The organism is Enterococcus faecium, from assembly GCF_029023785.1.
Lineage (GTDB): Bacteria > Bacillota > Bacilli > Lactobacillales > Enterococcaceae > Enterococcus_B > Enterococcus_B faecium.
The window spans coordinates 2203186-2245000 of record NZ_CP118955.1 but is presented as its reverse complement, the minus strand read 5'-3'; the positions used below and the strand labels follow the sequence as shown (position 1 = coordinate 2245000).

Genomic DNA, 41815 nt, shown 5'->3' with positions numbered 1-41815 from the left:
AGTGTCAAACGAAGCGAATATAACATAGATATTTAGGATTGTGACAAAAATCATGTCACAATCTTTTTTTCGAATAAACTTATTTTTTGAAGTCGGCCATTTATCGTAATTTCTTTGCATAATACGAACAAATTTTCGGTTATTGATGAAAAAAAACATTGAAAATGGTATGATAAAAGAAAAAAAGGAGGAAATTTTTAATGGTGAAATTTATCCATGCGGCAGATTTACATATGGATCGGTCATTTGAAGGACTGACAACTCTTGATAAAACTGTACAGGAAAAACTATTGAAGACGAATCTGACCGTTTTATCAAATATCATTGAACAGGCAATAATAAATAACGTTGATTTTGTTTTACTTGCAGGAGATAATTTTCATCAAAATCGTCCTTCATTAAAAATACAGAAACATTTTTCAGAACAGATGAAACGGTTAGAAAAGAACCATATACCTGTATTTATAATATTCGGAAATCATGATTTCTATCAAAAAGAGCGGTATTGGTTCTCCTTTCCTAAAAATGTCCATTTATTTACATCCGAAACGGTAGAGACAAAAAAAATAACGATAAAAAGTGGAGAAACTGTCTCTCTCAGTGGATTTAGTTATCGTCAACCGTGGATTCAAAAAGACAAAGTGATGGAATTTCCTTCTAGAGAACTCACAGATTACCATATTGGGTTGTACCACGGGGAACCTGGCGTCTCTCAAAAAGGAAACTATGCTCCTTTCCAACCCTCAAAGATGCAAGAAAAGGGATACGATTATTGGGCTTTAGGGCATATCCATGTGCCAACGGTCTTAAATGAAAAGCAAACAATTGTTTATCCAGGTGCGCCTCAAGGTCATACTAAAAAGGAACAAGCTTCTACATCTATTCTACTAGTTGAATTAAGTAAAGGAAGTTGCCAAATACATCCGATTAAAGTAGCAGAGGTCTATTGGAAGACAAAGGAAATATCATTGAGGAAAGCAAGAACGACAAAAGAGGTCATTGTTCACATTCGTCAGCAGCTTTCAAAAGTAGAGGATGGATTTAGTTTAATTGAGATAAAATTAAAAGATTATGACCATCTCAATACAGATGTTTTGGAACGGATACAATCAGGAGAGCTATTAGACTATTTGTTAGAGGAATTCTCAGATAGGATAAATGATTTCTTTATTTGGCGTATTTCTCTCATAGAGAATACTTTTTATACGAAGACCCCACTTGCTGCTTCTGCTAAATTGATGGAACAGTTATTTCAATACTATCAGACACCTCAAGATTTCCAACAAATTTTAAATGAAGTATATAGTCATCAAGAAGCGGCTAGAATATTGAGCGAACTGCCGGAATATCAAGAAGAAACACTTGAAAAAGCCAAGCAGCTGCTTAATCAAGATTTTTTATTTGAGGAGGATCAGGAATGAAGATTTTAAGGATCGAGATTGCTGCTTTTGGAAAATGGCGTCAAAAAAGTTTTGACTTTTATTCAGACAATCAGCTGATCTATGGGGGAAACGAAGCAGGAAAATCAACGATTTATCAATTTATTCAAGCAATATTATTTGGTTTCCCTTCAAAAGGCCGTAAAAAAAAGGATTATACACCAAAAGACGGCTCAGCCTATGGCGGCAAAATATGGCTTAAACATCCTGTATATGGTGAATTTGCTGTCGAGCGCTACAAGCAGCAAAATCGCGGAAAATCGAAGGTGTGGCTGGGGGATCAAGTGGGAAGTGATGAGTTACTAGAAAAACTGATCGCACCTTTGACGAAAGAGTTATTCCAGCAGGTATTTACTTTCCAGCAAGAGCAGTTGATGGAACTAGATCATTTGAGAGAAAAAGAGCTACATGATGCGCTGATTTCTTTAGGCATCACGGGCAGTTCTCAAGTATTCCAAAAGCGGCAAGAATATTATCAGAAAGCACAACAATTATTCAAGAAAAAAGGCCAAAAATTACTAATCAATCAAAAATTAAATGAATGGAAAGAGCTGCAAGAAAAAATTCATCAAAAACAAGAACAGGAAGCTTATTTTGGCAAGTTGATCCAACAAGAACAGGAATACGAGTCGCAACAGCAGCAGTTATTGGCACAATTAAAAGAGGCGAACAAACAATTTTCATTAGCCAGACAGCAAGAACTTAATTTTTCTTTATATGAAGAATGGCAATCTCTCAAAAAAAACAGCACTACAGGTCTTCCTGATGAGCAACTTCTTTTAGATCTGGAGTCTTTCTCCAAACGGTATCAGCAAACAAATGAGCGTTTGGAAGAATTAGAAGCAACACTGGAAAAGCATAGCGGGATGGATCAGCAGTCAGCCAGATATTATTTTTATTTAGAGCAGGAGCAGGAACTAAAAGATCTCCAGCAACTTCAATTTACAGCGGAACAATTAAACGAAGAATGGCAAAGATTACAAATTGAGACTAGAGAAACAAATTCAGAATTGAAGATTTTGGAACAAAGGTGGCATTGGCAGAAAAATCCGTTACCGGAAGAATTTTTATATGAAGAAGAATGGAAGCATCTTCTGGCTGAAGAAAGAAGGATTGCTGATCTAGAAAGCCAGATTTCTGTGCGTCTCCAAATAGCTAAAGAACAGCAAGAGATGATTGAAGCAGAAGTGAATGACTTGGAAGAGACCTATCCAGCATTATTACAAAATCAGTCAGAGATAGCACCAGTCTCTTCATCTAAACCGTATATGCTGATGGCTGGCGGAGCAATAATCATTGCAGGTATATTTGTACCAATGCCCTTGAAAGTGATCCTTTTACTAATTGGTGCAGGCATGATTGGCTATTTCTTCTACAAAAGGCAACCAAAAATTAAAACTAAAAATGATTTCTCTGAGATAAAAGGAATGTGGCAAGAAAAACTAGGACAACTTGATCTAGCCTTAGCTCAATTAGCTGAAGCAGAAGAAAAACAAAAGAGAACTGGAGAAGAAAAACAGATTCTTCAGCAAGAAGTATATCGTTTTGCGGATCATCGGCACTTAGGAAAGATGGATACGCTCAAACTCATGAAAGAATATGGACAGGAAGTCATAGATTATCAGAAATTATATGGCGTATTTGAGCGGAAACATAAAAGAGAACAGGAAATACAAGAAAAACTACGACAAATCGACCAAAAATTTGAGTTTGTTAAAGAATGGTTACCGATACAAGATAAGACAATTTCAGAAAAAATGGTATTGCTTTCCCGTTTTATACAAGAGATGGAACAGATGAAATTTGCCAGAAGCTATCAGCAAAATACTTTATTGAAGCAAGAAATCAATCAATTGAAAAAGAAACAAAAAGTATGGATACAAGAATACAGCGAACAATTGACTCAAGCAGGCTTATCTTATCCTTCGGAAGTACCTGTCTTTTTACAAAAAGCCAAACAAGCCGAACAGCAGATGAAAAGATACAATGAATTATCGGAAATGCTTACTCCACTATTTCCTGAAGAGCTGACAAAAGAGAAATTATCTGTAAGACTGCGCCAACTGAAAGAAAAGCAATCCCAACTCCAGCAAGAAGAAAAAGAAGCAAGTGAAAATCGGCAACGACTCCAACTTCAAGTAGAAGAGTTGCAAAGAGACGGCACATTGGACGAACTTTATCAACAAGCTAGCCGGCAAAAAGCAAAATTACAGGAATTACTGGAGGAATGGGGAGCACTTGAAATCGCCGGGACATTCTTAGGTGATCTTTCAACAGAGATGAGTGAAAGACAATTACCCCAGTTGTTAAGAGCAGCAGGTGATTATTTAGGTATTTTAACAAAAGGAAATTATCAGAAGATATTACTGAAAAATGATACACTGACTTTAACAGACGAATATACAGAATTTCCCATCTATGAGTTATCTACAGGTACGAAAGATCAGCTGATTATGGCGATGAGATTTGCTTACCTCTCATTAGAAGCTAACCGTTCGATATGCCCGATCATCATTGATGATGGCTGGCTTCATTATGATCATCAGCGAAAGTATCAATTAGCTGAACTTTTAGCTAAATTTGGAGAAAAGTATCAAATAATTTGTTTTTCTTCTGATAAAGAAATGGTAAGCTATTACCATGAGATGAACCAAATCGTAAAACAATTAGAAGGAGCAAATAATGAAAAAAATTCGTGATTTAGTAATCGATGAGCAGTTTGAACAATTTGTCCTGATCAAAAGTGCAGATGTAAGAATCGCTAAAAACGGAAAAAAATTTATTGCTTTTACTTTCCAAGATACTTCAGGTACTATCGATGGTAAATACTGGGATGCTTCGGAGGAGGAAATCAATAAATTTACAGCCGGCACAGTCGTTTTTCTAAACGGTAAAAGAGAGGTTTATCAAGGAAACCCTCAAGTAAAGATTCTTCATATGCGCTTAACAAGGGTAGATGAGCCAGGAGAGCCTAGTTTATACATGGAAAGAGCCCCTTTGAAGAAAGAAGAAATGGAAGAAGAAATCAATCAATTGTTGTTTGAGATCACCAATGCGCATTGGAATCGTATTGTTCGCTATCTACTTAATAAATATCAAAAACAATTTTTTAAGTTTCCGGCAGCAAAAAGAAACCATCATGCATTTGCCAGTGGATTAGCTTATCATACTTTGACAATGCTTCACTTAGGGAAATCAATCGCCGATGAATATCCTGAGCTGAATCGAGCATTGTTGTATGCTGGTATCATTTTGCATGATTTAGGAAAGGTGATTGAACTTTCCGGTCCTATGTCGACAGAATATACGCTTGCAGGAAATTTGATCGGTCATCTGGTATTGATTGACGAAGAAATAACTAAAGCCTGTCTTGCGTTGAAAATCAGCGAAGCTGACGAAGATGTTCTCGTATTACGTCATATGGTTTTAGCACACCATGGCTTATTAGAATATGGCTCACCTGTACGTCCAAGAATAATGGAAGCAGAAATATTACATCAAATCGACAATATCGATGCTTCGATGCAGATGATGTTGACTTCGATTCGTCAAACAGAACCAGGAAAATACACCGATCGGATTTTCGGTATGGACAACCGAAGTTTCTATGTACCAAAAGATTTATAGCAAAAATTTATTTTTTTCATTCAAAACAAAAAAAGCGAGACATAAGTCTTCGCTTTTTTTGTTTTCTTTTATTTTGATGAATCAGTTGTTTCTTCAGTTGAAGATTCTTTTGTTGAATCAGTTGATTTTGTGTCAGAACTCTTTGTTGAAGCTGTAGTTTCACTTGAGTCTTTCGTACTTGATGAAGTTGTTGTGAATGCACTCAACACATTTTCAAAGGCATCATCTTTGATTTTTACATTTGCATCTTTTAATTCTTCACCGATTACTTTAGTTGTGAATGCATTGTCACTTAGTTTAGTTTCAGTAGCGATATCTTTTAGTTGATCTTTGTATTTATCCATGTCATTGCCTTTATTTTGGTTTTTCACCATTTTGACAACGTAGTATTCTGTCGCATAAGAAGTAGGATTTGTTGTAGTAATAACATCGGAGATCTCACCGTCTTTCAATTTGAAAGCTGCTTCTTTTACTTCTGCAGGAATAGTTGTTGTCGTTGAGTCGAATTTAACTTTACCGCCATCTTCTTTTGTCTCTGTATCAGTTGATTTGTCTTTGGCTAATTTAGAGAAATCATCTCCATCATCCGCTGATTTTTTCACATCTTTTGCTTCATCTTCACTTGATAATTTGATGATTTGTGCTTCTACTTCTGGATGGAAAGATTTCCAAGCAGTTTTCAAATCGTCATCTGTAATATCTACGTGAGCTTTCAAGCCAGCTTCAAAAGCTAAATTGTTACGAATATATTCTTTATAAGTATCTTTCGTATATCCAGCAGCTTCTAATTGTGATTCAAAAGTATCACCTAATGATTTCGCTTGTTTGTCGTATTCTGCATCCACTTGCTTATCGGTTACTTTATCGCCATATTTGTTATTGAATACTTTATAAATGATCATCCGTTGTACTAAGGATTGGTTCGATGATTCAAGTTTTGCTTCATCATAGAAATCAGATACAGTGATCGTTCCGCCTTTCATCGTTGCGATATCTTTATTAGTATCGCCTGAACAAGCTGCTAGAGTTAAAACAGCCAACGCACTAGTAGCTGCCAAAATAATTGATTTTTTTTTCATTAAAATTTGCACTCCTGTAATTAGTTATTATTTTTATATATTAACTATACCATATCCCATTTCCTTTAAAAACGTTGTCGTGGTAGTTTCAAACAAAATTCAAAATTTCATCACATTCCTAGGAAATACGCAAACTTTTCTCACTTATATAGTTAAATCTGTTGAGAAAATAATCATTATTATATTTGTTCAGGATACTCTGGCAGATCAGCTTTTAGTTTTTCTACTTGTTCATTGATTTGTGTGATACGTGGTTCGGCTTGGAATTTAAAATCTTCGATATCTTTTTTGATTGCTTCTTGGAAAGCAGGAATCACAGATTCAGCTGTTTCTTTTGTTTCGATCAATGCGCTTTTAAAATGATTCAGGCTGTTATTTAAATCATTTGTCAGAGTTGTTGCTTCTTCCAATTCTTCGATCAGTTTCTTTCTTGTTTCATTCCCGCTCCTGGGCGCCAATAACAGACCTCCGACAGTGCCAGCAGCAGCTCCAAATAACAGTCCTTTGAAAAAGTTTTTAATCATCGCAGGACACCTGCTTTACGATTGTTTCTTGAATAGCTTTTAGTTCTTCCGATCCATAACTATCTTGATGATTGACAAAGTGAATAGAAAAATCATCCTCTTTGCTGTAGCGAGGGACTAAATGGATATGTGAATGAAAAACAGATTGATAGGCTAGTTCACGGTTGTTATTCAAGATATTAAGACCTTTCATTTCTGGAAAAGCTTTTTCCAATGCTTGAGCAATCTTAGGCACACGCGAAAAAACCTCTCCTGCAAGTTCGGGATCATATTCAAAAATATCTGCTACATGACGTTTAGGCACAACTAATGTGTGTCCTTTCGTTGCTTGAGAGATGTCTAAAAAAGCATAGACCTTGTCGTCTTCATATATTTTATAGCTTGGGATTTCTTGATTGATGATTTTGCAAAAAATACAGTTTTCCATATAAAACATCCTTTCTATAAAGAATAAATACTTCAGCTTAACTTTACCATAAGTTAAAGCTATTGTAAGGAAAAAAACAAAATACCGTCATTTTCTTCGTGGTATAATAAATAAAAATAAATGGCGGAGGAAAAAGAATGAGTTTAATTATCGATCATGTCACAGGGGGGTACGGACATCTCCCTGTGTTAAAAGATATCAGTTTCGATGTACAGCCTGGAGAGATAGTAGGGTTGATTGGACTGAACGGAGCAGGGAAAAGTACGACCATCAAGCACATTATCGGTCTGCTGGAAGCTTCAAAAGGAACGATAGAAATCAATCATCTATCCTTAAAGAAAAATACGGAAGAATATCGCAAACAAATTGGGTATATTCCAGAGACTCCTTCTTTATATGAAGAATTGACATTGAGAGAACATATCGAAGTCACTGCGATGGCCTACGATATACCTATGGATATAGCAATGAAAAGAGCAGAAAAGTTGTTGGAGACTTTTCGGTTATCTAATCGTCTTGACTGGTTCCCAGCTAATTTTTCAAAGGGAATGAAACAGAAAGTGATGATCTTATGCGCCTTTTTGATCGAGCCTTCTTTATATATCATCGACGAACCATTTTTAGGCTTGGATCCACTAGCTATCAATGCATTGCTTGAATTGATGGTAGAAATGAAAAAAGAAGGAGCCGGTATTTTGATGTCTACGCATATTTTAGCTACTGCAGAAAAATATTGTGATCGTTTTGTGGTCTTACATAACGGAGAGATACGAGCAGACGGTTCTCTTGAGATGTTGAGAAAAGAATTTCAGCTGCCGGATTCTTCTTTGGACGAAATCTATATTGCTTTAACAAAGGAGCAGGCACATGAGTAGTTTTTTTCAAAAACGTTTAGCAAGACATCAAAAGAAAATGATGAAATATATGCGTTATGTATTGAACGATCATTTTGTTTTAGTTTGTCTTTTCTTGATTGGCGGTGTGGGATTATATTATTCTAATTGGTTGAAAACCCTGCAGCCACCGTTTGCAATTGGAGGGCTCATAATCTCTGTATTTTGGATGCTCTGTTTATTCGTGGGTAAGATGGCTACTTTTGCAGAGGCAGCAGATATTGTTTTTTTACTTCCTAAAGAAAAAGAAATGCAAACCTATTTGGAACGAGCTTTTCGCTATTCTTGCATTTTTCCGTTGATCTTTTTGATATTGGCATGCGGATTGGCCATGCCATTAGTGGTGGTTAGTACGGAGCAATCCTTTTCGATGTTTTTCGTCTATCTGATCATATTATGGAGTTTGAAATTCAGTCATCTGCAAATCAAGAGAGCAGAATTGTTTCGACTAGATCAACAAGTTATTCGTTATTGGAAATTAGGCTGGTTTTTTTCTTCTCTGATCTTTTTGTTTCTATCATTTTATTGGCTAATATGGGCAGGAATAGCAGGTGCATTAGTACAGGCAAGTCTATATTACTGGTTTTTGTGGAAGCAACAAGAAAAAGGATTGGATTGGGAGAAAATGGTGCATGTAGAAGAACATAGGTTGCATCAGATCTATCAATTTATCAATTTATTCACAGATGTTCCTGAAATTACGGCAAAGATCAAAAGAAGACGCTATTTGGATCCTATATTGACTCATATTAAAAGAGAATCAAAAAACACTTATCTTTACTTGTTTGCAAGAAGATTGGCAAGAGGTTCTGATTTTAGTGGTCTTTATTTCCGATTAGTAATTATAGGTGGGTTATTGATTGCCGGAGTAGTCGACTTTTATTTTAGTCTGATTATCGGTTTCTTATTTTTATATTTGATCGGTTTCCAACTGTTACCTTTAGCGAACCAGTTCCGCTATATGGTTCTCGTTCAGCTTTATCCAATCCATAAGAATCAGAAGAAGCAGGCGATTCAGTATCTACTCACATGGGTATTAATTATCGCGTCGGTTATTTTTGGTTTGATTGCTGCAGTCGTATTAGATGGGCAGCAGCGATGGGTTCCGCTAGCGGCTTATTTGATTGTTACTATGCTCTTTGTTAAACTATATGTACCAACTCGTTTGAAGAAGATGTCAGACTGAAAACAAAGCTGTGTAGGGTAAAAATGAGAATGAAAAATAGAGCGTTGACAGTAAGAATGCTGTTCGTTCTATTTTTTTTGAGAAAAGCTGGTTTTTTGAATGGCAATTAAATGAAAAAGAACGTATATGTGCTTGACGTGTAGTGTTCAGGCGACTAGAATAATAAGTACTGCAAAACAAAGAGTAAGAGGACGGGAGAATGCATGATGGAGTTTCAGTTAGACCAAGAGTGGCGGTTACGTCCCATCAAAGGCGACACAGGAAAAACATACATAGGCATGCGTGATGAGGACAAAGTCTTTATTAAACGAAACACGACTCCGATGTTGGCTGCTCTTTCAAGGGAAGGAATTACACCAAAACTTGTTTGGACAAAACGAACGGGGAATGGCGATACTTTGACAGCACAAGAGTGGCTGGAAGGTCGCTTGCTGACTCCTAATGAGATTGGTCAAAGAAACGACGTGATTGATGTTTTGTACCATTTACATCATTCAAATTCTCTTAAAACCATGCTGACCCGTATCGGTGGTCGTGTCATGACGCCGGAGAAGATGCTGCAAAAATATGAAAAAGAATTACCGGAAGAACTCCAGAAAAATCAATTTCTGCAAATTGTCCATCGTTTTCTTCGTGAGCAGATCCCGTCAATAGATAAGGAAAACTTATCAGTAGTACACGGAGATGTAAACCATCGTAATTGGTTAGTATGTAAAAATTATTTATATCTAGTCGATTGGGATTCAATCATGTTTGCAGACCCTGCGGTGGATATTGCAACGATTTTAGGAAATTATGTGCCACTGTCTAGCTGGAATCAGTGGCTGATCAGTTATGGCATACGCCCGACTGACGAAATGCTTGAAAAATTTCATTGGTATGCGGCCATGAATTTGCTCCAAGAAATCACCAGATATTGCAAACGTGAAGATCATCGACGGATGAACGAAGAAATTTTACAATTAAAACGAATTTTCAGTGGCTGAGGTTTGGCCCAAACTCTGCGGAGATTTGGCCAGACCTTTTTAATTAGAGGAAAGGAATGGAGATAAATAATGCGTGTCCGAAATCGTCCGGGAGCAGCGGAAATGTTAGCGGCTCACCCGAATTTTGTAATTAGTGATCCAACATTGTGGAAGGGAAAATGGAATGAATTGTTTGAAAACGATCATCCAATCCACATTGAGATTGGTATGGGGAAAGGCCAGTTCATCACTGGAATGGCAAAAGCCCATCCTGAAATCAATTATATTGGAGTAGAAATGCAGGTCAGTGTTGTTTCGATTGCACTAGACAAGTTGATCGAACAACCGCTTCCTAACCTGAAACTTCTACATGTGGATGGATCAGCGTTGACAGAGTATTTCGCTGACAGCGAAGTAGATCAAATCTATCTGAATTTTTCCGATCCATGGCCAAAAAAACGTCATGAAAAACGGCGATTGACATATAAGACTTTTCTTGCTGTAGATGAACAGATTCTTCGTCCAAATGGAGAAATCCATTTCAAAACAGATAATCAAGGATTGTTTGAGTATTCTCTGGCAAGTTTTTCTCAATATGGCATGATCCTCAAACAGGTATGGTTAGATTTACATCAAAGTCAATTTGAAGGCAATATTATGACGGAGTATGAAGAAAAATTTTCTTCAAAAGGTCAACGTATTTATCGAGTAGAAGCTCAATTTCAAGATAAGACCAAAAAGAAAAGTCTGTGAAACTAACTTTCTGCTTTCATAAAAACATTAATATCCATAAATAAATCTCAGAAAATGAACATTACAGATGTAATGTATTTTCTGGGATTTATTTGATTTAAAATGTATTTATTTCATCGGTTTTTCCACAAGGTGGAATCAATTGGAAGCGAGAAAATGAAAATAATCCTTTGTCGGTGATCTTCAATTCGGGTATGACAGATAATGTTAAGAAAGAAAGTGTCAAAAAAGGATCAAAGGTTTTAGCTGCTCCTAGTTGATGTGCTTTAGTTATTAATTCATTCAACTGTTCATAGACGATCGAAAAAGGTTCCTGTGTCATGATTCCGCCTATAGGAAGAGAAACACAAGCTATTTCCTGCTGTTTGTTGACAACGGTCATCCCGCCACCTTTTTGAATCAAAAGATTAGCAGCATACAGCATATCCTCGTCGTTTGTCCCAACGACAACTAGATTATGCGAGTCATGGGCAATCGTTGTCGCTATCGCTCCTTGTTTCAGCTGAAATCCTTTCACTATGCCTAATCCAATGTTTCCCGTTTGATGGTGACGCTCGATCACCGCAATCTTTAATTGGTCTTTTTCGATTGAAGGAATGAATCGTTCGCCTTGTCGGTCCACTTTTTCTACCAAATCTTTAGTCACTAGACTATTCGGGATAATTTCGATCACATGGGCTTGTGAAGAAGAAAGAAGCAGCTCTAACGAATGTGGATTTAATGGTTGAGCGTTTAGTTTTGGCAGACAACACGTATATGAATTTGAATGATCAGCAAATAAATGGTCTTGGAGTTGCCCAGATTGAACAACTAATGTTCCCTTATAGAAAACTTCATGAATTGGCAGCTTGGTAAGATCGTCTGTTAAGAAGAAATCAGCTTGATACCCAGGGGCAATCGCACCTAGTGTTTTCAAATCAAAACATTCTGCTGCATTCAATGTTGCCATCTGAATGGCTTGTAATGGATCGATTCCAAGTGCAATAGCTTGACGGACGATATGATCGATTGATCCTTCTTTTACTAAATCATTGATCAGTTTATCATCGGTGACAAAGAAGCATCTTCTTGAATTTTCAGGTGTGATCGCCGGTAGTAGCGATGCCAGATCTTTTGCAACGGTCCCTTCTCGAACCATTAAATACATACCAAGATCCAAACGTTCTTTAGCTTCTTTTGCAGTTGTAGCTTCATGATCCGTCCGAATACCTGCTGCAGGATAAACATTTAACTCTTCCATGCCGATACCAGCTGCATGCCCGTCAATTTTTTTCTTATGCTGGTGCATCAATTGGATCTTTTCTAGGATGTCTGTTTCATTATTTGCTACTGCTTGATAGTTCATGACTTCAGCTAAGCCTAAAACTTCGGGTTTTTGTAAAAAAGGGGCTAATTTTTTTGCATTTAAATTTGCACCATTGGTCTCAAAAGGGGTTACAGGTACACAAGAAGGTAGCATAAAAAAGATATTCATGAGTGTTTGTCTTGCATCTTCTATCATAAACTCAAGACCTGTACTCCCAGCAATGTTTCCTATTTCATGGGGATCTGTCACTACAGTAGTAACTCCATGAAGCAAGGATACTTTTGAAAATTCGCTTGGTGATAAAAGTGAGCTTTCGATATGCACATGGCCATCGATGAATCCTGGCACTAGATATTGCCCATTAGCATTATGTACGCTTTTTCCTTCGTATTCACCGATTCCTACGATCATTCCTTCGCAGATTGCTACATCTTTTTCCATGATTTCTTTCGTAAAGACGTTGACGATCTTAGCATGCTTGATCACTAGGTCAGCAGGCTTTTTTTTACTTGCTACTTCGATATATTTCCTTAATGTTGTTTCCAATGGAGTGCCTCCCAAGATAAATTTTTATAAGTATAACATAAATTCGGCTTTTGCCAATATTTTTTTGTAAATTCATTTTATTTGAAACAAAAAGATCAAAAAGACGTATGTTTTTTGTGGAGGGGAGAATAATGGAAATAAAACGATTATCGGATCAAATGATAAGTGAAAGTTTTGCCAAACATGCCCAAGACGTATATATATTGCCAGCTTCAGAAGTATTTTACATCTATTTTCGCTATGGAAAAAAACGAACATTCTGGAAGAAAGTCTCTTCGGCAGATGGACAGCAACTGATCTCAAGATTTAAGTATTTGGGACAGATGGATATCGGAGAAAAAAGAAAAGCTCAGTTAGGTGCATTTACTTATTCTTTAGAAAAACAGGAAGTTCGTCTGCGGTTGTCTTCTGTAGGAGATTACCTTCAACGAGAGAGTTTAGTGATTCGGCTATTATACGGTACTTTTGAAACACCCCATCGTTGCTTTAGTTCTCGAGATTTTGCAACTATTTTACAGAAAACCGTCAGACGTGGATTATACCTTTTCAGCGGACCAGTCGGATCAGGCAAGACTTCTCTAATGTATCGGTTGGCTTTGGAAGAAAAATTGCAAGTGATTACTATCGAAGATCCTGTAGAGATAGAAGAACCGTTTTTTCTGCAGCTACAGATCAATCCGAAAATAGCACAGACTTATGATACACTTTTGAAACTCGCATTACGGCATCGTCCAGACTTGCTAATCATTGGCGAGATAAGAGATGAATCAACTGCACATGCTGCGGTAAGAGCAGCACTAACAGGGCACCGGGTTTTTGCAACCGTACATGCACGCAATCTTGAAGGTACATTGGTCAGAATCCATGAACTGACAAAGAAAAAAGAAGAGCTATCTGAATGTTTAGCTGGTGTCATTTATCAAGAACTTTTGGAAGATGCCAATCACCATCCTTCTGTTTTATGGAGTTATCAATTTATGGAGGAAGAATCAGTAAAAAAATCATGGGAGGAAAGTTATGAAGAAGCTCAGGAAAATATTTGGCAGTCAGAACTATTCTAAAGGATTAACAAGAAGCCAGCAAAACCAGTTTGCACAAACCATGGGAGAACTGCTTTTATCTGGTTTTAGTCTGCAAGAATCCCTTTATTTATTACTCACGATCCGTTCGTTTCCACCTGTTATTTTGGCAAATATCCAACATCAGCTAAAGGAAGGGCAAGCGTTTAGTGAGGTACTTTCGCAAATAGGATATGGAGCAGAGCAACTGGTACAGATCGAGTTAGCTGAACGTCATGGGAATCTGCCGACAACTTTGTTGGAAATTGCCAAACAGTTTCGGCTTGTTGAAGGATTTCGCAATGATTTGAAAAAGCTGCTTGCATATCCGATGCTATTGCTCACCTTTTTGCTAGGTATCTTGTTTAGTATGCGGTTGTTCGTTTTGCCTCAGCTTATTGGTTCAGGAATGGTCATGCAAGAGCATTGGGGTATTCAGCTGATACAAGTCTTTCATTGGTATGTTCTACTATTCATCCTAGCGGTTACTCTATTGGCTTTACTAGTAAGGTATCGTCTGATGAAGTTGTCTCCTGTTGATCAGAGTGAATGGATAAGCAGACAATTATTGATTGGACCGATATATTCCTTGTATCAATCGGCTTATTTGTCACTAGAGATTGGAAAGCTTTTTCATGAAGGTTTCGAATTAAGGCAAATCATAGTCTGCTTAAAGGAAACGAAACAAGAAAGTCTGATTCAGCATCTTGCCTCTAAGTTGATTCAAGGATTGGAGGCAGGTATGTCATTGGCTGAGCAGTTCCAGAATTATCGTTTTCTATCAGAAGAATTCAGTAAAATTGTTTTACAGGGAGAGGCAAAGGGAAGTTTAGGTAAAGAACTGATTTTTTACAGCGAATGGACAAGAAAACAGCTTTTCAAACGTCTTCATCACTGGATGCATTTTATTCAGCCAATCATTTTTTTGGGCGTAGCGGCTTTGATTTTATTAGTTTATGCCGCTGTTTTATTACCTGTTTACGGAAGCATAGAGGAGGTTTTGCCATGAAAAAGAGAAAAATATCTTATTATAGCGGTTTTACATTGATCGAAATGCTAATCGTCTTACTGATCATCAGTGTATTAGTGTTGTTGTTCGTCCCTAATTTGTCGCGTTATAGGAATCATGTAGACCAAGAAAGTCGTGAAGCGATCATCCAGTTGGTAGACACACAAAAAGAGCTCTATGCGCTTCAAAATAATGGAAGAGTTCCTACTGTGGAGGAATTGTTGAATGAAGGCTATATCAAACGAGAACATGCAGAAATCTATCAGCGGCCTTGAAGGTAAGGTTTTAGCATCAGGATATACGTTGTTTGAATCACTCTTACTGATTTTATTACTTACAACGATCCTTTCTTTTCCAGTTCTCGCATTTTCTGCATGGAAGAATGAATTGGCAGTCTATCAATTTTTCGGCCAATTTGAAAAACGAATCTATTCTACGCAAAAAATCGCTATTGTGAATCAGATCCAAACAGGCTTTTATTGGAATAGTGAAGAGAATCAAATCATTTTTCATGTTCCGAATCCAGATAAAATAAATTGGGAAGTATTAGATATTCCTGATGAGATTACCTTGAAACGCCATGCTTCTATTACTTTTGCTGCTAGAACCGGGAATGAAAGTTCACTAAAAGCTTATCAATTTTATTGGGAAGAAAAAGAGCGGACGATTACGTATCAATTCCAGATAGGGAGTGGTCGCTATACAAAAAGAATTGAATAAAACAGGATTTGTTTTGTTGGAGTCCCTTACAGCGCTTATGATCGCTTCTGTCTGTGTCTACTTAGTGAGCTTTGGCCAGCTGTTTTTGCTTCAGGCAGAAAAGAAAAGTGGGGAGGAACTGCTATTTATTCGAATGATTTATGAAGATATCAAGACGCAGCGGATGTATCACAAAAGACCAGAGCGAAGGGAAGAAATGATCCCATACGATATCCAAATTGTCGATAATAATGGAGTAATCGAAAAAGTGTTTGTCAATATGGAGAAAGAAGCGATCAGTATTGAAAAAACAAGTAATTCCAGCATTTACGCTGATTGAATGTCTAATTGGACTGATGATATTGAGCAGTCTATTGCTCACATTCAATCTTTTGATTCAGCAAACCATCCAAGTAAGTGAATTTTTGCAGCGTAAAGATCAAAAAGAGTGGCTAATATTTTTAGCACAATTAGAAGAAGAACTCAAGAGCAGTCACAATGTCTCTGTGAAAAATCAGCAACTGCACTACACGATCGAGGATAAACAGTATATCATCGAAAGATATCAGGCAATGATACGTAAAAGAAGAACTTCCGGCGGACATCAACCTATGTTAACAAGTATCACTGAGCTTCAATTATTGGAAAAAGAACACACAATTTCTTTTTATGTACACTTTGAAAATGGAGAAGATGGATATGCCATATGGACAAAAAACGATCAGTAGAAAATGTTATAAGGGCTCTATTTTATTTTCTGTCTTGCTTTTATTTCTTTTATGTACGTTTTTATTGATGGCAGCATTAGAAAGCTACCGTTTGTCAATGGATCTTAATATACGAATCAAAAATTATTATATAGCAAAAATAATGAAGCAGATGGCTTTATCGGAACAGTCTACGCTTGCCGAAAGTTCGGAAGGAGTTTTTTACTACACAACTGGATCTGTAACATATCAGTGGGTACAACAGTCCCTATTCTTAGAGGTGGAAGTCTCACCGTTTATCTTTCGGTTCACAGAAGAAGTAAAAAATGATACAGATACTAGTACAGAATGATGGAATGTTCGTGAAAACGCCCTCTTTTCTGTTATAACACTGTTTTTAATAAAAAAATGTTTGCCGTTTCACAAATAAAAAACAGTGAAAACGATTGAAATTTTGTCAATTGTTCGATAGAATTAAACAGGTGAAAAAATTGTTATAATATATCTAGAAATGAGGTGCACCATGTTACCAGAAAAAATGGAACAAGGGTTTAATCAAAACCTGGAAGCTATTCAGCTTTTACAGAATGCATTGGGAACTTCCTTTTTAGAAGCCTATGTCGAAAATGCAGAAAATTTAATAGATGATTATCAAGTACGTGTGGTGGATGGAGTGCCGACAAAAGAGACAACGCAACGGATCACAGCTCTTTATGAAGAGTTGAAGAAACTTTCTTTCGAGCCAGAAGAATGGCGCAGACTGTCTCAATTACTTTTATTGAAGGGCAGCCAGACAGAACATTTGCAGGCGAACCATCAACTCACTCCTGATAGTATCGGTTTTTTATTTGTTTTTCTTATTGAACAACTATACACAAATAAAAAAGCACCGGTTAAGATTCTGGATATTGCGGCAGGAATGGGCAACTTGTTATTAACAGTTCTTTTAAACCTATCGAATGCGGGGTACCAAACAGAAGGAATTGGTGTGGATATTGATGATACATTGTTGGCTGTCGCAGCTTCTACAAGTGATTTGACACAAGCAAATGTTCAATACTTTCATCAAGACGGGTTGCAGGAATTATTAATAGATCCTGTCGATTTTGCAATCAGCGATTTGCCAATCGGTTATTATCCGAATGACGAAAAAGCAAAAGAGTTTTTAACAAGTACCGAAGAAGGCCATAGTTATGCACATCATTTATTGCTAGAGCAATCAATGAAATATGTGAAGCCGGATGGTTTTGGTTTGTTTTTGATGCCGAGTGGATTTTTAGAAACGGATCAAAGTGAAGAAATCAAAAAATGGTTTAAAGAAGAAGGTTATCTTCAAGGAATGATTCAATTGCCAGATGAATTGTTCCGTAATAAACAATCGCAAAAAAGTATTTTGATCTTACAGAAAAAAGGACCACAAGCACAACAAGTAAAAGAAGTCTTGCTTGTGAAACTTGCTTCATTAAAAGAACCAGAGAAGGTGACGGAATTTTTCAACGAGTTTAAAAACTGGAAATCATCTGCTCTGTAATCATTCAACGAGAAGGAGAGTCATATGTCTAAAACAATTGCAATCAATGCTGGGAGTTCAAGTTTGAAATGGCAATTATATCAAATGCCAGAAGAAACCGTAGTTGCGAAAGGGATCGTCGAACGTATCGGTTTACAAGATTCTATTTTTACCATCAAGTACGGCGATAATCAAAAATTCGAACAAATCATGGATATCGAAAACCACGAAGTAGCAGTAAAAATGCTGTTAGATCAGTTGATTGAACTGCAAATTTTAAGCTCTTATGATGAAATCACCGGAGTAGGGCACCGTGTTGTTCACGGAGGAGAAACTTATGGGGATTCAGTAGTGATCGATGAGAAAGTAATGGACCGCATTGCTGAATTAGCAGAATTTGCTCCTTTGCATAATCCTGCAAACTTAATGGGGATCAAAGCGTTTAAAAAGATTTTACCTGACATTTTGAGTGTGGCTGTATTCGATACATCTTTCCACTCAACAATGCCAAAGCAAAATTATTTATATAGCTTACCGGTGTCTTATTATGAAGATTTCAAAGTAAGAAAATATGGCTTCCATGGCACAAGTCATCGTTATGTGTCGGAACGTGCGGCAAAATTATTGAACAAACCGATCGAAGAACTAAAAATCATCACTTGCCACTTAGGAAATGGTGTATCGATCACAGCAGTCGATGGAGGTAAATCCATGGATACTTCTATGGGATTCACACCATTAGCTGGGGTGACAATGGGTACACGTTCAGGTGATATCGATCCAGCTGTTCTCCCATATTTAATGGAAAAATTAGAGATTGATATTGATGAAATGATCAATGTTTTGAACAAGAAATCTGGTCTGCTAGGCCTAACAGGATTGTCTAGTGATATGCGTGATCTTGAAAAGAACTATGAAAAAGAACATATTCGTTTAGCTTATGACATTTTCGTGGACCGCATCCGAAAATACATCGGCGGTTATGTGACAACGATGAATGGTGTTGATGCAATTGTCTTTACTGCTGGTATCGGCGAGAATGACGGACATGTACGTAGTGAAATCATCAAAGGTATGTCTTGGTTTGGTTGTGAAATCGATCCAGCGTTGAATGAATTGCGTGGTGAAGAAGTAGATATCTCTACAAAAGAATCAAAAGTAAGAGTATTAGTGATCCCAACAGATGAGGAACTAATGATTGCCCGTGATGTGGAGCGTCTGCGCGGCTAAGCCAAAGCATTCGTTAGGATAAAAGATGAAACGCATGCAAGAGGGAATTCTTGCATGTGTTTTTTTTGCGGAGAAGACCGCAAAATGGTAATTTAACTTCAATTTCCCTTCTTTTTTACAGGATCTTCTTAGGGAATTTTGCTTGGAAAAGTGGTCAAAAGGGAAAAGACTGGCATTTTATTTATTGATTTTCAGGAAAATCCCAATATTTTATTTTCATTCATCTTTATAAGGGACATTACATATGTAAAAAGAAAAAACATTTTTAGATCAGCCTCGTGGGCTGTCGACTTTATTCTTCGCTTTATGTTTAGCTAGAAAACCGATCCGAAACATTCATTGATCGAATAATAAAAACTTGATTTTCCACCTGTACTTTGCCTGAATCGTGAAAGCACAGGTATGAAAATCAAGTTTTTTGTTGCGAAAAAACGTCCTAGTCAATCAGTTGGCCGAGCGGCTGGCGGCTGATCTGCTCCTGATCAATAACGAGTGCTTCTTGGAAGTGTTGCTGCAAAAAGTAGCGGTCATGGCTGACTGCTAGGAGCGTTCCTTGATAGTCTTGCAGCATTTCTTCAATTTCTTCTCGAGCATAGCTGTCGAGGTGATTGGTTGGTTCATCCAAAATCAGGACGTTGATTTTTTCTAAAAAGAGTTTCAGCAACGCCAAACGGATTTTTTCACCACCGGATAAATCTTTGATCCGTTTACCCACATCGCTTTGATAAAAGCCACTTTTGGCTAATTGCCGTCGAGCGACTTCTTCGTTTCCAGTCAATGTGATGGCGTAAGCCAGCAAACGGCTATCGGGATCGGCAAACTGCAGCTGCTGCGGCAAATAACCGATTTGCAAGCTACTACCTAATTTGATGGTGCCACCGTAAGGCTTTTCCTCACCGAGTAATAATTTGAGTAAGGTTGATTTTCCTGCACCATTGTCGCCGATGATGGCTAAATGATCTCCACGATAGACTGCAAAACTGCTGTCTTTGAATAGTACTTGATCAGCGTACTGCTGGTGCAAGTTTTGAATGATGAAAACTTCTTTGCCAGATTTTCCACCATTAGACAAGCTTTGCAGCCGATTTTTCGGGGGAGGTGGCGGTTTGACGAGTGTCAGTTTCGCCAGGCGGCGTTCCAGTTCTTTGGCTTTTTTGAAGAAGGACTCATTGTCTCCTTCATGTGCCCACTGACGAAAACGACGAATCATGACTTTCAACCGCTGGACTTCTTTTTGCTGCAGTTCGTAATTTTTTGTCAGCTCAGCCAAGCGAGCTTCTTTCAAGACTCGAAAACGGCTGTAGTTTCCGGGATACTCAATCAATGCACCTTCTTCCAGTTCCCATGTTTTTGTGGTGACTTGATCGAGAAATTGCCGATCATGAGAAACGACCAGAACCGATTTTTTTGTATTCTGTAAATAGTTTTCCAACCAGCGAATACTGTTAAGATCTAAATGATTGGTCGGTTCATCGAGTAAAAGTAAATCGGCATCGGCTGCTAAAATTTTGGCTAAAGCGACTTTAACTCGTTCGCCTCCGCTAAGTTCTGTTAACCGTGCTTCCTGACGGTGTGGAATCCCTAAGCCTTGCAAGATCGCTGCAATCCGGTCTTCTAATACGTAACCGCCTAGTTCTTCAAAGCGATGCTGCAGCTCACCGTAACGGGCCAGACACTTCTCTAAGTTTGTATCTGGTTCTGTCATCAATGCTTCGTAGCGACTCATTTGCTGTTTGAGGTCCTGTATCTCAGCGGCAGAATGGAGCAAGTAGTGGTTGACGGTCGCTTCGGAAACTGTAAGTTCTTGTTCGACCGTCCCGATCTTTAAGCCTTTTTTGCGACTGATAACACCGCTGTCGACACCTTCTCTGCCGGTCAAGATTTGTAAAAAGGTTGATTTGCCAGTTCCGTTGATACCGACTAAGGCAATTTTTTCACCAGCTTCAATTTGACAGGATAAATCCTCAAATAATGGATTCCCGCCGATTGTTTTTTTAATAGAAATTGCTTGTATGATCATGATCTCTCTCCTTGAGACCACTCAAAAAGGCCATGGTTATCCATGGCCTGTGTTATTTAAACTCAGATTATCATGAGAAAAATACCTTGAGATGGCCATTGATTTTACGTGAATTCAACTGTTTTGGACAAACTTGTCCCGTCAACAGCAACTGTAAAACCAATTGCATGGCTAAATGCGATATGGTATCGTTGGTAATTTTCATTACTTGTTATTTTAGTCATGCGCATCATAGTATTTTCCCTCCTTCGTGTAGTTGTCTTTTCCAGTGTACCTGAAAGTGTCAGAAAGTTCAACTAGCGCTGACATTTACTTAATATTTATCGATGTGTAATTCTGTCAGAGAGCTTTTTTTATCTGACTGAGGGTAATGTCTCGTGGACCACATCATTGTATTCTGAGCTAAACCAGCGTTCAGGCGAAATCATATGGTGTTTGATAAAAAACTTTGTCTACATGACTTCCTTTTGCCATTTGCTTAATACCGTTGCATTAAACAGCTCTTCTCTTTGGAAATCTCACCAACATCGCGTTCAGGAGTATCGTTGTGGTTGCAATGGCAAGCGGTAGCCTTTCATCAATTCTTGAATGATTTACCGAATGTAGCACTTGCCTTCTCGCGGTACCCGAACCCGAAATAAAATTTTAGTTTGGCGATAAAATCGGTATCCGCCATCGATACTTCATATTTTTTCGTATCAGATTCATCGGAAACTTCCACATTGACGAACCAATAAGCTTTGGCATGCTTAGGTCGTTTTAAACCACACCAGGGCGACTAATCGCCCTGGTGTTCACTTTTTTTATTTTACTTGAACTCATTGACTGTTTTCCCTTTATTTTAAACATTATAAAGACCGATGAGTGCTTGCCGCGTCTTTTGTTTTTATCACGGTTTTTTGTGCAAAAAAACCTGCCGATAGTTGGCAGGTCGTCTACGTGTTAAGCTTTGGTGTGGTCTTTAGCTGGCAATTGGTTTTCTAAATCAGTTCGGACAACAAGCACATCGCAAGCTGCGTTTCTAATAACATATTCAGAAACAGAACCAATAAATAAACGTTCTACAGCATTCAATCCTGTGGCTCCTAACATAATCAAATCTACTTGATTATCTTCTGGGATTTCTCTGGCAATAATTTGTTTTGGTGAGCCATATTCTACGACAGAGGTTACATTATTCAAGCCAGCTTTCTTCGCATTGCTTTCATAATCTGCCAATGTTTGCTTTGCCATTTCAGTAGCTTGTTCTGCAAGCATTCCATCAAAGGATGAAACGGTTTGGAAAGAACGTGTGTCAATGACATGTGCTAATAGAAGTTCTCCGTTATTTCGGATAGCTACATTGACCGCCTTTTTAAAAGCTAATTCAGCTTCATCAGAACCATCTACGGCAACCATGATTTTTTTGTATTGTTGTAACATAAGCATTCACTCCTCAAGTCAATCGTATTGTACTCTTTTATTGTAGAACACTTTAGGGAAAAAGAGAATTATTTACTGCTTTGGTTCAGCAATTTTTTTTGCAAATCGGATACTGAAGGTGGCAGAAACAATAATTACGATCAGTAAAAAGACCAAGGCAATAAAGCGTTGATTGAAAAAAGCTGTTAAAATACCCATTACGCCTAAAACAGCATATGCAGCACCGTAAAATTGTAGGAATCCTTGATTTTTATCATTTTTGTTGATCAATACAAAAAAGATATCCTGTTTATTAAATAAATAATAGCTAACGAATAATAATACTAAAGTGGCGATAATCATTAAAATCCTAATCATGAACAAATCCTCCAAAATAAGCAACAAATAGAAAAAGCAATTTGCCAAGAGCAAATTGCTTTATTCTTTAAAAGATGGTAATCTCCGTTAATGCCGTTGTTTGTCCTGTAGTATTGATCCCGCGAATTCAAGCAGGTGGGTCCCATGGTCGTAGCTTCGAACTACCAAATGATAAGGCATGTTACCAGCAGTGACACAAGACGGGTCCCAAGATATCAATAAAAATGTTCGGTCAACACACAAAGAGGACAATTCGAACATCACAGATTTCCCACCTCTATAGTAGCATATGAATTTAAAAAGAGCAATGAGAGAGCTCGCAGAAACAGAACCGTTTTCTTGTCTAGTTTTTTGGAGGATGCTTTTTCCACTCTTTTATACGGTAATACTGTTGACCCAGAGCCTGTTCATATTTCCCTGTATCTTTTGGCTGATAATACTGAGCATTCTTCAGTTTATCTGGTAAATATTGCTGATTGACCCAAGCCTGATCAAAATGATGAGGATACTGATAACCCACGCCACGGTTGAGTGATTTCGCACCTTTGTAATGGCTATCTCTCAAATGATCAGGAACATCTCCAGCTTTGCCCTCTCGAATATCAGCAAGTGCTGCATCTAATGCCATGTAGGCAGAATTGGATTTTGGCGACAAGCAAAGATCGACGACGACGTCTGCTAGTGGGATACGTGCCTCAGGCAATCCCAATTTTTCAGCAGCTAATACAGCGTTCACTGTACGAGCCGCAGCAGCAGGATTACCTAAACCTATATCTTCATAACCGATAACCATCAGACGCCGGCAAATACTTGCCAGATCACCTGCCTCAACTAAACGGGCGAGATAATGAAGTGCAGCATCCACATCACTTCCACGAATCGATTTTTGAAAAGCCGAAATAACGTCATAATGAGCATCTCCATTTTTGTCATGGGTAAGAGCTTTTCTTTGGACACATTCTTCAATGATCGACAGTGTAAGATGAATCCTTCCTTCTTTATCTGAAGGAGTCGATAGTGTAGCCAGTTCCAGCCCATTCAATGCACTCCGCAAATCGCCGTTCGTTGCACGCGAAAGGTGAAGAAGAGCATCTTCGTCTAACTGGATTGCTTGTTGTCCAAGGCCGCGTTCTTTATCCCTTAAAGCATGTTCGACTGCCAACTGGATGTCTTGTTCTGTTAATGGTTTGACTTCAAAGATCTGTGTACGGCTGCGGATCGCTGGATTGATGGTAATATAAGGATTCTCAGTAGTCGCTCCGATCAAGATGATTCGGCCACTTTCTAAATGAGGAAGCAGAAAATCCTGTTTTGTTTTATCTAATCGGTGTACTTCATCCAATAAGAGGATCACTGTACCACTCATTTTTGCTTCTTCCGCTACAACTTGTAGATCCTTTTTTGAATCTGTAGCGGCGTTTAGCATGCGAAATGCATAATTAGTAGAGCCGGCGATCGCACTTGCGATACTCGTTTTTCCAGTACCAGGAGGTCCATATAGAATCATGGAAGAGAGCATGCGAGCATCGACCATGCGGCGTATGATTTTTCCTTCCCCGACTAGATGCTGCTGACCAACGACTTCATCGATCGTTCGAGGTCTCATGCGATAAGCCAATGGCTGTTGCATAGGATTTTCCTCCTTCTTGTTTTTACGTCCCTTAATTATATCATATTTAGCAAGATGCCTAGAAAGAACAGCCTTCTGTTGTTTTGTTTTCATAGCTTATCCAACTAATATTGTGTATGATAAAGTAGGTGAGAAAAATGACGGATAAACAAAAGATAGATGAATTTTTTTGGAATAAAACGACGCCAGAAGTGGCACGGGATTTATTGGGGATGTATTTGGAGCATGACACACCAGAAGGAAGATTAGCTGGATATATTGTAGACGCGGAAGCATACCTAGGTCCAGAAGACGAGGCCGCCCATAGCTATGGTTTAAGAAGAACACCGCGTGTGCGGGCAATGTATGAAAAACCAGGTACGATCTACCTTTACACGATGCATACTCATCGGATTTTGAACATCATTACTCAGCCAGAAGGGATTCCTCAAGGAGTAATGATACGTGCAATCGAACCCGCCGCAATGATTGATCAAATGAGTAAAAATCGTGGCGGAAAAACTGGTCCAGATATCAGCAACGGTCCGGGAAAATTAGTGGAAGCATTAGCAATTCCTCAAGAACTTTATGGTCAGTCTATAGCAGATAGTTCGTTACGCTTAGTTTTTGAGAAAAAAAAGACACCAAAAAAGATCAATGCTTTGCCTAGAATCGGTATCCCAAACAAAGGTGTATGGACAGAAAAGCCGTTGCGTTTTGTTGTGTCGGGAAATCCTTATATCTCTTTACAAAGAAAAAACCAAATCGAGAAAGATTGGGGTTGGAGGAAAGAAAATGAAAAAGAAGGATCTATTAACATATTTAGATGAAATAATTGAAAAACAAGTGACAGACTATGATGTAGCTTTAGATTGGGATACAAAAAATCATACGATCGAGATCGTTGTTCGCTTGTTTGCAGAAAATAAAGCACAATTTGAGATTGATGATGCAGAAGGGATCGTTTCGCAAGAACCAATTATCGAATTTGAAGACGGCGTACTTCTTTTTAATCCTCAGAAATCTGTTTTTGATGAACGCAATTATCTAGCAGTAATCCCTTATGAAGGAAAAAAAGGGTTGGCAAAATCAGTAGCTGATTCTTTAGTGGAATATCTAAATGAAGTATTAGCTCAAGGGCAAAGCGATTTGCTTGATTTTTTGGATGAAGACGATGACGAAGCTGTATTCGAGCTTCACTGGGATAATCAACAACTAGCAGAATTAGTAGAAGTAAAACAGCAAAATGAAGCAGATACTTATTTACCGTACCCAAGTTATTAAGGAGTGACAGATATGAAATGGAATGAAGTAAAAGTAGAAACTGAAAGTGAAGCAGTCGAAGCAGTTGCTAATATTTTGATGGAGGCAGGGGCGAGTGGTGTCGCGATTGAAGATTCTTTAGATGTTGAACATTTTCAGTCGGATCAATATGGTGAGATTTTAGATAAAAATGATTTTACATCGCTGAAAGAAGGCGCACTAGTCATGGCTTATTTTCCGGAAACGACTTTCTTACCGGAAATCTTGCCTTTTATCAAAGATCGTATCACACAATTACCTGAGTTTGGTCTAGCTATTGGAAAAAATAAAGTAACAGTTAGTGAAGTAGAGGAAAGCAACTGGGCAACAGCCTGGAAGAAATACTATCATCCGGTGCGTATTACGCGAATGCTGACGGTTGCGCCAAGCTGGGAAAACTACCAGACAGAAGATCCTCTAGAAAAAATTATCACACTAGATCCTGGTATGGCATTTGGCACAGGCACTCATCCCACGACTTCCTTGACATTGACAGCACTAGAAACAGTCTTGCGTGGTGGTGAAACATTGCTAGATGTGGGAACTGGGTCGGGCGTGCTAAGTATTGCAGCAAAATATCTTGGTGCAAAAGATGTCTATGCCTTTGATTTAGACGAAGTAGCCGTTCGTTCGGCGAAAGAAAATATGGATATGAATGAAATAGCCAAAGATGTCCATGTATCAGCTAACGATCTTTTGACAGGAATCGAGATTGAAAGTGATGTAATCGTTGCGAACATTTTAGCAGATATCATCTTATTGATGATCCCAGATGCTTGGCGTTTACTGAAGCAAACAGGCACGCTGATCGTTTCAGGAATCATTGAAGAGAAGAAGCAAATGGTTCTGGATGCCATGTTAGAACAAGGGTTTATCGTGGATCAAATTTTCCAGCAAAAAGACTGGTATGCAATTATTTTGAAAAAACCAGAGGTGGAATAGATGCAGCGGTATTTTTTAAAAGAATCATATGAATCAAAAGACTATTTTGTTTTAGAAGGGGAAAACTATCACCACATTGTACGGGTTATGAGGATGGAACCCGAGGATGAAGTTTTTTTGGCATTCAATGATCAAATAGCCATTGTTGCAGAAATCACGGAGATTACTGAAGAGGCTGTTTATCTGAAAGAAATTAAAAAAGAAGAAAATCAAAAGGAACTGCCAAGTTCGATTACCATAGCGAGTGGCTATCCTAAAGGGGAAAAGCTGGATTGGATCGTTCAGAAATCCACTGAATTAGGAGCGCAAGCTTTTCTTGGTTTCCCGGCATCAGCCTCTGTCGTTAAATGGGATGCAAAAAAACGTATGAAACGACAACAACGGCTTGAAAAGATTGCTCAAGAGGCAGCGGAACAATCCCATCGGCAGATCGTGCCATCAGTAGAGTTATTGGAAACGAAACAAGATTTATTTGAGCGGCTAGATGATTATGACGTGGTCTTGGTTGCTTATGAGGAATCAGCAAAGCAAGGCGAAAAATCAAATGCAGCCAAAATTCTTAGTGAAACAAAACCAGATAGTCGAATCTTAGCTGTCTTTGGACCAGAAGGTGGATTATCCCGCGATGAAGTCGATTATTTTGTAGAACACAAAGGGATACTTTGTGGATTAGGACCAAGAATCCTTCGTACAGAAACAGCACCTCTTTATTTATTAAGTGCTGCTAGCTATCAATGGGAATTAATGAATCCTTCTTTCAGCTAACGTTCTTCATTAATAAAAGAGTATCGACAGAAAGAATTGAAAAAATAGTCAACAATTTGTATAATAGAAACAATTATTTATACAATGGATACGAAAAATCGTTTGAAAAAGCTTTTAAAAAGCGAACATTTCCGTAAAAAAACGTATAACTGCACGGATTTTGGGACAATTATCAAACAGATATTTGTCCCGATTCCCGTTTTACCGAAAAAAGAAAGGGGGATCGATTCCTGTGACAAAAGAAGAAATTTTAACGGGACCCGGTGTCATAAAGCTCGTTAGTCAATACATGGGTCCCGAACATGTAGCATTTGTTGAGAAAGCATGCGAATACGCGACTGCTGCACATGACGGACAGTTTAGAAAATCAGGCGAACCCTACATTATTCATCCTATCCAAGTCGCAGGTATATTAGCAGATTTAAAAATGGATCCCCATACAGTGGCTACAGGCTTCTTACATGATGTTGTTGAAGATACAGAAATCACTTTAGAAGATCTGAGAGAAGAATTTGGCGATGACGTTGCTATGTTAGTGGACGGCGTAACCAAATTAGGGAAAATAAAATATAAATCCCACGAAGAGCAGCTAGCAGAAAACCACCGAAAGATGCTGCTAGCAATGGCTCAAGATTTACGAGTTATCATGGTCAAATTAGCTGATAGACTACATAACATGCGTACGTTGAAGCACCTGCGAGAAGATAAGCAAAGAAGGATCGCTCAGGAAACTTTAGAAATCTATGCGCCTCTTGCACATCGTCTAGGGATCAGCCGGATCAAATGGGAATTAGAAGATACAGCACTTCGTTATCTAAATCCAAAACAGTATTACCGTATCGTCCACTTGATGCAGACGAAGAGAGAAGAACGTGAAAAATACGTAAGTGGTACTGTTGAAGATATTCGAATAGCGACAGAAGAGCTGGGGATTTTTGCAGAAATCTATGGACGGCCAAAACACATTTATTCAATCTATCGTAAAATGAAAGATCAGAAAAAGCAGTTCAACGAAATTTATGACTTGCTAGCTATTCGAGTGATCGTAGATTCAATCAAGGATTGTTATGCTGTATTAGGAGCAATCCACACAAAATGGAAACCAATGCCCGGCAGATTTAAGGATTATATTGCCATGCCAAAAGCTAATATGTACCAATCTTTGCATACTACCGTGATCGGTCCGGCAGGAAATCCGGTAGAAATTCAAATCCGAACACAGGAAATGCATGAAATCGCTGAATTCGGGGTTGCTGCACACTGGGCCTATAAAGAAGGAAAAAATGAAAAAGTAGAACCAGATGGTATGACGAAACAATTAAGCTGGTTCCATGAGATACTCGAACTTCAAGACGAAAGCTATGATGCTTCTGAATTTATGGAAGGCGTAAAAGGAGATATCTTTAGTGATAAAGTCTACGTCTTCACACCAAAAGGAGACGTTACTGAGTTACCAAAAGGATCCGGACCATTGGACTTTGCATACAGTATCCATACAGATATCGGTAACAAAACCACTGGTGCAAAAGTAAATGGCAAAATGGTGCAGCTTGATTACAAATTGAAAAACGGAGATATCATTGAGATCATGACTTCTCCAAATTCATTTGGCCCAAGTCGCGACTGGTTGAAATTAGTTGCTACTAGCAAAGCAAGAAATAAGATCAAACGTTTCTTCAAAGCCCAAGATCGAGAAGAAAATGTGATCAAAGGCCACGAATCCGTGGTCAAATGTATTACAGATCTAGGATTTACGCCTAAAGATATTTTGACGAAGAACAAACTGCAAGAAGCACTCGATCGTTTTAATTATCAAACAGAAGATGATCTCTATGCAGCTGTAGGGTATGGAGAAGTTAGCCCCTTGACGATGGCCAATCGTCTGACTGAAAAAGAACGTAAAGAACAAAAAATCGAGCAGCAAAAGCAAGAAGCAGAAGAAATCATGAATCAGCCGAAAAAAGAACCTGACAAAATGAAAGTACGTCATGAAGGTGGCGTTGTCATTCAAGGGGTAGAAAACTTACTAATTCGTATCAGTCGCTGCTGTAATCCGATTCCTGGTGATGATATCGTTGGTTATATCACTAAAGGCAGAGGGATATCCATTCATCGTCGAGATTGTCCGAATGTTCAGCCTGACAAACCAAATGTAGCAGAACGTTTGATTGAAGTCGAATGGGAAGATACATCGAATACACGAAAAGAGTATGATGCAGATTTGGAAATTTACGGCTATAATCGTTCAGGCTTATTGAATGATGTACTTCAAACAGTCAATGCGCTAACGAAAAATCTCAACAGCGTTGAAGCACGGACGAATAAAGATAAAATGGCGACGATCCATTTGACGGTTGGTATCCAGAATTTATCCCACCTAAAGAGTATCGTGGATAAAATCAAAGCAGTACCTGATGTCTACAGTGTACGCCGGACGAATGGATAGGAGGACAGATATGAGAGCAGTTGTTCAACGGGTAAGTAAAGCTGCTGTGTCAGTCGATCAGCAAGAAATTGGAAAAATTGGCTACGGCCTACTTGTTTTATTAGGCATTCATGAAACCGATACGCAAAAAGATGTGGACTATCTGGTAAAAAAAATTGCACAAATGCGTATTTTTGAAGATGAACAAGGAAAAATGAATATTAGTGTAGAAGATGTGGGAGGACAAATTTTAAGTATCTCTCAATTCACACTGTTTGCGGATACGAAAAAAGGAAATCGACCAAGCTTTGTGGAAGCCGCACGACCAGAAACAGCTATTCCTTTATACGAATCATTCAATGAAGGAATCAGAAGTCGCGGCATCACAGTCGCTACCGGACAATTCGGAGCAGATATGTCGGTTTCTCTCGTCAATGATGGACCTGTAACGATCATTATTGATTCTAAAAACAAATAAAGTAATCTGGTTTTCACTAGTAAAAACTATGAAACACGTCGCTTAAGTTAGACTGATAAACTCTAACTTAAGTGGCTTTTTTGTCTGCAAAAAGCGCTTCTTTTGTCAGCAGTCGGAAAAAAAGTTAAGCTTAAATTATACAAGTTATTTTTTATAGGAGGTTGCTGAAGATGAAAGAAGTACCAGTAGTAGATATCAAAATCACAGATTTAAAAAAATTGTATCAAAAAGGATACAACATGTTGGAGGAGTTACGCCATGAAGCGGACGCTCCCGTCGTCAAAGCAAAGATTTTCAATAAAGAAGCTATCACGATCTACGGATCATCAGCAGCAAAAGTATTTTATGATCCAAGGAATTTCAAACGAAAAGGTGCTATGCCAAAATTAGTATTGAAGACACTTTTTGGTCAAGGTGGAGTACAGACTTTGGATGGAGCTGCTCATCACCATCGGAAAAATATTTTTATGGATCTAATGACACCGGAAAGAATGGAAGATTATCATCGTATCTTAGATAAGAATCTGACACAAGCACTTGAAGCACAGCATGGTCAATTTGAACTATTTGATTTAAGTAAGATGGTTTTCTTTACATCTATTTGCGAGTGGGCAGGTATCAATTTATCAGCGATTTCTAAAGATGAGGTCGAAAAATTAGCAGAATATCAAATCTCTATGATCAGCGGAACGTTTACTTCTCCGATTGATCACATAAAAGGTGTCGAGAATCGCAAAAAATCAGAAAAATGGGCGCAAGGCTTGATTGAAGAAGCTCGACAAAATCCTGTGGCTGGAAAAGAAAATGTGGCATTATATGCTTTTGCCAATGCCACAGATTTAGATGGTCAGCTTTTACCTCTGGAAGTGGCAGCTGTTGAATTATTGAACATCATCCGTCCAACGGTTGCTCTAACTGTGTGGGCGGCATTGATGGGACATGCACTTTTCAGTAGACCAGATTTGTATCAGCAATTAAAAAATGACTTTTCGACGTTACAAGATCCGTTTATTCAAGAAATGAGACGCTATTATCCTTTCTTCCCAATGCTACCTGCGATTTCGCTGAAAGAAGTAGAAGTAGATGGTTATCGTATACCAGAAGGCAGTTGGGTTATTTTAGATTTATATGGAACAGACCATGATGAACGAACAGTTGAAGCGCCAGATTCCTTTATGATCAAACGGTATGTAGGGAAAGCAAAAGATATTTCCTATAAAGAAGAATATGAGATGATTGCACAAGGCGGGGGAAATTTTCGACAAATGCATCGCTGTGCAGGAGAATGGATCACTCTTCATAGTCTACGTGTGTTTTCCGATCAGCTAGTAAATAAGTTTGAGTTCTCTGTACCTGAACAAGATTGGACGATTCCATTCAATCAGTTTCCGACTTATCCGAATAGCCGAGCGCTACTTTACAAGAATTAGATTAGCATAAACTTATCGAAAAAAAGGAAGATCAAACAGTGCTGATCTTCCTTTTTTCATATTACTATAAATTGATAAGGTCAATTGATCAAAATCCACGAAATGCTTCATCAATGGTTTGATAATCTTCATTGGATAAATGCAAATCTAAAGCTTGGACATTGTCAGATACTTGCTCTGGACGCTTAGCTCCAGGTATAACTACAGACACTCGTGGATTCTTCATGTACCAAGCTAAAACAAGTTGCGCAGGAGTGGCTTGGTATCTTTTAGCAATGGGGCGAAGTACATCGACAGCGGTTAAAATTTCTCTGAAACGTTCTCCTTGGAAATCTGGATTTCTTTTTCGAGGATCTCCTTCACCAAATTGTTTTTCCTCACCAAGTTCATATTTTCCTGTCAGCAAACCGGAAGCAAGAGGAAAATAGGGAACAAAACTGATTTTGTTTTTTTCAAGATAAGGGAATAATTCTTTTTCAGCCTGCCGATGGATCAAACTGTATTTATCTTCTACTACATCGACATATCCATCTGCATTCGCTTCTTTCAATTGTTCTAACGTGAAGTTTGACACACCGACTGCTCGGATTTTTCCTGCTTCTTTTAATTCGTGCAATGTAGCAACTGATTCATTTTTTGGTGTGCTTTCATCCGGAAAGTGGATATAAAAAATGTCGATGTAATCAGTTTGCAGACGTTTTAGTGCATCTTCCACCGATTGTTTGAGAAACTCAGGAGAATTATCAAATGTTCGCCCTTTATTTGGTACATGAGCAGCTTTTGTAGCGATGACGACACGTGAGCGATCATATTCTTTTTCCTTCAGTACCTCGCCAATCAGTTCTTCGGAACGGCCGTTTCCGTAAGCATAAGCGGTATCGATCAAATTGATCCCGCTATTCAAAGCTGTACGAACTACTTGTTTTCCTGTCTCATCTTCCAAACCGTCAAAAAGATTATGTCCTCCAACGGCATTTGCTCCTAATCCAAGCTGTTCTGCGTAGACTTGTGAATGTCCGATTCTTATTTCTGCCATAGCTGATTCCTCCTTTTTGTCTAGTCTAAAACAAAATACCAAAAAGCTGAACTAAAACGTTTTTGTGAGGGGAAATAGTCAGATATCTCTTGACTTTGAGACTGGTTTTTAGTAGGTTATAAGTAATATCGAATGTCAATGAAAGAGCGAGTAAGTTTTTGAAACTTTACAAGAGAGGATCATCGAGGCTGAAAATGATCTAAAGTTTCATTAGCCTAAAGACACTCTGGAGATGGACGAGTGAAAAGCCGTCCCGCGTACGAGCGTTATTCGTAAGAGGAAAGAGAAATCTTTCAAAATTAGGTGGTACCGTGTATGAATTTCATTCACCCTTGTTCATGATGAACAAGGGTGATTTTTTTATTTACATAGCTAAGAAAGGGAGAGAAAACTATGAGTTTCCAAAGACCAAAAGGAACAAATGATATTTTGCCAGGCGAATCAGAAAAATGGCAGTTTGTCGAAGAAACAGCACGTTTATTATTCAGAGATTATCAGTATAATGAAATGCGTACACCGATTTTTGAACACTATGAAGTGATATCCCGAAGTGTAGGGGATACAACGGATATCGTTTCAAAAGAGATGTATGATTTTTATGACAAAGGGGAACGCCATGTGACGCTTCGACCAGAAGGTACAGCACCAATCGTTCGTTCTTTTGTTGAGCATAAATTGTTCGGCCCAGAGTATGCGAAACCGTTCAAAACTTTTTATATGGGACCAATGTTTCGCTACGAACGCCCTCAAAAAGGACGGTTACGTCAATTCCATCAAATCGGAGTAGAAGCATTTGGATCAGAAAACCCTGCAACTGATGTGGAGAGCATGGTGATGGCACTTGATTTCTTCAAACAGTTGGGGATCACGCAAATCCGGCTAGTCATCAATTCATTAGGTGATAAAGAAACGCGTCAAGCCTATCGTCAAGCATTGATCGACTATCTTTTACCTTTTGAATCAGAGCTGAGTGAAGACTCTAAACGCCGCCTTCATGAAAATCCATTACGCGTATTGGACAGTAAAGACAAACGAGATCAAAAATTTGTGGCAGAAGCTCCATCTATCTTAGATTATCTAAGCGAGCCTGCTCAAAAACATTTTGATACCGTTGTTTCCATGCTGGATGCATTGGCTGTTCCTTATGAAATCGACAGTAATATGGTTCGCGGACTAGATTATTACACACATACGATTTTTGAAATCATGAGTGACGCACCAAAAATGGGGGCACAAGCAACGATTTGCGCAGGCGGACGTTATGACAATCTAGTGGAAGAACTAGGTGGTCCTTCAACACCTGGCTTCGGATTTGCAATGGGTATCGAGCGATTACTCTTGACTATGGAGGCAGAGGAAGTAGTTATCCCTGCATTTAATGAGTTGGATGCTTACGTGGTCGCACTCGGAGACGAAACAAATATCGAAGCATTGAAAGTGGTCCAAGCGATTCGAAACTTTGGTTTTTCAGCTGACCGCGACTTCATGAACCGTAAAGCAAAAGCGCAATTTAAGACAGCAGATAAAGCGAATGCCAAATTAGTATTGGTGATCGGTGAAGATGAGCTTGCTAGTCAAACGATTAATGTCAAAGCAATGGCAAGCCGAAAAGAAAAAAGTTTTCCATTAGAAGAGATATATGAACATTTTGATGAAGTCTATGATGAAATGACTTTATTCGAGTAGGAGGAAAAAAATAAATGGCACAAAGAACGATCTATTGCGGATTAGTTTCCGAACAACAATTAGAACAAACAGTTACATTAAAAGGATGGGTACAAAAAAGACGAGACCTTGGGGGAGTAATCTTTATCGACCTACGTGATCGTGAAGGAATCGTTCAAATCGTCTTTAATCCTGAAATCAACAAAGAAGCATGGGAAATCGCGGATAAATGTCGCAGTGAATACGTGATCGAAGTGACTGGGGAAGTTAGAAGACGCGGAGAAAATGCAGTAAATCCTAAAATGGCCACTGGTGAATTCGAAGTGATTGCAAGTGAAATCGTGATTTTGAATCAAGCAAAAACCCCGCCATTTCAAATTGAAGATGATCAAGCAATCAGTGACGAAATACGTTTGAAATATCGTTATTTGGATCTGCGTCGTCCAAAAATGACTAAAAACATCAAATTAAGAAATGCGACAACAAAAGCGATTCGTCATTATTTAGATGATAATGACTTTCTCGATATCGAAACACCTTACCTAGGGAAATCTACACCAGAAGGCGCAAGAGACTACCTAGTTCCTTCACGTGTCCATGCTGGACATTTCTATGCGTTGCCGCAATCTCCTCAATTGTTTAAACAATTGCTGATGAATGCTGGATTCGACCGTTATTATCAAATCGTTCGTTGTTTCCGCGATGAAGATTTACGTGGAGACCGTCAGCCTGAATTTACGCAAGTAGATATTGAAACAACGTTCTTAACAGCAGAAGAAATCCAAACTTACACAGAGGGATTGATTGCGAAGGTAATGAAAGAAGTTCGCGGTATCGAAGTCACATTGCCATTTCCTCGTATGACCTATGATGAAGCAATGGCTCGCTACGGCAGCGACAAACCGGATACACGTTTTGATATGGAATTGATCGATCTAAGCGATACAGTCAAAGAAGTAGAATTCAAAGTCTTCCAAATGGCTCTTGAAAACGGCGGTGTCGTGAAAGCATTGAATGCTAAAGGCGCTGCAGATCGCTACTCACGAAAAGACATGGATCAGTTAGGTCAATATGTAGGACAATTCGGAGCTAAGGGGCTTGCATGGCTGAAAGTAGAAGAAGACGGATTGAAAGGTCCAATTGCTAAATTCATGGGAGAAGCAACAGAAGCAATCATTAAAGCAACAGATGCAAAACCAGGTGACTTGCTGATGTTTGGCGCAGATAAAAGTGAAATCGTCGCTGCTGCATTAGGTGCTATCCGGACACGTTTAGGAAAAGAATTAGGACTAATTGATGAATCGAAATTCAATTTCTTATGGGTAACTGATTGGCCACAATTTGAATTTTCAGAAGAAGAAGGTCGATATGTCTCTGCTCACCATCCATTCACGATGCCAAAAGAAGAAGATATCCCGTTATTGGCTGAAGACCCTGCAAAAGTCTATGCAGAAGCTTATGATATCGTCTTGAACGGTTATGAACTAGGCGGAGGTTCTATCCGTATTCATACTCGTGAGCTTCAAGAAAAAGTACTAGAAACTCTAGGCTTTACAAAAGAACAAATGGAAGAACAATTTGGTTTCTTGTTAACAGCTTTAGATTACGGATTCCCTCCACATGGCGGTATTGCATTAGGATTGGACCGTTTTGCAATGTTATTAGCCGGAGAAGATAATATTCGTGAAGTCATTGCCTTTCCTAAAAACGGAAAAGCAGCAGATGTGATGAGTGATGCACCAAGTATGGTTTCGCCTTTACAATTGTTCGAATTGAATATTGATGTAACGAATATAGAAGAATAGCCGATAAAAAGGTAAAAAGGATTTGTCGAATACGCTTCTTTTGACAACCTTGATTTAATTGAAAAACACTTTATAATGAAGCCATAACATATAAAGCGGGGCTTTTCCATGAAAAAAACATTCGAAAATTGGGCTTATCATGATTACACGACCAAGCTTTCGGTATCTATCGTTTATGCGTTGATCGCATCAGTCGCATTGAATTTCTTTTATCAGCCAGGACATATTTATTCAAGTGGTATTACTGGTCTAGCTCAGATTTTGACGACTTTGTCAAAATCACTGATAGGATTCGAAGTACCGGTATCAACAACTTTGTATTTACTGAATATACCTTTGTTTGTATTGGCGTGGTTAAAAATCGGGAAGAAGTTTACAATTTTCACTTTTATCACAGTCACTTTGACCTCCCTTTGTATCCATATTTTACCGGAAACAGTCCTATCTACCGATCCAATCATCTGTGCGTTGTTTGGGGGGGCTGTGATGGGACTAGGTATTGGGCTAGCGTTGAGAAACGGCCTATCATCGGGCGGTCTAGATATCGTGAGTATCACGATTCGTAAAAAAACAGGAAAGTCGATTGGTTCTATTTCGATCTACTTCAATGCATTGATCGTTTTTGTTGCCGGAATTCTATTTGGCTGGCAATATATGTTTTACAGTACGTTGTCTATTTTCGTCAGTGGAAAAGTAACTGATGTCGTTTATACTAAACAAAAGAAGATGCAGGTAATGATCGTAACGAAACATCCAGAAAAAGTAGTAAATGAAATCCAAAACTGTATGCGTAGAGGGATCACGATCATCAATGAAGCAGAAGGTGCTTATAAGCATGATAAGCAGACAGTATTGATGACGATCGTTACACGATACGAACTGCCTCTACTTAGAGAAGCAATGAAAGCTTCTGATCCACAAGCTTTTGTAAGTATTGCAGAAAACGTCCAGATACTTGGTCGTTTCTATGAGGATGGCATTTAGATCGAGTTTGACAAAAATTCATGAAATACTGCTGTAGACAGACGTTCGTTTGTCTGCAGTTTTTTTCTACCATAGTAGAATCAGCAAAGAAAAACTGCTTTTTTATTTGAAATTTTCTTAAAGTTGAAAAAAAGCATGTTTATTTTTTTAAATTTATGGGATGATAGAAAAAAATAGTAGAGAAAGGACACGATTCTACTTGCTATTTTCACTTAATACCCGTATATTACGAATGAAAAAAGTTTATGAAAAGTTGGAATATTGAATGGAAAAACAAAAAAGGTTAAAAAACAGCCGCTACATCACTGGGTTTGATGGGCTCCGTTCATTAGCTGTGGTGGGTGTTATCTTCTATCACCTTCTGCCAACTAGTATGAAAGGCGGCTATTTGGGCGTTCCGATTTTTTTCGTCGTATCTGGTTATTTGATCACGGATCTGCTGCGGCAGGAATGGGAACAAAATGGAAAAATCAATATTTGGCAATTTTATGTCAGAAGAATGAAGAGACTCTATCCGGCACTTGTTTTTATGCTTGTGACAGCTTCGGCTTATATCACTTTGTTTCAGCGAGGGCTGTTAAACAATCTTCGAGGAGTTGTGGTCAGCAGCTTACTGTATGTCAACAACTGGTGGCAAATCAATAACGGTTTATCTTATTTCGATCGATTTGCTAATGAGTCACCGTTTACGCATATCTGGTCTTTAGCAGTAGAAGGTCAAAACTATTTGGTTTGGCCGATCTTGTTTGTATTGTTGATGGTATTTGTTCGTAAAAGAAAATGGATCTTTTATACTGTGTTAGGTACATCCTTCCTCTCCGCCATCTTGATGATGATCTTGTATACACCAGGAGGCGATCCAACCCGTGTTTATTACGGTACCGACACTCGTCTGTTTTCTATATGGTTGGGAAGTGCGCTTGCGTTTGTTTGGCCAAGTACGCGTTTAAAGAAAAACATCCCGAAACAAGCGAAAAATATTCTGAATATCGCTGGAGGAATCTCGCTTTTGGCACTGATTCTTTGCTTCTTCTTTTTAGATGATCATTACAATTTCATCTATTACGGAGGAATGCTCCTAGTGAGTCTGTTATGCGTAGTGCTAGTTGCAGTGACAGCACACCCCGGAGCAAGTTTGAATCGATGGCTGACAAATCCAGTATTTACTTGGATTGGCAAACGAAGCTATGGCATTTATCTGTATCAGTTTCCAGTTATGATTTTTTATGAAGCAAAGGTGACTGATATTGCCGATCATGTTTTGTTGCATACTTTAGTGGAAATCACATTGATTCTAATCATCAGTGAACTTTCTTATCGATATGTGGAGCGTCCGCTAGCACGTTTTGATTATGGTCGTACATTCCAAGTGATGAAAGGATGGTTCAGCAAACCGATCATCAGTAAGAGCAAACCATGGGTTGTTCCAGGCACATTACTTGTAGCAATTGCACTCGTTGGTTTCGTTACGGCACCGAAAAACGCTGTAACAGCCGATCAAAAACAACTGCAGGCAAAAATCGCTGAAAGTAAAAAATTAGCAGAAGAAACCAGAAACAATTCAGAAAACACCACTAGTTCGGTTGACCAAGCGATCCTTGATAAGTACGAGTTGTCCAAGGCACAAGGGAATAAGGCACAAAAATTAGAACTAACGGCATTTGGTGATTCAGTTATGTTGGATGCTGCAACGGATCTACAAGAACTTTATCCAAAAGTAGTGGTAGATGGAGATGTCGGACGACAATTATATGCCAGTGTACCGTACATTGAAAAATTAAAGGAACAAGATTTGTTGAAAGACACTGTTCTGATTGGACTAGGAACGAATGGCTCATTCTCGGAAGCTCAGTTTGATAGTGTGATGGATGCAATCGGTGATCGAAAAGTATACTGGGTCAATGTCCGAGTACCGACGAAGCGCTGGCAAAATGACGTGAATGCGATGCTTGAACAGATGACGAAAAAATACGACAATATGACGCTGATTGATTGGTACAGCTACAGTAATGACCATAGTGACTGGTTTTATGATGATCAAGTCCATCCAAATCCTGAAGGGATGACACATTACATTCACTTAGTCAGCGAAGCCTTGCTAGGAGGAAGTTCAAGTACGAACAGCAGTGAGACAAACGTGACAGAATGATAGCTACAAAAAACTTCAGGCAAAAACATTTGTTTTTGCCTGAAGTTTTTTTATATTTACCGTGTTTTTAACATTCATATAGATTCAGGAAGCAAAACGGTTGAGTGTGTCTGTAAATAACGTTCTTTTTGTTTTCGGGTGAGTTTTTTGAATGCAGCTTCTGCTTTTGTTGCTTCGCTTCTTGAAGAAAATACTTCTGCATGGATCATCTTAACAGGTCTTCTTTTTTGAAGACGAGTATATTTAGCACCAGTACCATTGTTATGTTCCTCTAATCGTCTAGAAAGATCGGTTGTATATCCACCATAAAATGTCTGATCTTTACAGAATAATACGTAAAAATAATGTTCATTTGCCATAGAGCATCTCACGAATCTCTGCAGTGTATTCTCCATCCATATTGTAAGTGATCAATGGTGGAGCGACTTTGAATCCGTCTAATTTGCCTTCTTTGATTCCTTCAACTAACAAAATATTTGCCTCTTTTCCAGGTTTTGGGTAAACAAATTGGATCCTTTTAGGTGCAATTCGATAGTCTTCCATGACCTGAATGATTTCTAAGAACCGATCAGGACGATGGACCATAGTAAAGCGTCCATTTGTTTTTAGTAGCTTACTTGAAATATCGATCACTTCTTCTAACGTCGTATGAATCTCATGACGGGCGATTGCCAGGTGTTTATTAGGGTTCGTTTTATTTGTTGGCAGCCCTTTGAAATAAGGTGGATTACAGACGACTAAGTCACAAGAATTATGTCGAACGACAGATAAGCTGTCTTTCAGATCGATGGTGTGGACAGTCATTTGTTCATTTAAATGGTTAAGCGCGATACTACGTCTTGCCATGTCTGCTAGACGAGGTTGAAGTTCGATAGCGTCGATAGCCGCCTGGGTTCGTTTACTTAAAAAAAGTCCAACTGCGCCATTTCCTGCACAAAGGTCAACAATCTTCCCTTTTTTAGGTACACGGGAAAAGTGAGCAAGCAGCACAGCATCTAAAGAAAAAGAAAACACTTTGGAACTTTGGATAATCTTGATATCTTCTGCGTATAATTGGTCGATTCGTTCGTCTTCGTGAAGCATGGATTCCCTCCAAAATGAAAAAAATAGTCGTCTGTATTATACTATTTTTATTAAAAAGAACCAAGGTGGCTTGTCAAACCTCTATTTTTTATGCATACTATGACCATAAGAAGGGAAAGGAAGAGACTATGTTTTATCGATTTATGCGCGGGGTAGTTCGAGTACTATTAGCCTTAGTTAATGGAAATGCCCGCTATGAGAATAAAGAAGTTTTACCGCAAGATGAGAATTACATACTAGTTGCTCCCCATCGTACTTGGTGGGACCCATTATATCTGGCGGTAGCTGCAGCACCCAAGGAATTCAGCTTTATGGCAAAAGAAGAACTGTTCAAAAATCCAGTTCTGCGATTTATATTAACTCGATCCAATGCTTTTCCAGTTAAAAGAGAAAATCCAGGACCAAGCGTCATTAAAACACCTGTAAAGATTTTGAAATCGACAAATTTGAGTTTGATCATGTTTCCCAGTGGGACAAGACATGCTACAGAACTTAAAGGCGGAATGGCATTGATTTCCAGAATGTCTAAAGCGAAAATCGTGCCAGCTGTATATCAAGGTCCGTTGACACTTGGGGATCTGTTCAAGCGTCAGAGAGTGACAGTGCGTTTCGGCGAACCAATCGACTTATCAGATATCAAGAAAACGGATAAAGAAGGTATGGCGGAGATCGAACGACGAACACAAGCAGCTTTTGACAAATTGGACAAAGAAGTGAACCCTGATTTCAAATATGAAGTCAAAAAAAAATAAAATGATAAGTTTATGCGTGGGCGGTCTTTTGAATCTACTGTCCTGTTCAGTTCAGACTTTTTCAATGAAAACGAGGGAGAGACGTCAAGTCTGCCCTCTTTTTGCGTTCCAATATGTAAAATAGAAGACAGGTGTCATGTAATGGATCAAAGTGTTATAATAATTAGAAGGACATTTTTTGAGGTGATTGAATGCGTTTTTTACATACAGCCGATTGGCATATCGGAAAAAAACTACAAGGTTATGACTTGATTGAAGACCAGCGTCATGTACTATCTTCTATACTAGATATCGCGAAAGAAGAAAAAGTAGAGGCAATCGTGATTGCCGGAGACTTATATGATAGGAGTGTCCCAGCTGTTGATGCCGTAGAATTATACAATGAATTGATGGTCGATTGGAATTTAAAGGAAAAGATCCCGATTTTTGCTATATCAGGAAATCACGATAGCAGTACGAGACTTTCAGCGGGTACGCCATGGTTCAGTTATTCGAACTATTTTTTGCGAACACAGCTAGCAGAAGCATTTGAACCAGTCGAGTTTAAAAACGTACAATTTTTCTTTCTTCCTTACTTTGAACCAATTGCAGCGAGATTATATTTTGAAGATGACAATATCCGAACGATCAAGC

General features: G+C 38.5%; 42 protein-coding genes and 1 other RNA gene (1 of these 43 cut by a window edge). 29 read left to right on the top strand and 14 right to left on the bottom strand.

What is annotated here, in order from left to right; genetic code table 11:
* Positions 1-200 precede the first annotated feature (200 nt).
* Genes PYW34_RS10940 through PYW34_RS10930 form a run of 3 tightly spaced genes read left to right on the top strand, consistent with a single transcriptional unit; the run spans position 201 to position 5066 of the window.
* Positions 201-1421, top strand: coding sequence for a metallophosphoesterase family protein (locus tag PYW34_RS10940; protein WP_002286214.1), 1221 nt, complete (start codon positions 201-203; stop codon positions 1419-1421).
* A complete protein-coding gene (locus PYW34_RS10935; RefSeq protein WP_002334555.1) occupies positions 1418-4138 on the top strand; it encodes an ATP-binding protein in 2721 nt (906 codons plus the stop codon). Before PYW34_RS10940 ends, PYW34_RS10935 begins: the two co-directional genes overlap by 4 nt.
* Positions 4122-5066, top strand: coding sequence for a 3'-5' exoribonuclease YhaM family protein (locus PYW34_RS10930; RefSeq protein WP_002334554.1), 945 nt, complete (start codon positions 4122-4124; stop codon positions 5064-5066). The genes PYW34_RS10935 and PYW34_RS10930 overlap by 17 nt, the downstream gene beginning before the upstream one ends.
* A 68-nt stretch (positions 5067-5134) precedes the next feature.
* Here the strand turns inward: PYW34_RS10930 and PYW34_RS10925 are convergent, their stop codons facing one another.
* The 3 genes from PYW34_RS10925 to PYW34_RS10915 all read right to left on the bottom strand — a co-directional run bounded on the left by PYW34_RS10925 (position 5135) and on the right by PYW34_RS10915 (position 7096).
* On the bottom strand, positions 5135-6145 hold the full coding sequence (locus tag PYW34_RS10925) for a peptidylprolyl isomerase (protein WP_002286208.1): 1011 nt from the start codon (positions 6143-6145) through the stop codon (positions 5135-5137).
* Positions 6146-6324: 179 nt separating this feature from the next.
* Entirely contained in the window at positions 6325-6669 is a 345-nt protein-coding gene (locus PYW34_RS10920; RefSeq protein WP_002286203.1) for a YtxH domain-containing protein, read from the bottom strand.
* Complete coding sequence (locus tag PYW34_RS10915; protein WP_002286201.1) at positions 6662-7096, bottom strand: HIT family protein; 435 nt, start codon at positions 7094-7096, stop codon at positions 6662-6664. The genes PYW34_RS10920 and PYW34_RS10915 overlap by 8 nt, the downstream gene beginning before the upstream one ends.
* A gap of 137 nt (positions 7097-7233) precedes the next feature.
* Between PYW34_RS10915 and PYW34_RS10910 the strand changes: the two genes are divergently transcribed.
* The 4 genes from PYW34_RS10910 (at position 7234) to trmB (ending at position 10893) form a co-directional block, all read left to right on the top strand.
* On the top strand, positions 7234-7971 hold the full coding sequence (locus PYW34_RS10910) for an ABC transporter ATP-binding protein (RefSeq protein ID WP_002286199.1): 738 nt from the start codon (positions 7234-7236) through the stop codon (positions 7969-7971).
* Positions 7964-9175 carry an ABC transporter permease gene (locus PYW34_RS10905; protein ID WP_002286197.1) on the top strand — a complete coding sequence of 404 codons (1212 nt, stop codon included), beginning with the start codon at positions 7964-7966 and terminating at the stop codon, positions 9173-9175. Before PYW34_RS10910 ends, PYW34_RS10905 begins: the two co-directional genes overlap by 8 nt.
* A gap of 203 nt (positions 9176-9378) precedes the next feature.
* Positions 9379-10161, top strand: a complete 783-nt coding sequence (locus PYW34_RS10900; RefSeq protein ID WP_002286194.1) for a phosphotransferase family protein — start codon at positions 9379-9381, stop codon at positions 10159-10161.
* A gap of 69 nt (positions 10162-10230) precedes the next feature.
* The gene (gene trmB, locus PYW34_RS10895) at positions 10231-10893 is read left to right on the top strand and encodes a tRNA (guanosine(46)-N7)-methyltransferase TrmB (RefSeq protein WP_002286189.1); all 663 of its coding nucleotides are present in this window, start codon (positions 10231-10233) and stop codon (positions 10891-10893) included.
* A 97-nt stretch (positions 10894-10990) separates the two neighbouring features.
* Here the strand turns inward: trmB and ade are convergent, their stop codons facing one another.
* On the bottom strand, positions 10991-12745 hold the full coding sequence (gene ade, locus PYW34_RS10890; protein ID WP_002286185.1) for an adenine deaminase: 1755 nt from the start codon (positions 12743-12745) through the stop codon (positions 10991-10993).
* Between the two features lie 131 nt (positions 12746-12876).
* Here ade and comGA point away from each other — a divergent pair, with 131 nt between their 5' ends.
* The 9 genes from comGA (at position 12877) to PYW34_RS10845 (ending at position 18958) form a co-directional block, all read left to right on the top strand.
* Positions 12877-13806, top strand: coding sequence for a competence type IV pilus ATPase ComGA (gene comGA, locus PYW34_RS10885; RefSeq protein ID WP_002293666.1), 930 nt, complete (start codon positions 12877-12879; stop codon positions 13804-13806).
* Positions 13763-14812 carry a competence type IV pilus assembly protein ComGB gene (gene comGB / locus PYW34_RS10880; RefSeq protein ID WP_002286180.1) on the top strand — a complete coding sequence of 350 codons (1050 nt, stop codon included), beginning with the start codon at positions 13763-13765 and terminating at the stop codon, positions 14810-14812. The genes comGA and comGB overlap by 44 nt, the downstream gene beginning before the upstream one ends.
* The gene (gene comGC / locus PYW34_RS10875; protein ID WP_002286179.1) at positions 14809-15087 is read left to right on the top strand and encodes a competence type IV pilus major pilin ComGC; all 279 of its coding nucleotides are present in this window, start codon (positions 14809-14811) and stop codon (positions 15085-15087) included. Before comGB ends, comGC begins: the two co-directional genes overlap by 4 nt.
* Positions 15062-15532, top strand: a complete 471-nt coding sequence (gene comGD, locus PYW34_RS10870; protein WP_002317395.1) for a competence type IV pilus minor pilin ComGD — start codon at positions 15062-15064, stop codon at positions 15530-15532. Before comGC ends, comGD begins: the two co-directional genes overlap by 26 nt.
* A complete protein-coding gene (locus PYW34_RS10865) occupies positions 15504-15851 on the top strand; it encodes a hypothetical protein (protein WP_002286177.1) in 348 nt (115 codons plus the stop codon). The genes comGD and PYW34_RS10865 overlap by 29 nt, the downstream gene beginning before the upstream one ends.
* Positions 15814-16239 (top strand): competence type IV pilus minor pilin ComGF, encoded by a 426-nt coding sequence (gene comGF, locus PYW34_RS10860; RefSeq protein ID WP_002325315.1) that lies wholly within the window; start codon positions 15814-15816, stop codon positions 16237-16239. Before PYW34_RS10865 ends, comGF begins: the two co-directional genes overlap by 38 nt.
* A complete protein-coding gene (comGG, locus tag PYW34_RS10855; RefSeq protein WP_002293655.1) occupies positions 16211-16570 on the top strand; it encodes a competence type IV pilus minor pilin ComGG in 360 nt (119 codons plus the stop codon). Before comGF ends, comGG begins: the two co-directional genes overlap by 29 nt.
* A gap of 171 nt (positions 16571-16741) precedes the next feature.
* Entirely contained in the window at positions 16742-17749 is a 1008-nt protein-coding gene (locus PYW34_RS10850; protein WP_002286175.1) for a class I SAM-dependent methyltransferase, read from the top strand.
* Between the two features lie 24 nt (positions 17750-17773).
* The gene (locus PYW34_RS10845) at positions 17774-18958 is read left to right on the top strand and encodes an acetate/propionate family kinase (protein WP_002286171.1); all 1185 of its coding nucleotides are present in this window, start codon (positions 17774-17776) and stop codon (positions 18956-18958) included.
* A gap of 436 nt (positions 18959-19394) precedes the next feature.
* Here PYW34_RS10845 and abc-f read toward each other — a convergent pair whose 3' ends face one another.
* The 7 genes from abc-f to PYW34_RS10810 form a co-directional block, all read right to left on the bottom strand.
* Positions 19395-20978 (bottom strand): ribosomal protection-like ABC-F family protein, encoded by a 1584-nt coding sequence (gene abc-f, locus PYW34_RS10840; protein WP_002286153.1) that lies wholly within the window; start codon positions 20976-20978, stop codon positions 19395-19397.
* A 104-nt stretch (positions 20979-21082) separates the two neighbouring features.
* Complete coding sequence (locus PYW34_RS10835; RefSeq protein WP_002293651.1) at positions 21083-21211, bottom strand: hypothetical protein; 129 nt, start codon at positions 21209-21211, stop codon at positions 21083-21085.
* A 344-nt stretch (positions 21212-21555) separates the two neighbouring features.
* Positions 21556-21699, bottom strand: coding sequence for a portal protein (locus PYW34_RS10830; RefSeq protein ID WP_002293650.1), 144 nt, complete (start codon positions 21697-21699; stop codon positions 21556-21558).
* A gap of 221 nt (positions 21700-21920) precedes the next feature.
* Positions 21921-22400, bottom strand: a complete 480-nt coding sequence (locus tag PYW34_RS10825) for a universal stress protein (protein WP_002293649.1) — start codon at positions 22398-22400, stop codon at positions 21921-21923.
* 72 nt (positions 22401-22472) lie between these two features.
* The gene (locus PYW34_RS10820; protein ID WP_002293648.1) at positions 22473-22757 is read right to left on the bottom strand and encodes a hypothetical protein; all 285 of its coding nucleotides are present in this window, start codon (positions 22755-22757) and stop codon (positions 22473-22475) included.
* Between the two features lie 77 nt (positions 22758-22834).
* Positions 22835-23029: non-coding RNA, 6S RNA (ssrS, locus tag PYW34_RS10815), on the bottom strand.
* Between the two features lie 71 nt (positions 23030-23100).
* Entirely contained in the window at positions 23101-24387 is a 1287-nt protein-coding gene (locus PYW34_RS10810) for a replication-associated recombination protein A (protein WP_002289088.1), read from the bottom strand.
* Positions 24388-24524: 137 nt separating this feature from the next.
* Between PYW34_RS10810 and PYW34_RS10805 the strand changes: the two genes are divergently transcribed.
* The 7 genes from PYW34_RS10805 to PYW34_RS10775 all read left to right on the top strand — a co-directional run bounded on the left by PYW34_RS10805 (position 24525) and on the right by PYW34_RS10775 (position 31708).
* Positions 24525-25196 (top strand): DNA-3-methyladenine glycosylase, encoded by a 672-nt coding sequence (locus tag PYW34_RS10805; protein ID WP_002289090.1) that lies wholly within the window; start codon positions 24525-24527, stop codon positions 25194-25196.
* Positions 25162-25650 carry a DUF3013 family protein gene (locus tag PYW34_RS10800; protein WP_002289091.1) on the top strand — a complete coding sequence of 163 codons (489 nt, stop codon included), beginning with the start codon at positions 25162-25164 and terminating at the stop codon, positions 25648-25650. The genes PYW34_RS10805 and PYW34_RS10800 overlap by 35 nt, the downstream gene beginning before the upstream one ends.
* Positions 25651-25662: 12 nt before the next feature.
* Positions 25663-26610, top strand: coding sequence for a 50S ribosomal protein L11 methyltransferase (gene prmA / locus PYW34_RS10795; protein WP_002289093.1), 948 nt, complete (start codon positions 25663-25665; stop codon positions 26608-26610).
* Entirely contained in the window at positions 26611-27375 is a 765-nt protein-coding gene (locus PYW34_RS10790) for a 16S rRNA (uracil(1498)-N(3))-methyltransferase (RefSeq protein WP_002289095.1), read from the top strand.
* Between the two features lie 232 nt (positions 27376-27607).
* Positions 27608-29821 carry a RelA/SpoT family protein gene (locus PYW34_RS10785; protein WP_002289096.1) on the top strand — a complete coding sequence of 738 codons (2214 nt, stop codon included), beginning with the start codon at positions 27608-27610 and terminating at the stop codon, positions 29819-29821.
* Positions 29822-29831: 10 nt separating this feature from the next.
* Positions 29832-30278 carry a D-aminoacyl-tRNA deacylase gene (gene dtd / locus PYW34_RS10780; RefSeq protein ID WP_002289097.1) on the top strand — a complete coding sequence of 149 codons (447 nt, stop codon included), beginning with the start codon at positions 29832-29834 and terminating at the stop codon, positions 30276-30278.
* Between the two features lie 170 nt (positions 30279-30448).
* Entirely contained in the window at positions 30449-31708 is a 1260-nt protein-coding gene (locus tag PYW34_RS10775) for a cytochrome P450 (RefSeq protein WP_002289099.1), read from the top strand.
* An 88-nt stretch (positions 31709-31796) separates the two neighbouring features.
* Here PYW34_RS10775 and PYW34_RS10770 read toward each other — a convergent pair whose 3' ends face one another.
* A complete protein-coding gene (locus tag PYW34_RS10770; protein ID WP_002289101.1) occupies positions 31797-32744 on the bottom strand; it encodes an aldo/keto reductase in 948 nt (315 codons plus the stop codon).
* A gap of 393 nt (positions 32745-33137) precedes the next feature.
* Between PYW34_RS10770 and hisS the strand changes: the two genes are divergently transcribed.
* The 4 genes from hisS to PYW34_RS10750 all read left to right on the top strand — a co-directional run bounded on the left by hisS (position 33138) and on the right by PYW34_RS10750 (position 39347).
* Entirely contained in the window at positions 33138-34430 is a 1293-nt protein-coding gene (gene hisS / locus PYW34_RS10765) for a histidine--tRNA ligase (protein ID WP_002289103.1), read from the top strand.
* Positions 34431-34444: 14 nt separating this feature from the next.
* Positions 34445-36214 (top strand): aspartate--tRNA ligase, encoded by a 1770-nt coding sequence (gene aspS / locus PYW34_RS10760; RefSeq protein WP_002289105.1) that lies wholly within the window; start codon positions 34445-34447, stop codon positions 36212-36214.
* Between the two features lie 108 nt (positions 36215-36322).
* Positions 36323-37198 carry a YitT family protein gene (locus PYW34_RS10755; RefSeq protein ID WP_002293644.1) on the top strand — a complete coding sequence of 292 codons (876 nt, stop codon included), beginning with the start codon at positions 36323-36325 and terminating at the stop codon, positions 37196-37198.
* A gap of 265 nt (positions 37199-37463) precedes the next feature.
* A complete protein-coding gene (locus PYW34_RS10750) occupies positions 37464-39347 on the top strand; it encodes an acyltransferase family protein (RefSeq protein WP_002303199.1) in 1884 nt (627 codons plus the stop codon).
* 74 nt (positions 39348-39421) lie between these two features.
* Here the strand turns inward: PYW34_RS10750 and PYW34_RS10745 are convergent, their stop codons facing one another.
* On the bottom strand, positions 39422-39706 hold the full coding sequence (locus PYW34_RS10745; protein WP_002304776.1) for a GIY-YIG nuclease family protein: 285 nt from the start codon (positions 39704-39706) through the stop codon (positions 39422-39424).
* Positions 39696-40430, bottom strand: a complete 735-nt coding sequence (locus PYW34_RS10740; RefSeq protein WP_002288957.1) for a tRNA1(Val) (adenine(37)-N6)-methyltransferase — start codon at positions 40428-40430, stop codon at positions 39696-39698. The genes PYW34_RS10745 and PYW34_RS10740 overlap by 11 nt, the downstream gene beginning before the upstream one ends.
* Before the next feature lie 128 nt (positions 40431-40558).
* On the opposite strand from PYW34_RS10740, the gene PYW34_RS10735 reads away from it, so the two are divergent.
* Positions 40559-41182: a lysophospholipid acyltransferase family protein gene (locus tag PYW34_RS10735; RefSeq protein ID WP_002288956.1), complete on the top strand. Its 624-nt coding sequence runs from the start codon at positions 40559-40561 to the stop codon at positions 41180-41182.
* Between the two features lie 191 nt (positions 41183-41373).
* Positions 41374-41815 carry the beginning of an exonuclease SbcCD subunit D gene (locus PYW34_RS10730; protein WP_002288955.1) on the top strand. It continues 680 nt past the right edge of the window, so 442 of the gene's 1122 nt are visible here — the first part of the coding sequence; it begins with the start codon at positions 41374-41376; the stop codon falls past the right edge of the window.

Excerpts from the sequence above, each read along its gene's own strand:
- PYW34_RS10925 (WP_002286208.1), bottom strand. The coding sequence starts at position 6,145 with ATGAAAAAAAAATCAATTATTTTGGCAGCTACTAGTGCGTTGGCTGTT.
- trmB (WP_002286189.1), top strand. The coding sequence starts at position 10,231 with ATGCGTGTCCGAAATCGTCCGGGAGCAGCGGAAATGTTAGCGGCTCAC.
- dtd (WP_002289097.1), top strand. The coding sequence starts at position 29,832 with ATGAGAGCAGTTGTTCAACGGGTAAGTAAAGCTGCTGTGTCAGTCGAT.
- prmA (WP_002289093.1), top strand. The coding sequence starts at position 25,663 with ATGAAATGGAATGAAGTAAAAGTAGAAACTGAAAGTGAAGCAGTCGAA.
- PYW34_RS10850 (WP_002286175.1), top strand. The coding sequence starts at position 16,742 with ATGTTACCAGAAAAAATGGAACAAGGGTTTAATCAAAACCTGGAAGCT.
- PYW34_RS10825 (WP_002293649.1), bottom strand. The coding sequence starts at position 22,400 with ATGTTACAACAATACAAAAAAATCATGGTTGCCGTAGATGGTTCTGAT.
- abc-f (WP_002286153.1), bottom strand. The coding sequence starts at position 20,978 with ATGATCATACAAGCAATTTCTATTAAAAAAACAATCGGCGGGAATCCA.
- PYW34_RS10775 (WP_002289099.1), top strand. The coding sequence starts at position 30,449 with ATGAAAGAAGTACCAGTAGTAGATATCAAAATCACAGATTTAAAAAAA.
- PYW34_RS10835 (WP_002293651.1), bottom strand. The coding sequence starts at position 21,211 with ATGATGCGCATGACTAAAATAACAAGTAATGAAAATTACCAACGATAC.
- PYW34_RS10790 (WP_002289095.1), top strand. The coding sequence starts at position 26,611 with ATGCAGCGGTATTTTTTAAAAGAATCATATGAATCAAAAGACTATTTT.
- hisS (WP_002289103.1), top strand. The coding sequence starts at position 33,138 with ATGAGTTTCCAAAGACCAAAAGGAACAAATGATATTTTGCCAGGCGAA.
- PYW34_RS10770 (WP_002289101.1), bottom strand. The coding sequence starts at position 32,744 with ATGGCAGAAATAAGAATCGGACATTCACAAGTCTACGCAGAACAGCTT.
- PYW34_RS10905 (WP_002286197.1), top strand. The coding sequence starts at position 7,964 with ATGAGTAGTTTTTTTCAAAAACGTTTAGCAAGACATCAAAAGAAAATG.
- PYW34_RS10810 (WP_002289088.1), bottom strand. The coding sequence starts at position 24,387 with ATGCAACAGCCATTGGCTTATCGCATGAGACCTCGAACGATCGATGAA.
- comGD (WP_002317395.1), top strand. The coding sequence starts at position 15,062 with ATGCAGAAATCTATCAGCGGCCTTGAAGGTAAGGTTTTAGCATCAGGA.
- comGG (WP_002293655.1), top strand. The coding sequence starts at position 16,211 with ATGCCATATGGACAAAAAACGATCAGTAGAAAATGTTATAAGGGCTCT.
- comGC (WP_002286179.1), top strand. The coding sequence starts at position 14,809 with ATGAAAAAGAGAAAAATATCTTATTATAGCGGTTTTACATTGATCGAA.
- PYW34_RS10940 (WP_002286214.1), top strand. The coding sequence starts at position 201 with ATGGTGAAATTTATCCATGCGGCAGATTTACATATGGATCGGTCATTT.
- PYW34_RS10935 (WP_002334555.1), top strand. The coding sequence starts at position 1,418 with ATGAAGATTTTAAGGATCGAGATTGCTGCTTTTGGAAAATGGCGTCAA.
- PYW34_RS10845 (WP_002286171.1), top strand. The coding sequence starts at position 17,774 with ATGTCTAAAACAATTGCAATCAATGCTGGGAGTTCAAGTTTGAAATGG.
- PYW34_RS10820 (WP_002293648.1), bottom strand. The coding sequence starts at position 22,757 with ATGATTAGGATTTTAATGATTATCGCCACTTTAGTATTATTATTCGTT.
- PYW34_RS10930 (WP_002334554.1), top strand. The coding sequence starts at position 4,122 with ATGAAAAAAATTCGTGATTTAGTAATCGATGAGCAGTTTGAACAATTT.
- comGA (WP_002293666.1), top strand. The coding sequence starts at position 12,877 with ATGGAAATAAAACGATTATCGGATCAAATGATAAGTGAAAGTTTTGCC.
- comGB (WP_002286180.1), top strand. The coding sequence starts at position 13,763 with ATGAAGAAGCTCAGGAAAATATTTGGCAGTCAGAACTATTCTAAAGGA.
- PYW34_RS10750 (WP_002303199.1), top strand. The coding sequence starts at position 37,464 with ATGGAAAAACAAAAAAGGTTAAAAAACAGCCGCTACATCACTGGGTTT.
- PYW34_RS10805 (WP_002289090.1), top strand. The coding sequence starts at position 24,525 with ATGACGGATAAACAAAAGATAGATGAATTTTTTTGGAATAAAACGACG.
- aspS (WP_002289105.1), top strand. The coding sequence starts at position 34,445 with ATGGCACAAAGAACGATCTATTGCGGATTAGTTTCCGAACAACAATTA.
- PYW34_RS10800 (WP_002289091.1), top strand. The coding sequence starts at position 25,162 with ATGAAAAAGAAGGATCTATTAACATATTTAGATGAAATAATTGAAAAA.
- PYW34_RS10900 (WP_002286194.1), top strand. The coding sequence starts at position 9,379 with ATGATGGAGTTTCAGTTAGACCAAGAGTGGCGGTTACGTCCCATCAAA.
- PYW34_RS10915 (WP_002286201.1), bottom strand. The coding sequence starts at position 7,096 with ATGGAAAACTGTATTTTTTGCAAAATCATCAATCAAGAAATCCCAAGC.
- PYW34_RS10755 (WP_002293644.1), top strand. The coding sequence starts at position 36,323 with ATGAAAAAAACATTCGAAAATTGGGCTTATCATGATTACACGACCAAG.
- PYW34_RS10910 (WP_002286199.1), top strand. The coding sequence starts at position 7,234 with ATGAGTTTAATTATCGATCATGTCACAGGGGGGTACGGACATCTCCCT.
- PYW34_RS10745 (WP_002304776.1), bottom strand. The coding sequence starts at position 39,706 with ATGGCAAATGAACATTATTTTTACGTATTATTCTGTAAAGATCAGACA.
- PYW34_RS10920 (WP_002286203.1), bottom strand. The coding sequence starts at position 6,669 with ATGATTAAAAACTTTTTCAAAGGACTGTTATTTGGAGCTGCTGCTGGC.
- PYW34_RS10735 (WP_002288956.1), top strand. The coding sequence starts at position 40,559 with ATGTTTTATCGATTTATGCGCGGGGTAGTTCGAGTACTATTAGCCTTA.
- PYW34_RS10740 (WP_002288957.1), bottom strand. The coding sequence starts at position 40,430 with ATGCTTCACGAAGACGAACGAATCGACCAATTATACGCAGAAGATATC.